This window comes from Paracoccus laeviglucosivorans (assembly GCF_900182695.1).
In the GTDB taxonomy this organism is placed as follows: domain Bacteria; phylum Pseudomonadota; class Alphaproteobacteria; order Rhodobacterales; family Rhodobacteraceae; genus Paracoccus; species Paracoccus laeviglucosivorans.
Genome location: NZ_FXTK01000003.1, coordinates 110,661 through 168,331 on the forward strand (window position 1 = coordinate 110,661; position 57,671 = coordinate 168,331).

Annotated in this window: 50 protein-coding genes and 2 tRNA genes (1 of these 52 only partly in view); 20 read left to right on the plus strand and 32 right to left on the minus strand. The window is 62.8% G+C overall.

The features are described from left to right. The 6 genes from FN835_RS04400 to FN835_RS04425 form a co-directional block, all read right to left on the minus strand. A protein-coding gene (locus FN835_RS04400; protein WP_142661994.1) for a DUF481 domain-containing protein crosses the window boundary here: on the minus strand, positions 1-900 show its 5' portion. Its footprint begins 33 nt before the window's first position; only the first 900 of its 933 coding nucleotides appear in the window; the start codon lies at positions 898-900; its stop codon lies off the left edge, out of view. A gap of 511 nt (positions 901-1,411) precedes the next feature. Then, positions 1,412-1,912: a transcription antitermination factor NusB gene (gene nusB, locus FN835_RS04405; RefSeq protein WP_142661995.1), complete on the minus strand. Its 501-nt coding sequence runs from the start codon at positions 1,910-1,912 to the stop codon at positions 1,412-1,414. Beyond that, the gene (locus tag FN835_RS04410; RefSeq protein WP_142661996.1) at positions 1,909-2,457 is read right to left on the minus strand and encodes a 6,7-dimethyl-8-ribityllumazine synthase; all 549 of its coding nucleotides are present in this window, start codon (positions 2,455-2,457) and stop codon (positions 1,909-1,911) included. Before FN835_RS04410 ends, nusB begins: the two co-directional genes overlap by 4 nt. Before the next feature lie 4 nt (positions 2,458-2,461). Next, positions 2,462-3,580 (minus strand): 3,4-dihydroxy-2-butanone-4-phosphate synthase, encoded by a 1,119-nt coding sequence (ribB, locus tag FN835_RS04415; RefSeq protein WP_142661997.1) that lies wholly within the window; start codon positions 3,578-3,580, stop codon positions 2,462-2,464. Then, positions 3,570-4,154 (minus strand): hypothetical protein, encoded by a 585-nt coding sequence (locus tag FN835_RS04420; protein WP_142661998.1) that lies wholly within the window; start codon positions 4,152-4,154, stop codon positions 3,570-3,572. Before FN835_RS04420 ends, ribB begins: the two co-directional genes overlap by 11 nt. Next, complete coding sequence (locus tag FN835_RS04425) at positions 4,154-4,747, minus strand: riboflavin synthase (RefSeq protein WP_142661999.1); 594 nt, start codon at positions 4,745-4,747, stop codon at positions 4,154-4,156. Before FN835_RS04425 ends, FN835_RS04420 begins: the two co-directional genes overlap by 1 nt. A 318-nt stretch (positions 4,748-5,065) precedes the next feature. Between FN835_RS04425 and FN835_RS04430 the strand changes: the two genes are divergently transcribed. From FN835_RS04430 to FN835_RS04440, 3 genes are all read left to right on the plus strand, one after another. Beyond that, positions 5,066-6,328, plus strand: a complete 1,263-nt coding sequence (locus FN835_RS04430) for a capsule biosynthesis protein (protein WP_142662207.1) — start codon at positions 5,066-5,068, stop codon at positions 6,326-6,328. A gap of 100 nt (positions 6,329-6,428) precedes the next feature. After that, positions 6,429-7,607: a polysaccharide biosynthesis/export family protein gene (locus tag FN835_RS04435; protein WP_425467451.1), complete on the plus strand. Its 1,179-nt coding sequence runs from the start codon at positions 6,429-6,431 to the stop codon at positions 7,605-7,607. After that, the gene (locus FN835_RS04440) at positions 7,576-9,600 is read left to right on the plus strand and encodes a capsular polysaccharide biosynthesis protein (RefSeq protein WP_142662000.1); all 2,025 of its coding nucleotides are present in this window, start codon (positions 7,576-7,578) and stop codon (positions 9,598-9,600) included. Before FN835_RS04435 ends, FN835_RS04440 begins: the two co-directional genes overlap by 32 nt. Here the strand turns inward: FN835_RS04440 and ribD are convergent. Both ribD and nrdR read right to left on the minus strand, forming a co-directional pair. Beyond that, complete coding sequence (gene ribD, locus FN835_RS04445; protein WP_342778583.1) at positions 9,597-10,592, minus strand: bifunctional diaminohydroxyphosphoribosylaminopyrimidine deaminase/5-amino-6-(5-phosphoribosylamino)uracil reductase RibD; 996 nt, start codon at positions 10,590-10,592, stop codon at positions 9,597-9,599. The two genes, FN835_RS04440 and ribD, sit on opposite strands and share 4 nt — an antisense overlap. Beyond that, complete coding sequence (gene nrdR, locus FN835_RS04450) at positions 10,589-11,053, minus strand: transcriptional regulator NrdR (RefSeq protein WP_142662001.1); 465 nt, start codon at positions 11,051-11,053, stop codon at positions 10,589-10,591. The genes ribD and nrdR overlap by 4 nt, the downstream gene beginning before the upstream one ends. Before the next feature lie 197 nt (positions 11,054-11,250). On the opposite strand from nrdR, the gene FN835_RS04455 reads away from it, so the two are divergent. Continuing rightward, the gene (locus tag FN835_RS04455; protein WP_142662002.1) at positions 11,251-12,375 is read left to right on the plus strand and encodes a TRAP transporter substrate-binding protein; all 1,125 of its coding nucleotides are present in this window, start codon (positions 11,251-11,253) and stop codon (positions 12,373-12,375) included. A 53-nt stretch (positions 12,376-12,428) separates the two neighbouring features. Here FN835_RS04455 and FN835_RS04460 read toward each other — a convergent pair whose 3' ends face one another. The 5 genes from FN835_RS04460 to cobU form a co-directional block, all read right to left on the minus strand. Continuing rightward, positions 12,429-14,249, minus strand: coding sequence for a TRAP transporter large permease (locus FN835_RS04460; protein ID WP_142662003.1), 1,821 nt, complete (start codon positions 14,247-14,249; stop codon positions 12,429-12,431). After that, positions 14,246-14,866 carry a TRAP transporter small permease subunit gene (locus tag FN835_RS04465; protein ID WP_142662004.1) on the minus strand — a complete coding sequence of 207 codons (621 nt, stop codon included), beginning with the start codon at positions 14,864-14,866 and terminating at the stop codon, positions 14,246-14,248. The genes FN835_RS04460 and FN835_RS04465 overlap by 4 nt, the downstream gene beginning before the upstream one ends. Before the next feature lie 112 nt (positions 14,867-14,978). Further along, entirely contained in the window at positions 14,979-15,707 is a 729-nt protein-coding gene (gene cobS / locus FN835_RS04470) for an adenosylcobinamide-GDP ribazoletransferase (RefSeq protein ID WP_142662005.1), read from the minus strand. Next, positions 15,700-16,656 (minus strand): nicotinate-nucleotide--dimethylbenzimidazole phosphoribosyltransferase, encoded by a 957-nt coding sequence (gene cobT, locus FN835_RS04475; protein WP_142662006.1) that lies wholly within the window; start codon positions 16,654-16,656, stop codon positions 15,700-15,702. The genes cobS and cobT overlap by 8 nt, the downstream gene beginning before the upstream one ends. After that, on the minus strand, positions 16,653-17,174 hold the full coding sequence (cobU, locus tag FN835_RS04480; protein ID WP_142662007.1) for a bifunctional adenosylcobinamide kinase/adenosylcobinamide-phosphate guanylyltransferase: 522 nt from the start codon (positions 17,172-17,174) through the stop codon (positions 16,653-16,655). The genes cobT and cobU overlap by 4 nt, the downstream gene beginning before the upstream one ends. A gap of 140 nt (positions 17,175-17,314) precedes the next feature. On the opposite strand from cobU, the gene FN835_RS04485 reads away from it, so the two are divergent. The 5 genes from FN835_RS04485 to FN835_RS04505 all read left to right on the plus strand — a co-directional run bounded on the left by FN835_RS04485 (position 17,315) and on the right by FN835_RS04505 (position 22,859). Beyond that, on the plus strand, positions 17,315-18,919 hold the full coding sequence (locus tag FN835_RS04485) for a peptide ABC transporter substrate-binding protein (protein ID WP_142662008.1): 1,605 nt from the start codon (positions 17,315-17,317) through the stop codon (positions 18,917-18,919). Positions 18,920-18,985: 66 nt separating this feature from the next. Then, positions 18,986-19,903 carry an oligopeptide ABC transporter permease OppB gene (gene oppB, locus FN835_RS04490; protein WP_142662009.1) on the plus strand — a complete coding sequence of 306 codons (918 nt, stop codon included), beginning with the start codon at positions 18,986-18,988 and terminating at the stop codon, positions 19,901-19,903. Between the two features lie 4 nt (positions 19,904-19,907). Next, entirely contained in the window at positions 19,908-20,831 is a 924-nt protein-coding gene (locus tag FN835_RS04495) for an ABC transporter permease subunit (protein ID WP_142662010.1), read from the plus strand. Position 20,832: 1 nt separating this feature from the next. Continuing rightward, a complete protein-coding gene (locus FN835_RS04500) occupies positions 20,833-21,858 on the plus strand; it encodes an oligopeptide/dipeptide ABC transporter ATP-binding protein (RefSeq protein WP_142662011.1) in 1,026 nt (341 codons plus the stop codon). Beyond that, entirely contained in the window at positions 21,855-22,859 is a 1,005-nt protein-coding gene (locus FN835_RS04505; protein ID WP_142662012.1) for an ABC transporter ATP-binding protein, read from the plus strand. Before FN835_RS04500 ends, FN835_RS04505 begins: the two co-directional genes overlap by 4 nt. Here FN835_RS04505 and FN835_RS04510 read toward each other — a convergent pair. The 3 genes from FN835_RS04510 to acs all read right to left on the minus strand — a co-directional run bounded on the left by FN835_RS04510 (position 22,856) and on the right by acs (position 27,221). Then, positions 22,856-23,224, minus strand: coding sequence for a response regulator transcription factor (locus FN835_RS04510; RefSeq protein ID WP_142662013.1), 369 nt, complete (start codon positions 23,222-23,224; stop codon positions 22,856-22,858). The genes FN835_RS04505 and FN835_RS04510 overlap by 4 nt on opposite strands. Before the next feature lie 52 nt (positions 23,225-23,276). Further along, the gene (locus FN835_RS04515; RefSeq protein WP_221930395.1) at positions 23,277-25,058 is read right to left on the minus strand and encodes an MFS transporter; all 1,782 of its coding nucleotides are present in this window, start codon (positions 25,056-25,058) and stop codon (positions 23,277-23,279) included. Positions 25,059-25,265: 207 nt separating this feature from the next. Further along, positions 25,266-27,221 carry an acetate--CoA ligase gene (gene acs / locus FN835_RS04520; RefSeq protein ID WP_142662014.1) on the minus strand — a complete coding sequence of 652 codons (1,956 nt, stop codon included), beginning with the start codon at positions 27,219-27,221 and terminating at the stop codon, positions 25,266-25,268. Positions 27,222-27,462: 241 nt separating this feature from the next. Here acs and FN835_RS04525 point away from each other — a divergent pair, with 241 nt between their 5' ends. Continuing rightward, positions 27,463-27,945 (plus strand): HugZ family pyridoxamine 5'-phosphate oxidase, encoded by a 483-nt coding sequence (locus FN835_RS04525; RefSeq protein ID WP_142662015.1) that lies wholly within the window; start codon positions 27,463-27,465, stop codon positions 27,943-27,945. Positions 27,946-27,980: 35 nt separating this feature from the next. Here FN835_RS04525 and FN835_RS04530 read toward each other — a convergent pair whose 3' ends face one another. Then, positions 27,981-30,275, minus strand: coding sequence for a glycosyl hydrolase family 28-related protein (locus tag FN835_RS04530; protein ID WP_142662016.1), 2,295 nt, complete (start codon positions 30,273-30,275; stop codon positions 27,981-27,983). Positions 30,276-30,410: 135 nt separating this feature from the next. Beyond that, positions 30,411-32,000: a lysine--tRNA ligase gene (locus FN835_RS04535; RefSeq protein WP_142662017.1), complete on the minus strand. Its 1,590-nt coding sequence runs from the start codon at positions 31,998-32,000 to the stop codon at positions 30,411-30,413. An 89-nt stretch (positions 32,001-32,089) separates the two neighbouring features. Here FN835_RS04535 and FN835_RS04540 point away from each other — a divergent pair, with 89 nt between their 5' ends. Continuing rightward, entirely contained in the window at positions 32,090-32,512 is a 423-nt protein-coding gene (locus FN835_RS04540) for a tellurite resistance TerB family protein (RefSeq protein ID WP_142662018.1), read from the plus strand. A 6-nt stretch (positions 32,513-32,518) separates the two neighbouring features. On the opposite strand, the gene dacB is transcribed toward FN835_RS04540, so the two are convergent. From dacB to FN835_RS04575, 7 genes are all read right to left on the minus strand, one after another. Then, a complete protein-coding gene (gene dacB, locus FN835_RS04545) occupies positions 32,519-33,931 on the minus strand; it encodes a D-alanyl-D-alanine carboxypeptidase/D-alanyl-D-alanine endopeptidase (RefSeq protein WP_142662019.1) in 1,413 nt (470 codons plus the stop codon). 3 nt (positions 33,932-33,934) lie between these two features. Next, positions 33,935-34,546, minus strand: a complete 612-nt coding sequence (locus FN835_RS04550; protein WP_142662211.1) for a nicotinate-nucleotide adenylyltransferase — start codon at positions 34,544-34,546, stop codon at positions 33,935-33,937. Between the two features lie 3 nt (positions 34,547-34,549). Then, a complete protein-coding gene (locus FN835_RS04555) occupies positions 34,550-36,220 on the minus strand; it encodes a formate--tetrahydrofolate ligase (protein ID WP_142662020.1) in 1,671 nt (556 codons plus the stop codon). A gap of 16 nt (positions 36,221-36,236) precedes the next feature. Beyond that, positions 36,237-37,358: an OpgC domain-containing protein gene (locus FN835_RS04560; RefSeq protein WP_246098649.1), complete on the minus strand. Its 1,122-nt coding sequence runs from the start codon at positions 37,356-37,358 to the stop codon at positions 36,237-36,239. Positions 37,359-37,366: 8 nt separating this feature from the next. Next, complete coding sequence (mdoH, locus tag FN835_RS04565; RefSeq protein ID WP_142662022.1) at positions 37,367-39,538, minus strand: glucans biosynthesis glucosyltransferase MdoH; 2,172 nt, start codon at positions 39,536-39,538, stop codon at positions 37,367-37,369. A 4-nt stretch (positions 39,539-39,542) separates the two neighbouring features. Further along, on the minus strand, positions 39,543-41,123 hold the full coding sequence (locus FN835_RS04570) for an OpgD/OpgG family glucan biosynthesis protein (RefSeq protein ID WP_142662023.1): 1,581 nt from the start codon (positions 41,121-41,123) through the stop codon (positions 39,543-39,545). A gap of 182 nt (positions 41,124-41,305) precedes the next feature. After that, positions 41,306-42,139, minus strand: coding sequence for a hypothetical protein (locus FN835_RS04575; RefSeq protein ID WP_142662024.1), 834 nt, complete (start codon positions 42,137-42,139; stop codon positions 41,306-41,308). A gap of 135 nt (positions 42,140-42,274) precedes the next feature. Here FN835_RS04575 and FN835_RS04580 point away from each other — a divergent pair, with 135 nt between their 5' ends. The 6 genes from FN835_RS04580 (at position 42,275) to FN835_RS04605 (ending at position 47,535) form a co-directional block, all read left to right on the plus strand. Beyond that, positions 42,275-42,691 carry a PepSY domain-containing protein gene (locus FN835_RS04580; protein WP_246098650.1) on the plus strand — a complete coding sequence of 139 codons (417 nt, stop codon included), beginning with the start codon at positions 42,275-42,277 and terminating at the stop codon, positions 42,689-42,691. Then, positions 42,688-43,350, plus strand: a complete 663-nt coding sequence (locus FN835_RS04585; RefSeq protein WP_142662025.1) for a response regulator transcription factor — start codon at positions 42,688-42,690, stop codon at positions 43,348-43,350. The genes FN835_RS04580 and FN835_RS04585 overlap by 4 nt, the downstream gene beginning before the upstream one ends. Then, positions 43,347-44,657 carry a sensor histidine kinase gene (locus tag FN835_RS04590; protein WP_142662026.1) on the plus strand — a complete coding sequence of 437 codons (1,311 nt, stop codon included), beginning with the start codon at positions 43,347-43,349 and terminating at the stop codon, positions 44,655-44,657. Before FN835_RS04585 ends, FN835_RS04590 begins: the two co-directional genes overlap by 4 nt. 103 nt (positions 44,658-44,760) lie before the next feature. Continuing rightward, entirely contained in the window at positions 44,761-46,098 is a 1,338-nt protein-coding gene (locus tag FN835_RS04595; RefSeq protein ID WP_142662027.1) for an NAD(P)-dependent oxidoreductase, read from the plus strand. Beyond that, a complete protein-coding gene (gene preA / locus FN835_RS04600) occupies positions 46,091-47,392 on the plus strand; it encodes an NAD-dependent dihydropyrimidine dehydrogenase subunit PreA (RefSeq protein ID WP_142662028.1) in 1,302 nt (433 codons plus the stop codon). Before FN835_RS04595 ends, preA begins: the two co-directional genes overlap by 8 nt. A 53-nt stretch (positions 47,393-47,445) precedes the next feature. Then, a tRNA-Ser gene (locus tag FN835_RS04605) sits at positions 47,446-47,535 on the plus strand. 223 nt (positions 47,536-47,758) lie between these two features. Here the strand turns inward: FN835_RS04605 and FN835_RS04610 are convergent. Beyond that, positions 47,759-48,856, minus strand: a complete 1,098-nt coding sequence (locus FN835_RS04610) for an aldo/keto reductase (RefSeq protein WP_142662029.1) — start codon at positions 48,854-48,856, stop codon at positions 47,759-47,761. Positions 48,857-48,949: 93 nt separating this feature from the next. Here FN835_RS04610 and FN835_RS04615 point away from each other — a divergent pair, with 93 nt between their 5' ends. Then, positions 48,950-49,849: a LysR family transcriptional regulator gene (locus FN835_RS04615; protein ID WP_142662030.1), complete on the plus strand. Its 900-nt coding sequence runs from the start codon at positions 48,950-48,952 to the stop codon at positions 49,847-49,849. Positions 49,850-50,236: 387 nt separating this feature from the next. On the opposite strand, the gene FN835_RS04620 is transcribed toward FN835_RS04615, so the two are convergent. After that, positions 50,237-51,139, minus strand: coding sequence for a LysR family transcriptional regulator (locus FN835_RS04620; protein ID WP_142662031.1), 903 nt, complete (start codon positions 51,137-51,139; stop codon positions 50,237-50,239). Positions 51,140-51,239: 100 nt separating this feature from the next. Here FN835_RS04620 and FN835_RS04625 point away from each other — a divergent pair, with 100 nt between their 5' ends. Further along, positions 51,240-52,001: an SDR family NAD(P)-dependent oxidoreductase gene (locus FN835_RS04625; RefSeq protein ID WP_142662032.1), complete on the plus strand. Its 762-nt coding sequence runs from the start codon at positions 51,240-51,242 to the stop codon at positions 51,999-52,001. A 253-nt stretch (positions 52,002-52,254) separates the two neighbouring features. Here FN835_RS04625 and FN835_RS04630 read toward each other — a convergent pair whose 3' ends face one another. Together FN835_RS04630 and FN835_RS04635 are read right to left on the minus strand one after the other, a co-directional pair. Beyond that, positions 52,255-52,707, minus strand: a complete 453-nt coding sequence (locus FN835_RS04630; protein ID WP_142662033.1) for a hypothetical protein — start codon at positions 52,705-52,707, stop codon at positions 52,255-52,257. An 889-nt stretch (positions 52,708-53,596) separates the two neighbouring features. After that, the gene (locus FN835_RS04635) at positions 53,597-54,487 is read right to left on the minus strand and encodes a LysR family transcriptional regulator (protein WP_221930396.1); all 891 of its coding nucleotides are present in this window, start codon (positions 54,485-54,487) and stop codon (positions 53,597-53,599) included. Between the two features lie 112 nt (positions 54,488-54,599). Here FN835_RS04635 and FN835_RS04640 point away from each other — a divergent pair, with 112 nt between their 5' ends. Beyond that, positions 54,600-55,913 carry a C4-dicarboxylate transporter DctA gene (locus FN835_RS04640; protein WP_142662034.1) on the plus strand — a complete coding sequence of 438 codons (1,314 nt, stop codon included), beginning with the start codon at positions 54,600-54,602 and terminating at the stop codon, positions 55,911-55,913. Between the two features lie 671 nt (positions 55,914-56,584). Here FN835_RS04640 and FN835_RS04645 read toward each other — a convergent pair. The 3 genes from FN835_RS04645 to FN835_RS04655 all read right to left on the minus strand — a co-directional run bounded on the left by FN835_RS04645 (position 56,585) and on the right by FN835_RS04655 (position 57,655). Further along, entirely contained in the window at positions 56,585-56,977 is a 393-nt protein-coding gene (locus FN835_RS04645; protein ID WP_185958584.1) for a hypothetical protein, read from the minus strand. A 195-nt stretch (positions 56,978-57,172) separates the two neighbouring features. Then, positions 57,173-57,247 (minus strand) — tRNA-Val (locus FN835_RS04650). Positions 57,248-57,307: 60 nt separating this feature from the next. Then, on the minus strand, positions 57,308-57,655 hold the full coding sequence (locus FN835_RS04655) for an HU family DNA-binding protein (RefSeq protein WP_142662035.1): 348 nt from the start codon (positions 57,653-57,655) through the stop codon (positions 57,308-57,310). Between the last annotated feature and the right edge of the window lie 16 nt (positions 57,656-57,671).

Here is a 57,671-nt window from a genome sequence, read left to right on the forward strand (position 1 = left end):
GTTGTCGGTGCGGATATTGCGGTCCGAGACGTATTCGGTCTTGTAGGACACGCGGGTCGCGAAGGCTTCCGACATCTTGAAGTTCACGCCCAGTTCGTTCGTGATCGTGTCGTTCGCATCCGAGGTCAGATAGTCGGTGTCGTTCGTGACGAAAACGTTGTCGTTGAAGCGGTGGTAGAACCGCGACGACAGCAGGTAACCCACATCGGTGTTCGAGTCGGTCGAAAGCGTGCCGGTGCTGGGATCCAGCGGATCCTCGACTGCTTCGACTTCCTTGGTATAGCGCACGCCGACGGCGGCCTGCACGCGCCATGCGGTGGTGTCGTTGTTGATGACGCGGTAACCCGGACCAAAGCCCAGATAGGCGTCACGCTTCAGACGACCGTCCAGCGCACCAAAGCTTTCGCCGCTCGACAGCGTAACCGGGTCATCGGCCAGCGCGTCGGTGGCCAGGCGGCCCAGACCGAAGGCATAGAAACGGTCATTGATGTTATACATGCCTTCGTAGATCACGTAGGTCTTTTCGGTGTCCTTGTCGCCGGCGTTGTTTTCGCCGAACTCAAGCAGGATGCCGACCGATTGCGAGAACGGCCCCTGATTGTGCGACAGACGGCCCGACAGGTTGAAGTCCTGATTTTCGCTGTTGCCGGTCGAACCGATATAGGACAGCGCGACCGAACCGAAGGTGCCCTGACGCTGATCCGGGGTGCCAAAGCGATAGGCGTCATCCGAGCGCGCAAAATCGTCCTGCACGTCCCGTTCCAGATCGCGCTGCGCTTCGCTGACATCGGTGATGCCGGTGGCGTTTGCACCAGCCATGGTTTCCGACTGCGCGAAAGCAGGAGAGGAGAAGCCAACAGCAAGGGCGGTTGCGCCAGCGAGATAGGCAAGTGCTTTCATCTTGTCAGTCCTTTTTCTGAACCTTGTATGCCCGCAGCCTGTCTTTCTTGGGTCACGAGCATTTCTGATGAGCAGAACCTAGACCCCGTCCCGGCACCCATAAAGGGGCGCGGAAATCACACGCAGCCTCGCAAAATCGTGAGATTGCTGTGGTTTTGTTGCATCGGCGAAATCTTTCCGATGTGAAATTGTGATGAAACTTTTACGTATCGGCGGCCCGGATCAAGATTATTACCCGGTATCAGGCGGTAATAGGCAACCGCAGCACTCACGAAACATGAAATGCGGGAAATAAAGCCTGGTGAGAAACTTTCATGCTTATTATTTGGGCGAATCTTGAAATGGGGATGCAACAGATGTTGTTGCACCACTCCCACAGTATTCTCGAAATAGCTGGCTTTTTGCGGGAACCAATCACGCCCGCACACGTTCATGCGCGCTGTGCAAAGGTTGTCCGAGCATAGAAAAAGCCCGGACGCATTGCCGGGCCTTTTTAAATCGTTGTGGCTCTTCAGAACGCTTCCGGTCTTGCTTCGCGGGCCATATGGTCCAGCACCGCATTCACGAATTTGGCTTCACGGCCTTCTGGAAAGAAGGACTGGGCGATGCGGACATATTCGGTGATGACGACCTTGGGCGGTGTGCCCGGCTCGACCAGTTCGGCACCGGCGGCGCGGAACAAAGCGCGCAGCACCGGGTCAATGCGGTCGATGGGCCATTTCGCCACCAAGGCGCGATCCGTCGCCTGGTCGATCTTGGACTGCCAATTCACCGCATCGTTCAGGATGCGGGTGAACAGGTTCATGTCGGCCTCGACCGAAACCATGTCCTCATCCTCGTCCAGCCGCCCGATCCGCCAGTTGCGGAATTCGACCATGACGCGATCGGCGGACTGGCCTGCAGCCTCCATCTGGAACAGCGCCTGCACCGCATAAAGCCGCGCCGCCGAGGTGCGTGCCTGACGTTCCGCTTTTTCTTCCGGGCTGCGCCGGTTTCCGCCCTGCCCGCTCATGCGCCGCGCTGCCCGTCAAGTTCGCCTGCAAGGCGGATAATATCCGGTTTCGACGCAGAATCGCCGACCGTCCGGGCTTCCCAGCCACGCTTCAGCGCGATCAGATGCAGGGCCGCCGCTGCCGCGCCGCCACCTTTGTTCTGGCCGTCTGGATTAGCGCGGACCTCGGCCTGTTCGTAATTTTCGACCGTCAGGATGCCGTTGCCGATGCAATGGCCTTGCAGCCCCAGCAGTGTGATCCCGCGCGAGCTGTCGTTGCAGACGGTGTCGTAATGCGTCGTCTCGCCCCGGATCACGCAACCCAGCGCAACATAGCCGTCATATAGACCGCGCGCCGCAGCAAGGCCGATGGCGGTCGGAACCTCCAGCGCACCGGGAACCTCGACCAGATCGATGGTCGCGCCAGCCTCGGCTGCAATCGCCCGTGCCCCCGCGATCTGCGCTTCGGCGATCTGGCGGTAATAAGGCGCCACGACGATCAGAAGACGCACGGCACCTTCGATCTTGGGCAGCGGCAATTGATAGTGTTCGATGCTGGCGGCCATACTCTCACTCTTTCGGAATCGAACGGGTGGAATGGATCGAAAGCCCGTAGGCGTCAAGCCCGACGATCTTTACAGGTGCCGAATTGGTCAGCAAGACCAGATCCGACAGACCCAGCGCTGACAGGATCTGCGCACCCAGCCCGTATTGACGCAGCACATGCGGCGAAACCTCGCCCTGAATCGGCAGCTTGGTTTCCAGATCACGGAAAAGCACGACGACGCCGCGACCTTCCTGCCCTATCAGGCGCATGGCGGCGGACAATTCGCCCGCATCCTCGCGTCCGATGCCCAGCACGTCATGCAGCGGGTCCAGCGCGTGCATCCGCACCAGCACGGGCTGACCGCCAGTCAGATCGCCCTTTGTCAGAACGATATGTTCGGCGCCCGATGTCTCATCCGCGAAGACCCGCATCATCCAGTCGCCACCGTGGATCGAATGGACGGGGCGCTGCGCCCGTTCCGCGATCAGGTTGTCGTGGCGGCGGCGATAGGCGATCAGATCGCTGATCGTGCCGATCTTCAGCCCGTGCTTCTGCGCGAACGCCACCAGATCGGGCAGACGCGCCATAGTGCCGTCTTCGTTCATGATCTCGCAGATGACGCCCGCCGGGTTCAGCCCGGCCAGGCGTGATACATCCACCGCAGCCTCGGTATGGCCGGCGCGGACCAGCACGCCGCCTTCGCGGGCGCGCAGGGGGAAGACGTGGCCGGGGGTCGCGATGTCGGCAGCACCCTTGGTCGGGTCGATGGCGACGGCGATCGTGTGGGCGCGATCGTGGGCGCTGATGCCGGTGGTCACGCCCTCGCGCGCCTCGATCGACATGGTGAATGCTGTTTCATGACGGCTGGAGTTCTTGGCGCTCATCAGCGGCAGACCCAGCGCGTCCAGACGTGCGCCGGGCATCGACAGGCAGATCAGCCCGCGGCCATGCGTCGCCATGAAATTGATCGCCTCGGGCGTCGCCATCTGCGCGGGGATGACCAGATCCCCCTCGTTCTCGCGGTCTTCGTGATCGACCAGAATGAACATGCGGCCGTTGCGGGCCTCATTGATGATCTCTTCGGTTTTCGAGATCACGTCCGACCAGTCACGCTCGACGGGTCCGGGTTTCTCATACTGCATCCGCAACTCCTGCAAACTGGGTCGGCCCTTTGAAAAAGGATTGTCCGCTGACGAAACCTGCCAGACCGCCCGCCGTCATCATCTCATGTTCATGTGCCGTTTCGCCGATCATCAGAACGGCGTCACCGGGTAGACCCTGCGCACGCAGCCATGTCTTCATCTCATCCCGCATCTGCGACCAGCTTGCGCCGAATGGCGGCAAATCGCGCCCCGAGGCCGCGCCGATCTGGCGGGCCAGCACATCGGGCGACAGGCCCGGCGCGCAGCCAAGATGCGACTGCGCCGCGCTGGCCGCAATCCGGGCGATTTCAGCGGCCGCAACAGGCTGGCCGCGACGAAAGACCCCAAGCGCGTTCGAGGAATAAAGAAACGCCACCAGATCGCGCCCGGTCGTCGCCCGAACGCCCGCATAGGTCTTGTAATCCAGCCCCAGATCGCGGGCGCGGCGCACCTGCATCCGCACCACTTCGATGGGCAGGCGTGCGCCCAGAAGCTCGCGCCGCGCGACGGTCCAGCAATGGGCGCGGTAGCCGCTGCCCGTTCCCGGCCCGCCATTATGGCCGATGCCTGCCATCAGGCGAACTCGGCCAGACGTGCGACGTAACGCGCCATCGTGTCGATCTCCAGATTGACGGCATCGCCCTGGCGCGCATCGCCCCAGGTGGTGACGGTCTGGGTATGCGGGATCAGGTTGACGCCGAAACGGTTGCCATCCACCTCATTCACGGTCAGCGACGTGCCGTTCAACGCGACCGAACCTTTTTCGGCGATGAACCGTGCCAGCGCATCGGGGGCCGCAAATGTGACGCGGGTGCTGTCGCCTTCGTCGCGCATCTCCTCGATGGTGGCGACGCCGTCCACATGGCCGGACACGATATGACCGCCCAGCTCGTCCCCAACGCGCAGCGCGCGTTCAAGGTTCAGGCGCTTGCCCGCAGCCCAGCCATTCGCGCCGATATTGGTTTTCGACAGCGTTTCCGCCGATATGTCCACGTCGAACCAGTCCGCACCCTTGCCCACGACCGTCAGGCACACGCCGTCACATGCGATCGAGGCACCCAGTTCGACCCCGGCCATGTCGTAGCCGCAGACAATGCGCGCCCGCATGTCGCCACGCATTTCAACGCTTTCGACCTTGCCGATGTCGGTGATGATGCCGGTGAACATGCCGCCCCCAATTTCGCAATCCTGCGCCGAGACCTAGAGCTTTGGACGGCATTCTTCAAGCAATCCCGAGCCTATATGACACGCAGTTGCCGGAAACCCCGTGACTTGCCTTTATATATGATGCATTCCCTCACGCGGCACGGCATTATCCGCGACAGGGCCGAGTATTTTTTTCTGTATTGTATCAAACCGAAGCGATTGAGCCGGAGCCATGACCTGCGTCATGGAAAGATCGAAGTGACGATATTGTCCCCTGCCCCCGTGCCGGTCCTTCCGGCCGAGATCGCGGCACGTCCTGCCGAACGGCGCGTCTTCCTGATGCTGCAAGGTCCGCATGGTCCGTTCTTCGACCGTCTGGCGAAACTTCTGCGCGATGCGGGCGCGGTCGTGTGGCGTGCGGGCTTCAACGCCGGGGATGAATTTTTCTGGACCGATCCGGCGCATTTCATCCGCCACACCGGCACGCCGGAAGAATGGCCCGCCCATCTTGACCGCATAATTGCGCAAAAGGGCGTGACCGACATCGTGCTTTACGGCGATGTCCGCCCGATCCACGCCAGCGCCCGCGAAGCCGCACTGCGTTTCGGCATCGTGCTTCACGTGTTCGAGGAGGGTTATCTGCGCCCGTTCTGGATCACCTATGAACGTGGTGGCTCGAACGGGCATTCGGCGCTGATGGGCATCCCCCTGCGAGAGATGCGCAATGCCATGCGCGGGCGTGCGGGCGATCAGATGACCCGCCCGCCAGCACGCTGGGGCGATATGCGCCAGCACAAATTCTATGGCGCGCTTTACCATTTCTTCGTGCTGATCGCGAACCGGCAATACAAAGGGTATCGCACGCATCGTCAGATCGGGGTGTTTCAGGAATTCCGCCTGAACTTTCGCCGCCTGTTGATGACGCCCATCGACATGCTGGCGCAGCGGCGCGAAGCCTCGACCGTGCGGGGTGGCGGCTTTCCCTATGTTCTGGTGCTGATGCAGCTGGAACATGATTCGAATTTCGTGGCGCATTCCGAATTCGCCCGCATGTCGGAATTCACCGATCAGGTGCTTGAGGAATTCGCCCGCTCGGCCCCGCGTCATCACCGCATCGTTTTCAAGGCGCATCCGCTGGAAGATGGGCGGGGCGGCATCCGACCGGCGATAATTCGCAAAGCGCATGAACTGGGCATATCCTCGCGCGTCCATTATGTGCGCGGCGGCAAGCTGGCGCAGCTTCTTAATCAGGCGCGGGCAACGGTGACGGTCAATTCGACCTCGGCGCAGCAGGCGCTGTGGCGCGGCCTTCCCGTCAAGGCAATGGGGCGCGCGGTGTTCGACAAGCCAGGATTAGTGTCCGATCAGCAACTTGCCGAATTTTTCGACGACCCCAAACCACCTCATGCATGGGCTTATCGGTTTTATCGCGATTTCCTGCTTGAGAGCAGTCAGGTTCCGGGGGGCTTTTATTCCAAACGTTCACGCGATCATGCGCTGCGTATCGTCGTCGATATGATGCTGGCCGCCGAAGATCCGTATGAGGCGTTGGTTGCCGGACGTGGGAAATATAGGCAACAGCTCGAAACTTATACAGAATGACATCTGGCTTATTTATAGAATTTTCATTCATGCTGGGATAACTTGCCAGTCAAAAGATACGGCAAAGCCGAATTCGGACGAGAGAGACAGGAGTAACAATTTGACCGCATTGAGTTTTTCGCGCGTCGGCGACGGTTTTGGCGTCACGTCAGGCCGTTCCTGGGCCCGCCGGATCGGCAAGATCGCCGTGATCGGTGCTGTTGTGTTGGTTTCGGCTTGCGGTTTGCCCCGCTCCGGTCCCAGCAAGAAAGAAATCTTCAGTGGTTCGGTCGAGAAAGGCGGTTCAAGCCACATCATCACCGTTGATGATCGCGTGAACCGCGCGGCCAACTTCTCGCCCGCCTATGGTTTCGGTGCGGACTTCCAGCGCGCCGGTCAGGTCGGCGCCGACGAAGTGCGCCCCGGTGACGTTCTGGGCCTGTCGATCTGGGAAAACGTCGATGACGGCCTGCTCGCCTCGATGGGTGCAAGCTCGACCCAGCTGCAGGAATTGCAGGTGGACAGCCAGGGCTACATCTTCGTGCCTTATGCCGGTCGCGTCCTTGCCGCGGGCAACAGCCCGGACGAGCTGCGCCGCATCATCACGCAGAAACTTGAAACCCAGACCCCCGACCCGCAGGTCATGGTAACGCGCGTCGCCGGTGACGGTGCCACCGTTTCCGTCATGGGCAAAGTGAACGCGCAAGGCGTCTACCCGATCGAGCGTCCGACCCGTTCGCTGTCCTCGATGCTGTCGCGCGCAGGCGGTGTTTCGATCGAGCCCGAGGTTTCCGTCGTGACCGTCAAACGCGGCAATGCAAGCGGTAAAGTGTGGCTGCGCGACCTGTATTCGAACTCGCGCAACGACATCGCGCTGCGTCCGGGCGACATCATCCTGGTCGAGGAAGACCAGCGCAGCTTTACCGCGCTTGGTGCGCTTGGTGGTCAGACCAAGGTTCCCTTGGGCAACGAAAGCATCAACGCCATCGAAGCGGTAGCCATGGTGGGCGGTCTTTCGACCACGCTGGCCGACCCGAAAGGCGTCTTCGTCCTGCGTGACGAACCGCAATCGGTCGCCCGCGCCGTTCTGGGCCGCAACGATGTCTACGGCACACAGCGGATGGCCTATGTGCTGGACCTGACCAAGCCCGACGGCATGTTCATGGCGCGCGATTTCGTGATCCGTGACAGCGACACGGTTTATGTCACCGAAGCGCCCTTCGTGCAGTGGCAGAAAACGCTTCAGTCGATCCTTGGCACCGCCTCGGATGTCGGCACGACCAGCCGCACGTTCGAGTAAGCGCGTGCAGCACGATCTTGAGGCCGCCGGGGATTCCCGGCGGCTTTTCGTTTACAATGGCGGCTTTTTCACCAGGCCGCGCATCCGCCGCATCATGTCGCTGGCAGGATGGATCCCGACAATCGGACTGCCCGGCCCCGACGACCTGATCGGAGTTTGGGGCGCAAGCCCCACTGCATGGCGCGGTGAACGCATGGCGATGCGCCGCGGCGCGGGCCTGATGCGGGTCGAGGACGCCTTTCTGCGTTCCATCCTGCCCGGCCGCGCGCCGGGGCTTGGCAAACGCGGACCTATCGGCCTGATCCTTGATCCGCACGGCCTGCATTTTCGCCCCGACACCCCATCGCTGCTGGAACGACTGATCGCGCAGCCGCAGACTGCCGCCATGCAGGATGCCGCCAAAATGGGTATCGCGCGGCTGATCGCAGCGGATCTGTCCAAATACAACGCGCATCTGCCCACGACCCCACTGCCCAAACCGGGCTATGTGCTGGTGATCGACCAGACGCGCGGCGATGCGTCGCTGCTGGGCGCGGGACGGGCGGAATTCGCAGCAATGCTGCAAGCCGCGCGGGACGAAAACCTCGGCGAGCGCGTGGTGATCCGCAGCCATCCCGAAACCGCATCCGGCCTGCGTCCCGGTCATTTCACCCGCGACGACCTGCGCACGGGTGACGAATTCTGCGATGGCCCCGTCTCGCCTTGGGCTCTGCTGGCTGGCGCGGCGCGTATCTATGTCATGTCTTCGCAACTGGGGTATGAGGCGATGCTCGCCGGGCATCGTCCCCGCATCTTTGGCCAGCCGTTTTACGCGGGCTGGGGCCTGTCGGAGGATCAGCATGGCTTTCCGCGACGCGCGCCCCGGACCATTCAGACATTGTTCGCCGCCAGCCACCTGATCGCGCCCGTCTGGTATGATCCCTGCGCCGACCGCCTGACCGATTTCGAAGGCGCGGTTCGCCAGTTGGAGGCCGAGGCGCAGGCATGGCGTCAGGACCATGCCGGACATCTGGCTTATGGAATGCGCCTGTGGAAACGGCCCTTCATGGCGCGCGTCTTCGGTAACGGACGCGGCGTGCGGTTTACCGCCAAGCCGCAGGGCACAACGCTGGCATGGGCCAATCGCGCAAATGAAGCCCCCGGCGCGATCCGCGTCGAAGACGGCTTTATCCGTTCGCGCGGGCTTGGCGCGGCGCTGGTTCCGCCCCTGTCGCTTGTCGCCGATGATCTGGGCATCTATTACGACCCGACCCGCGAAAGCCGCTTCGAACGCATCATCGCGCTGCCGCTGCCGCCTCAGGGGGGGGCGCGGGCGCAGGCGCTGGCCAAGGCGCTGAACCGCGCAGGTGTCACGAAATACAACCTTGCCGGCGCCGTTCCAGACCTGCCACCGGGTCATCGTATTCTCGTGCCGGGACAGGTCGAGGATGACGCCTCGATCCGTCTGGGCGCGGGGGCGGAACGCACGAACCTTGCCCTGCTGACCCGCGCAAGGGCGGAAAACCCCGATGCCGTGCTGATTTATAAACCCCACCCTGATGTCGAGGCGGGGCTGCGTCCCGGCCTGATCGGTGCGGATGATCTGGCCCGGCTTGCCGACGTGGTGGCCCAGCAGACCAGTGCCAGCGCATTGATGGCACAGGTCGATGAGGTGTGGACCATCACCTCGACCATGGGTTTCGAGGCGCTGCTGCGCGGCATCCCCGTCACCACGCTGGGCGCGCCGTTCTATGCAGGCTGGGGGCTGACGCGCGACCTTGGCCCTGTGCCCAACCGGCGGCAGACGCAGGCCGATCTGCCCAAACTGGCCCATGCCGCGCTGATCGCTTATCCGCGCTATTACGATCCGGTCAGCCGCCTGCCTTGCCCGCCCGAGATTGCGCTGATGCGCCTGTCCGATCCGCGTTTCACGGCCAAGGGGGGACTCGCGAACCGCGTGTTGGCCAAGATGCAGGGCATCTTCAGCAGCTATGCGTGGATTTGGCGGCGTTAATCGCGCAGCCAGCGATGGAACAGATCTGGCCCGATGCGCCGCGTTTCGACCAGCCGAAAACGCGGCGCATCGGCCAATCGGGTCAGTCCCAATTCGCCGGTGGCGGGGCGCCCGTCCCCCCCCAGCACCACGCCTGCGGTATAGCCGACCAGTTGATCGACCAACCCGGCCCGCAGCAGACTGGCGGCCAGAACCCCGCCGCCTTCGCAAAACACGCGCGTCAGGCCACGCGACCCCAGTTCGGTCATAAGCGCATCGGGATCGCCACCGACCTGCCAAAGCGGCCCATGATCCGCGCCTTCGGGCGGCAGGTCCGGCAGTACATCCGAGGACACGACGACCCGAACCGGCTGACGCACCGATCCAAAGCCGCGCACGTTCAGTCCCGGTCGATCGGCGCGCGCCGTGCCGCCGCCCACCATCACCGCGTCATGGATCATACGCAGCGCATGGACATGGCGGCGGGCAGCCGGTCCTGTGATCCACTGGCTTTCGCCGTTGGCGGTGGCGATCCGTCCGTCGAAACTGGTCGCAAGTTTCAGCGTCAGCATCGGCCGCCCCTGCATCACTCGCGTCAGGAAACCCTGCTGCATGGCGCGTGCCTGCGCCTCGCGCACGCCGGTCGTCACCTCGATCCCCGCTTCGCGCAGCATCGCATGGCCACGGCCCGAAACACGCGGATCGGGATCGGTCATGGCGCTAACGACACGCGCAACCCCCGCTGCGATCAACGCATTGGCGCAGGGCGGGGTCTTGCCGAAATGTGAACACGGCTCCAGCGTGACATAGGCCGTGGCACCACGCGCGGCATCGCCCGCCTGCGCCAGTGCCCGAACCTCGGCATGGGGGCGGCCGCCGGGCTGGGTCCAGCCGCGCCCGACGATGCGACCGTCCTGCACGATCACGCAACCCACGGCCGGGTTCGGCCAGACATTGCCCAATCCGCGCCGGGCCAAACCCAGCGCGTGATCCATGTGCTGGGCGTCGTTCACTCGCCGACGGCGCCGGGACGCAGTTCGGACACGAACTTGTCGAAATCGTCGGCTGCCTGGAAGTTCTTGTAAACACTGGCAAAGCGGACATAGGACACGGTGTCGATCCGGGCCAGCGTCTCCATCACGATCTCACCGATGACCTTCGACGGCACATCGGTATCGCCCATGCTTTCCAAACGCCGCACGATGCCTGAAATCATCTGGTCGATCCGCTCTGGATCGATTGGGCGTTTCTGCATGGCGATGCGGATGGAACGCTCCAGCTTGGCGCGGTCGAAATCCTCGCGCCGACCGCTGGTCTTGACCACGACCAGATCGCGCAACTGCACCCGTTCATAGGTCGTGAAACGGCCACCGCAGGCCGGGCAGAAACGCCGCCTGCGGATCGCCACGTTATCTTCGGCAGGACGCGAATCCTTTACCTGGGTGTCCACATTTCCGCAGAACGGACAGCGCATCCATTGTCCCCCGATAGGTCAGAACCGCAGCCAGTATAGGCAAGCCCGAAAGCCTTGGGTAGTCCGCAGTTGCCACCACAAGATAAGGCGAGGCGGCGTGTCAGAAATGCCGCGACGCCACGCTCGACAGGGTTGCGGACCCGTGTAAAACTTGCCGCGAACGGGCCGGTTTTCCGGCGTTCCAACGGGAGGAATCAATGACGGAATCGAAGGAATTCGGCCGCCGCGGCTTTCTGACGCGCGCGACGCTGGGGGGGGCTGTGGCCGCGACGGGGGCAACGCTTGCCGCACCCGCAATCGCGCAGGAAATGCCCGAAGTGCGCTGGCGCGTTGCATCGGCTTTTCCCAAGTCGCTGGACACGATCTATGGCGGGGCCGAAACCCTGTCGAAATACCTGTCCGAGGCGACCGGCGGCAAGTTCCAGCTTCAGGTCTTTGCCGCGGGTGAGATTGTCCCCGGTTTGCAGGCGCAGGACGCCGCAAGCGACGGCACGGTCGAAGCCTGCCACACCGTGGCCTATTACAGCTGGGGCAAGGATCCGACCTTCGCATTGGGGGCAGCCGTGCCGTTCGCGCTGTCCGCGCGGGCGCATAACGCCTGGCAATATTATGGCGGCGGCATTGATCTGTTCAACGAATTCCTTGCGACATATAACCTGTTCGGTCTGCCGGGCGGCAATACCGGCGCCCAGATGGGCGGTTGGTTCCGTAAGGAAATCAAGACGGTGGCCGATCTGCAGGGTCTTAAGATCCGTGTGGGTGGGTTTGCCGGCGCAGTGCTGAGCCGTCTGGGCGCGGTGCCCCAGCAGATTGCCGGCGGTGACATCTATCCCGCATTGGAAAAGGGCACGATCGACGCATCGGAATGGGTCGGCCCCTATGACGACCAGAAACTGGGCTTCTTCAAGGTTGCACCTTATTATTATTATCCCGGCTGGTGGGAAGGCGGTCCAACCGTCCACTTCCTGTTCAACAAGGCCAAGTATGAAGAGCTGCCCGATAATTACAAAGCCCTGCTGCATACGGCGGCCCGTGCGGCGGATGCCGATATGCTGCAGAAATACGATCACCTGAACCCCATCGCGCTGAAGGAACTGGTTGCGGCTGGCGCGCAGCTTCGCCCCTTCAGCCAAGAGGTGCTGGATGCCTGCTACAAGGCGTCCAACGAAGTTTACGCCGAGTTGGAGGGGTCGAATCCGGCCTTCAAGAAAATCTGGGATTCCATCAAGGAAGCGCGTGCGAACTGGTATCTGTATAACCAGACCGCCGAATACACGTTCGATACCTTCATGATGATCCAACAGCGCAACAAGACCCTGTAAGCGCCGCTGACAGAAACAAAACCGCCGCGAGATGATCGCGGCGGTTCTTTCATTCAGTTTGCAGGCGCGCCCAGCCCCGGTGGCGGACCCGATAATGGATCCAATCCCCCCGAGGGTGCCGCAGGTGCCGCATCCGGCGCCGGGGCCGTGCCGCCGCCGAAATCCGGCACGCCGCCCAATCCGCCAAGGTCGCCAGCCGCTGGCGCATCGCCACTGGCAGGTGCGCCAAACGGATCGCCAAGACCGCCCAGCCCGCCAAGTCCCTGCGTCTCGGGAATTTCGATCGTGACGTTGGTGGTATCGATGGGCGGGCCCTTGTAATGCATGACAAGCCCCGGAAAAGCCATCACGATGCCGACCATGACAAGCTGGATGCAGACATAGGGGACCGCGCCCCAGTAGATCTGACCCGTCGTCACCGGCTCCATCATGCGGCCCGTCACCTTGTCCTTATACGCGACCTTGGGCGCGACGGATCGCAGGAAGAACAGCGAAAAGCCGAATGGTGGGTGCATGAAGCTGGTCTGCATGTTGACGCCCAGCAAGACGCCGAACCAGATCAGGTCGATCCCCAACGATTCCGCCGCAGGGGCCAACAGCGGCACGATGATAAAGGCCAGCTCGAAGAAATCGAGAAAGAAGGCCAGCAGAAACACCAGGATCGAGACGGCGATCAGAAAGCCGTATTCGCCCCCCGGCAACGAGGTCAGCAGATGCTCGACCCAGATATGGCCGTTGACGCCATAGAATGTCAGCGAAAAGACCCGCGCACCGATCAGGATGAACATGACAAAGGCCGACAGCCGGGTCGTGGCCAGCAATGCCTGCCGGATCACGTCATAGTTCAGCCGCCCTTTCATCGCGGCCAGCAACAGCGCGCCGACGGCGCCCATCGCGCCGCCTTCGGTGGGCGTGGCGATGCCAAGAAAGATCGTGCCCAGCACCAGAAAGATCAGTGCAAGCGGCGGGATCAGAACGATGATGACCTGCTGCGCCAACCGCGACATCAGGTTGGTCTTCAGGCTTTTGTCCAGCAGGGCCGCCACATAGACCGCGATGATGGCCAGCGCGGGGGCCAGAATGTCGGCATCCTTGCCGTGCGTGGGATAAAGCCAGCGAAAGGCGAACCAGCCGATTGCCGCCGTGACGAGCAGCGCGACCAGCAGCGACATGACGCCCGAACCCAGCGTCCGCGCCTCGGGCGGCAGTGCCGGGACTGAGGCAGGCTTCAGGATCGACGTGACAAAGATATACAGCATATACAGCCCGGTCAGCACCAGACCCGGAAACAGCGCACCTGCATACATGTCACCCACCGACCGCCCCAACTGGTCGGCCAGCACGATCAGCACCAACGAGGGCGGAATGATCTGCGCCAGCGTGCCCGAGGCCGCGATGGTCCCCGATGCGATGCGCCGGTCATAGCCATAGCGCAACATGATCGGCAATGAGATCAGCCCCATCGCAATCACCGATGCCGCAACGACTCCGGTGGTCGCCGCCAGCAGCGCGCCGACGATGATCACGGCATAGGCCAGACCACCCCGGATCGGCCCGAAAAGCTGACCCACGGTGTCGAGCAGATCCTCGGCCATGCCGGATTTTTCCAGCAGGATGCCCATGAAAGTAAAGAACGGAATGGCCAGCAATGTCTCATTTGACATCACCCCCCATAAGCGTTCGGGCATGGCGTTCAGCAAAGGCCAGGACAGGTTGATCGTGCCGCCCGAAAGCGGTGCAAGCTCGACCCCGATGATAAAGAACAGCAGCCCGTTTGCGGCCAGCGCGAAGGCCACCGGATAGCCGAACAGCAAAAACATCACGAGCGAGGCGAACATGATCGGCGCCATGTTCTGCGCGATGAAGATCATCATTTGCGCGGCTCCGTCTTGGTATCATCGTCAAGCGCGGCTTCCATGTCGCGCGCCATCGCCTCGCCCTCAAGCGCGGCAGCCTCATGCGCTGAAACGAACGGGTTCGGATCGGGGATTATGCCGCGCATCACCGCGATTTTCTTGACGATTTCCGATATGCCCTGAAAGAACAGCATGATGAAACCGGCCAGCAGCATGGCCTTGGCCGGCCACAGAACCAGCCCGCCCGCATTGGTAGAAACCTCTCCGCTATGATAGCTGCGCATCACCCACGGGATCAGCAGCCAGATCATCAGCGTGATAAAGGGCATCAGGAACAGCACATGGCCGATCAGGTCGATCCAGTGCTGTCTGCGCCTGCGCCATATCCCATAGATGATGTCGATGCGGATATGTTCGTTTTCCTTCAGCGTATAGGCTGCGGCACCCAGAAACGCCGCGCCGAACAGATACCATTGCAGCTCCAGCCAAGCGTTCGATGACGTATTCATCACCTTGCGCACCACGGCATTGCCCGCGCTGACAAGAACGGCGACAAGGATCAGCCATGTCACCGCTTGTCCAATAAAGGTATTCACGCGGTCGATCCCGCGTGACAGGCCCAACAGGGCGTTCATGCCAGTCACCTCCCTAGCTATTTAGCCGCCCTCCTCAGGCGGATCGCCGGTTTTCCGGTCGTTGATAGGGGAAAGTTATGAATGAAGCGTTGATTCCGTCAAGCAGCGGTCCCTATAGCACTGTGGAAAGTGCAAGTAACGCTGCGACCTCGCCCACCTGTTGCATTGCGCCCAGCACATCGCCCGTCTGTCCACCCAATCGACGGCGGGCGTTTCTGGCGACAAGCGCCTGCGCCGTGCCGCAGGCAAGAACTGCAAGAACCGCCGCACCAAAGCCGCATAGCGCCGCAAGCGCCGCGCCGATGGCCAGCCCGGTCCAGACCGCGCCTGTGGTCGGGCGGCCTGCCAGCCTGCCCAGACCGTCGCTGCGCGCAGGTGGCAACCAGCGCAAACCAGCCCCCATGCCCGCCCGCGACAACGCAGCGGCAGCGATCAGCGCCAGCGCTGCTTGATCCGTATCAGCCAGCGCCGCGACCTTAAGCCCCACGGAAAAGATCAGCGCCAGCACACCATAGCTTCCGATGCGCGAATCGCGCATGATCGCCAATGCACGCTCGCGCGTGGCGCCGCCGCAGCCATCGGCGTAATCGGCCAGCCCGTCTTCGTGCAGCGCACCCGTCGCCAGCGCCATGACCGCCAGCGCCAGCAGCGCCGCGACCATATCGGACAGCGCTAGGGCATCGGCCACGATCAGGGTCACGCTGCCCAACAGCGCCACGACCAACCCGACGAGGGGAAACGCCCAGACCGCACGCGCCAGCGGGACGGGGATGACGCGGCGCATCGGCAGGCGGGTCAGCCAGACCAGCGCAGTCGCGAATTCGCGGCTGGGCTCAGCCAATTCCAGCCTCGGCAAAGGTCGCCATGCCGTTGTGGCATTCCAGTGCCGCGCGCAGGATCATCAGCGCAATCGCCGCGCCCGAGCCTTCGCCCAGCCGCATGTCCAGCCCTACCACAGGTTCCTTTTTCATCACGGCGATCAGGCGGCGATGCCCCGGCTCGGCGCTTTCATGGCCGATCAGGCAATGGGCCAGCGCATCGGGATCGTTAACCAGCAACACCCCTGCTGCGGCCGAGCAGATGAAGCCGTCCAGAATGACCGGGATGCCCAGCTCCCGCGCCCGGATCACCGCGCCGCAGATCGCGGCCTGTTCGCGCCCGCCATAGCTGCCAAGGATCGAGGCGGCAGTGGCCGCGCCCTTGTGCCGTTTCAGACCCGTGTTCACAGCAGCGATCTTGCGGGCCATGATTTCGTCGTCCGCGCCAGTGCCGGGGCCGACCCAATCCTCGGCCACACCGCCAAAGGTCGCGGCGGCAAGGGCTGCGGCGACGGTCGAATTGCCGATGCCCATTTCCCCCAGCACGATCACATCGGCATCCGGGTTCACCGCATTCTTGCCCGTCTGGATCGAGGCGACCAGATCGGGCACCTCCAGCGCCATCCCTTGGGTGAAATCCGCCGTGGGTCGGTCAAGATCCAGCGCAATAACCTGCAGATCCGCGCCTGCCAGACGGCACAGCTGGTTGATCGCCGCCCCGCCATTTTCGAAATTCGCGACCATCTGGGCCGTGACTTCGACCGGGAAGGGGTTCACGCCCTGCGCTGTGACGCCGTGATTGCCAGCAAAGACCAACGCCTGCGCCGTCTCGATCCGGGGGCGCGCCGTTCCCTGCCAGCCCGCCATGAAGACGGCAAGGCTTTCCAGCCGCCCCAGCGATCCGGGGGGCTTGGTCAGTTCGGCCTGACGGTTGCGGGCGGCAGTGGCGGCAGCTTCGTCGAATTGCTTCAAGGCGTCTCTCTTTGCGGTTTCAGGCGCAGCGGCAAACCGCTGACGGCCATCCAGACCTGATCGGCGATGCGGGCCACCGATTGATTCATCCAGCCATGCTGGTCGCGGAAGCGTCGTGCAAGCGCATTTTCCGGCACGATGCCCAGACCAAGCTCGTTCGTGACCAGCACCACCGGGCTTTTCTGGCGGTTCAGCGCATCGCACAGCGCTTCGACCTGCGGTCCCGCACCGTCGCCCAGATTGGCCAGCCACAGGGTCAGGCAATCGACCAGCCGCACGCCCTGCCCATCCGTGCGCTGCAATGCGCCACACAGATCAAGCGGTTCTTCGATGGTGATCCAGCCGTCGCGGCGGTCCTGATGCAGTTTGATACGCTGCGTCATTTCGTCATCCCACGCCTGCGCCGTGGCGATATAGATGCGCGCGCCGCCGATGCCGGAAACGATTGATTCCGCCAAGGAAGACTTGCCCGAACGGGCGCCTCCGGTAACCATGGTGATACGTGGGGCAAGGGTCATTTTGGTCTTGTTTCACAACCGGCGCAGCATAGAAAGCGACAATCTGGCCTTGCTGCCTGACAGATTTCACGGCAGCTTTGCGTATGCGCGCGCGGTTCCATACCACGAATGCGCCAATGAAAACATCAGAGAGGTGCCCCATGTCCCGTCTGCTTCTGACCTCGGCGCTGTGCCTTGGCATTGCCGCCCCGGCCTTTGCCGTCCAGCCCGCCGAGGGCGAGAAACTGGCCGAAAACCAAAGCTATACCTTCTGGCTGCTGGACGCGATCAAGACCGCCGACCCGCAGAAGAACACAGATGTCGAAGGCTCGGACATCATCCGCCAGCTGTTCGAAGGGCTGCTGAACGAAGACGCCAAAGGCGCACCCATTCCCGGTGTTGCCACCGGCTTCGACCTGTCGGATGACAAGCTGACCTATACGTTCCACCTGCGCCCGGATGCGAAATGGTCGAACGGCGACCCGCTGACCGCCAAGGATTTCGTCTATGCGTGGCAGCGTCTGGCCAACCCCGAGACGGCTTCGGAATATGCATGGTTCATCGAGCTGATGAACGTCGAAAACGCCACTGCCGTCGTGAAGGGCGAAAAGAAGCCCGAGGAGTTGGGCGTCAAGGCGACCGACGATCACACGCTGGAAGTCAAGCTGACCGCCCCTACCCCCTATTTCCCGAAAATGGTCACGCATGCCTCGACCTTCCCGACGCCGCAAAAGGTGATCGAGGCCGAGGGCGACAACTGGACCCAGCCCGGCAAACTGGTCGGCAACGGGGCCTATGTCCTGACCAGCCACGATCTTGGCGTTCAGATCAGCATGGACAAGAACCCCAATTACTGGGACGCGGCCAATGTGGTCATGGAACATATCAAGGGACTGACCGTAAACGACAACAACGTCGCCCTGACCCGCTATCAGGCCGGAGAGCTTGACCGCGTGCAGATCCCGGCAGGCCAATATCCGCGCCTGAAACAGGAATCCCCCGATCAGGCGATTTCGATCCCCTATTCCTGCACCTATGGCTATCTGCTGAACCTCAGCGAGAAAGGCCCCGAGGCGTTGAAGGATGCCCGCGTGCGTCAGGCGCTGTCCTATGGGATGCAGCGCGACATCGTGGTGAACCAGATCCTGCAAGGTGGCCAGAAACCGGCCTATAACTGGACCCATTGGGCGATCGAGGGCTTCAAGATGCCCGAAATCGACTATGCCGCGTGGTCGCAGGCCGAGCGTCTGGAAAAAGCCAAGGCGCTGCTGGCCGAGGCCGGTTACGGCCCGGACAATCCGCTGAAGTTGACGCTGACTTATAACACCGACGAAAACCACAAGAAGATCGCGGTGGCCGCACAGCAGTTCTACAAGGCGCTTGGCGTGCAGCTGACGCTGAACAATGTCGAATGGAAGGTGCATACCGACCGTATGCAGTCGCAGGACTTCGAAATGGCGCGCTATGCGTGGTGTGCGGATTACAACGAAGCCTCGACCTTCCTGGACTTCTTCCGCACGACCGGCATGAATTACGGCAAGTATTCCAACGCCGAATTCGACAAGCTGATGGACCAGTCCAAGGCGTCCGCCGATCCGAACGAGCAATATACCGCGGCCGAAAAAATCCTGGCCGCCGATATGCCCATCGTCCCGATCTATCAATATTCCAAGGTTGATATGATCCGCGACGACATCAAAGGTCTTTCGACCGAAAACGTGATGAACGACTGGTACGCCAAGGACATCTACCGCATCGCCAAGTGATGCATGATCGGGGGCGGCCCTTGCGTCGCCCCCTGAACAAGTCCGGCACCGATTGGGAACCTGCACATGTTCGGCTTTATCCTAAGGCGATTGGCCGTCGCCATTCCGACGCTGCTTTTGCTGATCGTCGTTTCCTTCCTGTTGATGCACGCGGCCCCCGGTGGTCCGTTCACGCAGGAACGCGCCCTGCCGCCGCAGGTGCTTGCGAACCTGAATGCGAAATACGGGCTGGATGACCCGCTATGGCGTCAGATGTTGAACTACATCTGGGGCATCGTCGCGCATTTCGATTTCGGGCCAAGCTTCGTCTATCCCGACCGCAGCGTGAATCAGATCATCGCCGCCGGTTTCCCGGTGACGCTGACCTATGGTGCCATATCTTTCGTGCTGGCGGTTGTGGTCGGTGTCTCGCTGGGCGTGACCGCAGCGATCCGGCAGAATTCGTGGCTGGACTATTGCGCCGTGGGCCTGTCCATTGGCGCGCAGGTGCTGCCGAACTTCGTCATGGCGCCGATCCTTGTGCTGATCTTTACGCTGTGGCTGGGCTGGCTGCCCGGCGGCGGCTGGGGCGGTCCCGCATTCTGGATCATGCCAGTCATCGCCATGTCCACCAGTTTCATGGCCTCGATCGCGCGGATCACCCGTTCGTCCATGCTTGAGGTGCTGGGCTCGAACCACATCCGCACCGCCCGCGCCAAGGGCTTGCCGGAAAGCAAGGTGATCCTGCGCCACGGCCTGAAACCCGCGCTGCTGCCGGTCATCAGCTATCTGGGTCCGGCCTTTGTCACCATGATCACCGGATCGGTGGTGATCGACATGTATTTCTCGACCGGGGGGATCGGGCGCAGCTTCGTCGATTCGGCGCTGAATCGCGACTATGCCGTGATGATGGGGATCACCATCCTTGTCGGTGCGCTGACCATCCTTTTCAATCTCATCGTCGATGTGCTTTACGCATGGATCGACCCCAAGATCAGGTATTGATGCCATGGTCGACACCCAGCAAATGCGCTCGCTTGCCGCCCGTCTGGCGGAGCCCGAGGTTCGGGGCCGCAGCCCGTGGGCCGATGCCCGCCGCCGTTTTCGCCGCAACAAGGCCGCGATGGTCAGCCTGTTCGTGCTGATCCTGGTGGCGCTGTTCGCGATCTTTGGCAATCAACTGGCCGCATGGTCGAATGAAGAGATGGACTTTGCCGTCATGGGACAGGCCGCCCAGCTTGGCGCGCCAAGCTTTGCCAACGGCCATTACTTCGGCACCGACGATCTGGGGCGCGACCTGTTTTCGCGCACCGTGCAGGGCACGCAGGTGTCCCTGATGGTCGGCCTGATCGGCGCGGGCATCGCCGTCATCGTCGGCACGCTTTACGGCGCGACGGCGGGCTATGTCGGGGGCCGCACCGATGCGGTGATGATGCGGCTGGTCGATATTCTGATGTCTATCCCCTATATGTTCGTGCTGATCCTGCTTCTGGTGATGTTCGGCCGGTCCATGACCATGCTGTTTCTGGGCATCGGCCTGATTTCGTGGCTAGACATGTCGCGCATCGTGCGCGGCCAGACCCTGAGCCTGAAGAACCGCGAATTTATCGAGGCCGCGCGCGCCACCGGCGTGCCCGCCTGGAAGATCATCCTGCGCCATATCGTCCCGAACATCCTTGGCGTGGTCGCCGTTTACGCCACGCTGCTGGTGCCGTTGATGATCCTGTCGGAAAGCTTCATCAGCTTTCTGGGGCTTGGCGTGCAGGAACCCCTGACCTCGTGGGGCGCGCTGATTTCCGAAGGTGCGGGCACGATGAATTATGGCACGCTGTGGCAGCTGGCCTTCCCGCTGTTCTTCTTTTGCATCACGCTGTTTGCCTTTTTCTTCGTCGGCGACGGTTTGCGCGATGCGCTGGACCCGAAGGATCGCTGACATGGCTCTATTGCAAATCCGCGACCTGAACGTGCGCTTCGCCACCACGGACGGAGAGGTCAGCGCCGTCAACGGCATCAACCTTGACGTGCAGCGTGGCCAGACGCTGGGCATCGTCGGCGAAAGCGGCAGTGGCAAGTCGCAGCTGGCGTTTTCGATCATGGGGCTTTTGGCCCGCAATGGGCGGGCCACCGGCTCGGTCCAGTTCGACGGGACCGAGATCCTGAACGCCAGCCCGCGCGTGCTGAACCGCATCCGCGCCGAAAAGATCGCGATGGTGTTCCAAGACCCGATGACCAGCCTGAACCCTTACATGCGCGTCTCGGACCAGATGGCCGAGGTGCTGGTGCTGCACAAGGGCATCTCGCGCAGGCAGGCATTGGTGGAATCCGTGCGGATGCTGGACGCAGTGAAAATCCCCGATGCGCGGGGCCGGATCGGGCTTTATCCGCATGAATTTTCCGGCGGGATGCGGCAGCGCGTGATGATTGCGATGTCGCTTTTGTGCCGCCCGGACCTGCTGATCGCGGATGAACCGACGACGGCGCTGGACGTGACCGTGCAGGCCCAGATCATGGAGCTGCTGGCCGATCTGCAACGCGATTTCGGCATGGCTATGGTGCTGATCACCCATGACCTTGGCGTGGTGGCCGGGTCGTGCGAGCGCGTCATGGTCATGTATGGCGGCCGCATCATGGAACGCGCCCCGGTCGAGCCGATCTTTGCCGTCCCCGCGCACCCCTATACCCAAGGGTTGCTGGCCGCGATCCCGCGCGTCGATCAGAAGGGCGATCAGCTTTCGGCCATCCCCGGCAGCCCGCCCAACATGACGAACCCGCCGCCCGGTTGCCCCTTCGCGCCGCGCTGCGCCTATGCCATGCCGGTCTGCGAAGCCATGCCGCCGCTGGAGCAGTTTGCGGTGGACCGCGAACGGGCCTGCCACGCGCCGTTATCCGCGCTGCGCCAAGGTCCACCTCCGCAGCCCGACCTGCCCGAACCCGCCGCGATCGAGGAGGTCCAGCCATGACCACGCCCCTGATGACCGCCCGCGACCTGCGTGTCCGTTTTGAACTGCCCGCGCAGGGATTGTTCCAGAAGCCGCGTGTCCTGCAAGCCGTCAGCGGCGTCGATTTCACCCTGATGCCGGGCGAAACCTTGGGCGTCGTGGGCGAAAGCGGCAGTGGCAAATCCACGCTGGCGCGCGCGCTGATCGGTCTGGTTCCGGCCAGCGGCCACGCGGTCTGGCAGGACGGCACGAACCTGATCGGCCTTTCGCCGCGCCGGATGCTGAAATACCGCAGCGAAATCCAGATGGTGTTCCAAGACCCGCTGGCCAGCCTTGATCCGCGCATGACCGTGGGCCAGATCATCGCGGAACCCCTGCTGACCCATCGCAAGGATCTTGGCCGCGACGAAATCCGCCTCCGGGTCAAGGACATGATGGACCGCGTCGGCCTGCTGCCCAACCAGATCAACCGCTATCCGCATGAATTCAGCGGCGGGCAGTGTCAGCGCATCGGCATCGCCCGCGCGCTGATCGTCGAACCCAAGCTGGTGATCTGCGACGAACCCGTCTCGGCGCTGGACGTGTCGATTCAGGCGCAGGTGATCAACCTGCTGGGCGACTTGCAGCGCGATCTGGGGCTGGCGCTGATCTTTATCGCGCATGACCTGTCAGTGGTAAAACATATCAGCGACCGCGTGCTGGTGATGTATCTGGGCCGTGTCATGGAACTGGCCGAGGCCGAGGCACTATATGCCGACCCGCGCCACCCCTATACGCAGGCGCTGCTGTCGGCGGTTCCCGTGCCCGATCCGGTGCTTGAGCGCGCCAAGCGCATCATCCCGCTGCGGGGCGAACTGCCCTCGCCCATGAACCCGCCGTCCGGCTGCGTCTTTCGCACGCGCTGCCCGCGTGCCGAAGCCCTTTGCGCGACCGAGCGGCCCGAACTGCAGGGCGGTGGCCATCTGACCGCCTGCCATTTCCCCGGCGCCCTGCGCCCCGAGGAATTGTCAAAAGCCGGTTAGGCGGCGCCCAGCAGGCGGCTCATCTCGGCCCGCAATTCGGCAAGTTCAAAGGGTTTGGCGATAAAGCCGTCTGCGCCAAGCGCCAGACCCTTCTTGCGTTCGACCACCGATCCGCGCGCGGTCATCATCAGCACGCGCACATCTTGCAGGCCGGGATCGGCGCGCAGCGCCTGAATGATCTGATAGCCCGAAATGTCGGGCAGCATGATGTCCAGCAGCACCAGATCGGGGCGGTTGCCCCGGATTTCGTCCAGCGCGCCCGCGCCGGTCGCAAGGCGCTTGTGGCTATGACCTGCGCGGGCCAGCAGGAATTCCAACGCGACGGCGATATTGTCCTCGTCCTCGACGATCAGGATATGCGCCATGGCGGCCTCCGAAGGTGATGCCGGGCCCCGCGACAGGGCCCGGCCTGCGCCGTCATTCGGCGAAGATGTCTTTCTTATGCGTGCCGTTCGGGACGAAGATCGTGCCGATCACCACCGTCATCAGCGCGACGACGATCGCATACCACAGCCCCGCATAGATATTGCCGGTCTGCGCCGAGATCGCGAAGGCGGTCGCGGGCAGCAGTCCCCCGAACCAGCCATTGCCGATGTGATAGGGCAAGGACAGGCCGGAATAGCGGATGCGGGTCGGGAACAGTTCGACCAGTGCCGCCGCGATCGGGCCGTAAACCATCGTCACCAGCAGGATCAGATAGGTCAGCGTGATGACGATCATCAGCTTCTGGCCGGTGAAGATGTCGAAGAAGTGGCTGGCCTTGGCGACCGTGGTGTTGTCGCCCGCAGCCAGCGGATAGCCCGCCTGCCCCAGCGCCGCCGTCACCGCGCCGTCGAAGCGCGCCTTTTCCGCCGCCAGCGCATCGCCCGTCAGCGCCGCCCCGTCATAGGACGGGATCACGGTATCGCCCACGGTGACGGTGGTGACGCCCTCAGCCTCGGCCGAGGTATAATTGACCGAAGCCTTGGCCAACGAGGCTTTCGCGATGTCGCAGCTTGAGGTGAACTTGGCGGTGCCCGTCGGGTTGAACTGGAACGAACAATCGTCCGGCGCATGGGTCACCGTGACCGGGGTCTGCTGCGCCTGATACAGCATAGGGTTCGCCGTGCGGGTCAGATGCTCGAACACCGGGAAATAGGTCAGCGCCGCCAGCAGGCAGCCCGCCAGAATGATCGGCTTCCTGCCGATCCGGTCCGAGAGCGAGCCGAAGAACAGGAACCCGCCCGTGCCAAGGATCAGCGACCATGCCACAAAGACGTTAGCGCTGAAGCTGTCCACCTTGACGACGTTCTGCACAAAGAACAGCGCGTAGAACTGGCCCGAATACCAGACCACGGCTTGACCGGCGGTCAGGCCGAACAGCGCGATCAGGGCGATCTTGCCGTTCTTCCAGTTGCCGAACGCTTCGCGCATCGGTGCTTTCGAGGCGCGACCCTCTTCCTTCATCTTGGTAAAGGCGGGGGATTCCTCCATCTGCAGGCGGATATACAGCGAAATCAGTAGCAGGAAGATCGAGCCAAGGAACGGAATCCGCCAGCCCCAGCTGTTGAAGGCGGTGATCATGGTCTGCTGACCGTCCGGCCCCATGACGGGCGCACCCTGCAGATCGACGACGCCGACCATCGGGTAATTCGCGTTCACGTAGCCCTGCACGATCAGAATGACGATCAGCGACAAAAGCAGGCCCAGCGTGGCCGTGGTCTGGATGAATGCGGTGTAATAGCCACGGCGGTTGGCGGGTGCATGTTCGGCCACATAGACCGCAGCACCGCCATATTCGCCACCCAACGCCAAGCCCTGCAACATGCGCAGCACGATCAGGATGATCGGCGCGGCAACGCCCCAGCTAGCGTAACCCGGCAGCAAACCGACCAGAAAGGTCGAGATGCCCATGATCAGGATGGTGACGAGGAAGGTGTATTTCCGGCCCACCAGATCGCCCAGCGATCCGAAGACCAGCGCGCCAAAGGGCCGCACGATGAAGCCCGCCGCAAATGCCAGCAGCGCAAAGACGTTGCGCGTGGCTTCCGGGAAAGCGGTGAAGAACTGTGCGCCGATGATCGCCGCCAGCGAACCGTAAAGGTAGAAGTCATACCATTCGAAGATCGTCCCTGCGGACGACGCGATGATGACTTTCTTTTCCTCGGGCGTCATCGGGCGCGAGCGCACCTCTCCGACATCCGTCGTGTTGTAAGCCATGGGTTTCCTCCCCTGAAAGCCAGCCTGCACTGGCCGTTGATCGGCATCATGGGGCCGGTCGGTTCCGACGGGTGTCGAAAACGATGCAGGCTTCCTGATGCGCTTGATCCGCCCTTATGGACGGCTTTTCCCTCTCCCCGCCCGGAACTCCCCCTCCGGGCGCGGCCTCCCCTTGTCGCGCGGCGGGATACCCTGCCGCGCGGTCGATCAAGCCCTGTTCATGCGGTTCTCGATCAATTCGTCGACGACGCCGGGATCGGCCAGCGTCGAGGTGTCGCCAAGGCTGCCGAAATCGTCTTCGGCGATCTTGCGCAGGATGCGGCGCATGATCTTGCCGGAACGGGTCTTGGGCAGGCCCGGCGCCCATTGGATCAGGTCAGGCTTGGCGATGGGGCCGATTTCGGTGCGCACCCATGTCTCAAGCTCGCGCTTCAGGTCGTCGGACGGCTCGACCCCGTTCATCAGCGTGACATAGGCATAGATGCCCTGCCCCTTGATCTGATGCGGAAAGCCCACCACCGCAGCCTCGGCGACCTTCTCATGCGCGACCAGCGCCGATTCCACCTCGGCTGTGCCCATGCGGTGGCCGCTGACGTTGATGACATCATCCACGCGCCCGGTGATCCAGTAATAGCCGTCCTCGTCGCGGCGGCAGCCGTCGCCGGTGAAGTAATAGCCGGGATATTGCTGGAAATACGCCTCCATAAAGCGCTGGTGATCACCCCAAAGCGTGCGCATCTGGCCAGGCCAGCTGTCGGCGATGGCCAGCACGCCCTCGACGCCGTTGCCTTCGATGATCTGGCCCGAGGCCGGGTCCAGCACTTCGGGTTTCACGCCAAAGAAAGGCAGCGTGGCCGAGCCGGGCTTCGTCTCGATCGCGCCGGGGATCGAGGTGATCATGTGCCCGCCGGTTTCGGTCTGCCAGAAGGTATCGACGATGGGGCAGCGGCCCTTGCCTACGTGCTTGTCATACCAGACCCACGCTTCGGGGTTGATCGGCTCGCCCACCGTGCCAAGGACGCGCAGGCTGGACAGGTCGTGACGATCGACCCATTCCGGGCCCTGACCCATCAGCGAACGGATCGCGGTCGGCGCGGTATAAAACTGGGTCACGCGATGCTTGTCGCAGACCTCCCAGAAACGCCCCGCATCGGGCCATGTCGGCACGCCTTCGAACATCAGCGTGGTCGCGCCATTGGCCAGCGGGCCATAGACGATGTAACTGTGCCCGGTGACCCAGCCCACATCCGCCGTGCACCAGAAGATGTCCCCGTCCTTGTAATCGAAGACATATTTATGCGTCATCGCCGCATAGACCAGATACCCGCCCGTGGTATGCACGACCCCCTTTGGCCGCCCGGTCGAGCCTGACGTATACAGGATGAACAGCGGGTCTTCGGCATTCATCGGGCGCGGCGGGCAGTCCGGGCTGACTTCGTCCATCAGCTTCAGGACATCGACATCGCGGCCCTCGATCCATGTCGTCTGATCGCCGGTATGTTTGACGACCAGGCAGCGCACCCGGTCGGAGCAATGCAGAAGCGCCGCATCGGTGTTCGATTTCAGCGGCGTGCGACGCCCGCCCCGCGGCGCGGTGTCAGCGGTGATGACCAGCTTTGCGCCGCAATCGTTGATCCGGTTCGCCAGCGCATCCGGCGAAAAGCCCGCAAAGACCACCGAATGCACCGCCCCGATCCGCGCACAGGCCAGCATGGCATAGGCCGCTTCGGGGATCATCGGCATGTAGATCACCACGCGGTCGCCGCGCATCACGCCCTGGCTCAGCAGCACATTGGCAAAGCGGTTCACCTTTTCCGACAGCTCGGCATAGGTGATGTGGCGGGCGGTGGCCTTGGGGTCGTCGGGTTCAAAGATAATCGCGGTCTGCTCGGCCTTGGTCGGCAGATGCCGGTCGATGCAGTTGACCGAGACGTTCAGGATCCCATCCTCGAACCACTTGATCGAGACCTTGCCAAAGGTGAAGTCGGTGTTCTTCACAACCGAATACGGGTGAATCCAGTCGATCCGCCGACCTTCGCGCGCCCAGAATGCATCAGGATCGCGGATCGATTCGTCATACATCCGCGTGTAATCCGCAGGCTTCAGCAGAGCATCCTCAAAGCCGGGCGGAATGGGGTGTTTTGCTGTGTTATCAACGGACATGGCGGGCCTCCTCTACTCGCTATGCGGTATCTTACGCTCTTGCGCCCTCTCCCAAGACGCGGCGGCGATCCGTGAAGATGCCGATTGGGCACAAAGTTAATACGTCGAGGATCAGGTCGTAAACCATTTTCTGATAGCAATATTTTTGTAAATTACTTCACCGATGAAGTGGTGAACTTGTAAATAATTCACAAACCGCCTCACCTTGTGCCGCCCGCCTCTGCGGATCAATCTGCGGCGCATGGACCCGATTCGACCCACAGATGACCAAGCCCGCGCATTGGCGCTGAACCTGCTGGCTCAGATGCGTCACGCCGCTTTGGGGACGCTGGACCCGGATACCGGCACGCCACTGGTGACGCGCATCGCGCTGCAACTTGATCCCGATGGGGTTCCGGTGGCGCTGCTTTCCGGTCTTGCCGCCCATAGCCGCGCGCTTGCCGCCGATCCGCGTGCCGGACTGCTGGTCACAGATGACGCCGCGACCAAGGGGGACGCGATGACCCATGCGCGGCTGTCGATGCTGACGCGCGCCGAACCGGCCCCGCCCGATCCCACGCGGCGGGCGCGCTGGCTGGCCCATGACCCGAAGGCCACGATCTATATCGACCTGCCGGATTTCCGCTTCTGGCGGCTGGTGCCGGTGTCTGGCCAGCTGAACGGCGGCTTTGGCCGTGCGTTCCGGCTGACCGCGGCGGACATGACAAAACCCCCGGCCGCCTGAAGCAACCGGGGGCGAATTCGCTTGGGTTTGTCCAATTAATCCGGGCTGTCCATCCTGACCCGCATCGAGATTTCGCCGCGTGCGGGCGCGCTCCAGTTCACAGCGACCTGTTTGCGGTTCGACCCCAACGAGGTCTGCACCCACGGCATCTCGCTGATCCGGCCGTTTGCGGCATTGCTGATCTGTGACGTGGCCACCAGCGCCTCGACGTTGCGGGCCCATCCGTCAAAGGGCAAGGCCACATCGACCGGCACCATCCAGCGGTTCGCAGCGGTGGCCTGACTGAACTTGATATCGACCGGATTTGCGACATAGGTCAGCACGCCGTTGAACATATTACCCTGAAACTGGATGTTGCGCATCCGCGTGTAATCCATGCCCGCGATGGTCGTATCCACCCGGTCCACGCGATTGATCTTCTTGTTCAGCGACTTGAACACATTGCCCATCACGGCCAGTCCATGGATGAAATGGCCCGTACCGAATGGCTTGACCACCAGCCAGTTGAAGCCAAGCGTCGTGTCCGAGGCAAGGAAGGTGTTCCCGGTGATCGTCAGCCCGCCAAAGGAATATTCCTCCCCCTCGAAATTCGGCTTGGGGTCGTGTTCGTTCGTCCATTCGATGGAACAATTGTCGATATAATTGCCCGTAATCGTGGTCTGCACATTGGTCTGGGTCAGCACCAACCCGCCAAAGCGCACGCCGTTCTGCGAGGTGTCGCCCTGAAACCAGTGATTGCCCTCGATCATGTGGCCACCGCCATTCATCACTGCGAAATGCCCAAAGCGGACGAAGCGGCTGTGGCGGATCTTGGTGTCGTTGTTGTTGACGTTCAGCGCGACGGATTTGCGGTTCTGCGCCAGATCACCCATCTCGTCAGACAGGAATTCACAACGATCGACCAGCATCCCCTGACAGGCCGTCCCGATCGAGGTGATGCCGCGATCCTTGGGCCGCGTGAAATAACAGTCGCGGAAACAGTTCATCGAACCTGTCATCGCCAGCATCACACCGCTGGCATTACCCTCAAGCAGGAATTCCACATCGTCAAAATTGAAGCGGCTCAGATGCTCCATGTCGGAAAAGTCGAAAGCATAGCGGTCGCGGGTAAAGGTATAGCTACGCGTCCCGGCCCCGCCATAAAGCGGATGCGACAGCGTAACCGTGCCCGCCCCGATATTGCGGGCGTTGACGTAAACCTCGCGCCCGACGCCGTTGCCGCTGACGCGCGCGCCCAACTCGATATTGGCGACATTGGCGACGCCGGTCAGGATCAGCGGCTGGTTCGGGTTATAGCTCGCGACCGAATTGACGACGCGGCTGTTCCAAGCGGTTCCCGGCGTCGCCGAAATCTGGCCGTTGGTGACCACGCGCCGGTTGGCAAAACTGGTCAGACCCGGCGCGAAGTCGGCAGCCTTGATCGGCTCGCTCAGATGCACGACGCGGCCATTCAGGTCCAGCACGGCGTGATCGGTAAAGCCGAACAGCGCCTGCATCGCACGCTTCAACCCCTCGGTCTCGTCGCCAAAGGCTGCGGCATAGCTTGCGAAATCGAACTTGCCGGTCAGCGCCAGCCGTGCCGCACGCGGCATCCGCAATGTGCCGACAAAGCGCACGGGCGCGCTCAGGCTCAGGTCCGAGCCGATGAAATAAGTCCCCGCCGGCACAAGGATTTGACCGCCGCCCGCCGCGTCATTCGCCGCGACAAAAGCCGCACGGTCATCGGCCGTGCCGTTCCCGACCGCGCCGAAATCGCGCACATCAACCCAGTCCAGCATCCCCGGCATAAACGCCGCCGTCACGTCCTCGATCACCAGATTTTCGATGCGGACCGATCCGTTATTGTCGCCCAGCAGGTCCAGCCCGAAATGCCCGAACGTGGCGTTGCGCCCCCAGGGCATGTCCACACCGTCGCGCCTGCCGCTGCCGACGATGGCCGACACCTCGACCACGTTGCCATAGCCCGGAATGCTGACGGTCGGCCCGACTTGCACGACCCCCGCGACATTCCCCCCCGAGGCATTGCCCGCATATGCCGCGATCCTGACCTGCGGGATGTTCCCCGCAATCGCTTTGATCCGGGTCGAGACGCGCAGATACGTGCCGGGGCTGATCGGCGTGCGCTGGGTATAGCGCAAGGATGTCACGCTTTGCTGCTTCAGGATTTCAAGGCAACTGCCGAAATCTTCATCCGCCGGGACGATGGCGACATTCGCCTGTCCAGCCCAACTGGGCGATCCGGCGGTGCCATCGGTCCGGGACCAGAAATTCAGCCCCGCCCGAAATTCGCGCGGCATCAAAGCCTTGTTTCCCACGACAGCAACAGCCATGCCAATTCTCCTTTGTCAGATCAGGCGAGCCCTTGGGCCGCGCGTTCGGACAGGAATTTGGCGATCTGGCGTTAACCGACGGTTAACCATGCGCGCGCAGCAACGGGGCTGCGCGCAACGTTTCAGGGTCGTGGATCAGGCGGTGGCTTCGGTCGCCAATTCGCCGGCCAGCGCGCGTTCGATCAGCGCCTTGGTTTCATCGACGCCGTAAAGCGCGATGAACCCGCCGAAACGCGGCCCCTGATCGGCACCCAGCAGCACCTGATACAGTGCCTGGAACCAGTCCTTCATCGGCTCGAACCCGTGTTCCCGGCCGATGGCAAAGACCATGGTTTGCAGCGCCTCGGCATCGGCGGGTTGATCCCAAGCGGCAAGACGGCCCGCCAGATCCTCCAACGCGCGGCGCTCCACCTCAGTCGGTGCGCGGAAGGTGCGGGTCGGTGCCACGAAATCGGTGAAATAGCGCACGGCAAACTCGGCGGCCTGATCCAGCGCGGGGTTCGTCTCGGGGCTGGCATCGGGGGCATAGCGGCGGATAAAGCCCCATAGCCCCGTCTTGTCCTTGGCCCCTGCGACGGACGCAAGGTTCAGCAGCATCTGGAACGGCACCACCATGTCGGATGCCGGAACCTCGCCGCCGTGGATGTGCCAGACCGGATTCGCGAATTGCTGTTCCGGCGTCTGATCGGGATAGGCCCGAAGCTGCTGATGGTATTCATCCACCGCCTTGGGAATCACGTCGAAATGCATCCGCTTGGCCGTTTTCGGCTTCTGATACATGAAGTAAGACAGGCTTTCCGTCGAGGCATAGGTCAGCCATTCGTCGATCGACAGGCCATTGCCCTTGGATTTCGAGATCTTCTGGCCGTGCTGATCAAGGAACAGCTCATAGGTGAAATGCTCGGGCTTCCTGCCGCCCAGAATTTCGCAGATGCGGTCATAGATCGGCGTGTTGGTGCTGTGATCCTTGCCATACATCTCAAAGTCCACATCCAGCGCGGCCCAGCGGGCGCCGAAATCGGGCTTCCATTGCAGCTTCACATTGCCGCCGGTGACGGGCAACGTGATTTCCTGACCATCCTCGTCAAAGGTGATCGTGCCGTTCTTGGCGTCGATATGCTTGATCGGAACGTAAAGCACCTTGCCGGTCTTGGGGCTGATCGGCAGGAAGCAGCTATAGGTCTGCTGACGCTCTTCGCGAAGCGATGCCAGCATCACCTCCATAATGGCGTCATAACGCTCGGCGGCCAGCAGCAGCGTGTCATCGAACTTGCCTGATTTGTAATATTCGGTCGCGCTGATGAATTCGTATTGGAACCCGAACGTGTCCAGAAAGCGGCGCAGCATGGCGTTGTTATGCCCGCCAAAGCTGTCATATTCACCGAACGGGTCGGGCACAGTGGTCAGCGGTTCCTGTAGATGCTCGCGCAGCATTTCCTGCTGCGGGACGTTTTCGGGAACCTTGCGCATCCCGTCCATGTCGTCTGAAAAGCAGAACAGCCGCGTGGGGATGTCCGAGATCATCTCGAACGCCCGGCGGATCATCGTCGTGCGCGCCACTTCGCCGAAGGTGCCGATATGCGGCAGACCCGAAGGGCCGTAGCCCGTCTCGAACAGGACATAGCCCTTTTCTGGGTCCTTCTTCTCATAGCGTTTCAGCACGCGGCGGGCCTCTTCGAAAGGCCAGGCTTTGGAATTCATCGCGGCATCACGCTGAGCGGTCATCTTCGGGTCTCCATTGTCAGGCTTTCCCCCGTATTGAAACGCGCGCGAATGGTCAATAATTACGCCCGGAAACGCAATGGAGTTTTACCATGACCGACAGCCTTCCTTCCTTCTCGCCCTGCGATGCGCTGGTGGCGGTCATGGTCGGCGTCTCGGCCTCGGACCAGAACCTGCGCACGGCAGAGCTGGTGGCGATCGAACGCGCCGTGAACCACACTCCGGTCTTTGCCAATTACGACATCGACCGCGTCCGCGCAGTGTCTCAGACCGTGATGACCTTGTTCGAGGAAGAGGACGGGCTGGACGCCCTGTTCGGCCTTGTGCGCCAGTCCCTGCCCCAACGCATGTGGGAAACCGCCTATCTGCTGGCTTGCGACGTGGCCGCATCAGACGGTCGTCTGGGCGAGGTCGAGGCCGAGATGCTGGTCGAAATCCGCGACCAGCTTGAGATCGACCGCCTGCATTCCGCAGCGATCGAATTCGCGACCCGCGCCCGTCACCGCGTGTTGTAAGCGCCTTTAGCGCAGGACGGCGTCGGGGGTGATTCCCGCCTGCGCCTGTCCTGCCCCGGCCACCCAGCCCTCGATCAAGACCTGCTGCAATGCCTTTGAGCGTTTGGTCCAACCGATAACGCCATCGGGCAATTCCTTGCCTTCGCTGGCGGCGCGGCGCGGCTCGTCCCCTGTCAGGATGGCAAAGGCCAGTTCGCGCCCACCCGTCGTTTCGGCATAGCCAGCAAGGTTCGATACGAAATTCAGCGTCCCGGTCTTGGCATCGACGCGGATCGGGCTGTCCATCTTTTTGCCGCCTGCGTCCCTTAGCGGGATATGCTTCAGCAACGGACGCAGCCCCCGCGTTCGGCCCTGCACAGCAACCAGCCGCGCCAGTGTCTCGGCACTCATGCGATTGTCGGGCGAAAGGCCGGAATGGTCGTGAAAGGCAAAGCCCTGCTGGGGCGCAAATCCTGCCATCCAAGCCGACATGGCCCGCGCGGATCCTGCCAGATCGGGCGCACCGCTTGCAGTCAGGCCCAGCACCTCGGCAGTCAGGTTGGTCGAATATTCCAGCATCCCCGTGACAATCTCGGGCAAGAGCGGGCTTTGAAGGTTGGCGATTTCGCGCCCCGAGGGCGGAGCCTCCGCCACTTCGGGCTTGGGCAGCACAAGCCCCCGCGCCCTGCACAGGGTCTGGAACACGTCGCCCGCATAAAGTTCGGGTCGCCGCACCGGCAGCCAACGCGACCCCGATTTGCCCATCGCACCCCGCGCAATGGTCCAGCTTTCCAGCTTGCCCGTGCCGTCATAGGTGAACAGCGGCCGCGATCGGTCCGCGGCGCCGATGGCCACGGTATAAGCGCGTGGCGATTGCCGTTCGCCCCGCGCCTCCAGCGACAGATTGCCAGCCCGCCAGCTTAGATGCACGCGGTTGAAGTTCAGGATCATGCCGGAAACAGTTGGATTGTAAGGCAGATATTCGTCCTGTGCTTCGGACAGCCGCGCGATGCGGGGCAAAGCGCCACCCCAGATCAGAAAGCGTGTGGGTGGCGTGCCCTGCCAGGCCGCCGCCGTGCTTTCGGCCAGCCGCGACAACGCATCGGTATCCAGAACCGGATCGCCGCCGCCTGCCAAAATCAAGGTATCGCCGTCGCGCCAGACGCGCGTGGTAAAGCGATGCTGCGGCCCCAACCGCTCCAACGTATAAAGCGCCGTCGCCACCTTCAACGTGCTGGCCGGGGCCATCATGCGGTCCGCATGGCGGCTGGCAAGCATCTGCCCGCTTGCAGCGTCAATGACCGCGAAACCCACGTCACCGCCCAGTTTTGCAGCGGCAATCGCCGCCTCGGGATCGAAAACCGGCGCGGATTGCGCCCAGCCCCGCGGCGCCAGCGCCATTGCGCCCAAGCCGAAAAGCACCCCGCGACGTGTCAGCATAGTCTAATCCTTTTTCGCAACTTTCCTTTGCAATGCCCTGATTGCAGTGGAAGATTGCTTACTCATCGGCACGTTGATCATGCACCAAGCCGGTGGCGCATGATCGGCCAGTTGCATGGCCTTGCCCTCGGGTATCCTGTTTCGCCACAAAATGCGAGCGGTGCGGGAAAAACGCGCCGGCATCCGCCAGCCCGGACGCGCGACGATGCCCAAGGGAACGCGGCCTGCAATCTCGCTCCAGCGATCCCAGCGGTCGAACTGCACCAGATTGTCGGCCCCCATCAGCCAGACGAACCGCACACGCGGATAAAGGCGCTGCAGGCCAGCGATCGTGTCTGCGGTCATGCGCGTGCCTAGGGCCACCTCGACCCCCGTCACATGGACCGCAGGATTTTGCATGATATTTCTTGCCGTTGCGATCCGTTCTTTAAGCGGAGCCGGACCTTGCGGTTTCAGCGGATTGCCGGGGCTGACCAGCCACCATACCCGGTCCAGTCCAAAGCGGCGCAATGCCTCTTCGGTGATATGGACATGGCCGGGATGGGCGGGATCGAACGACCCGCCCAACAGACCGACCCGCATTCCGGGCAAGGCAAACGGCAAACCGGCGCGCAGCACTCAGAACAGACCTTCGACACGGCCATCGGCATCCAGCCCGATCCGCAGCGCCGCAGGCTCGCGCGGCAGGCCCGGCATCGTCATGATCTCGCCGCAGATCGCGACGACAAAGCCCGCGCCCGCCGACAGCCGCACCTCGCGCAGCGGGATCGTAAAGCCCGTGGGTGCGCCCAACGCGGTGGGATCCGAGGAGAAGGAATATTGCGTCTTGGCCATGCAGACCGGCAGATGGCCAAACCCGGCCCTTTGCCACGTCTCAAGCTGGGCACGGACGCTGGGTGGGGCCTCGACGTGATCGGCGCGATAGATGCGGCGGCAGACGGTCTGGATTTTGTCCCAAAGCGTCATCTCATCGGGATAGATCGGCGCGAATTGCGCCGTGCCGCTTTCGGCATTGGTGACGACGGCGCGGGCCAGTTCCTCGGCCCCGGCACCGCCTTCGGCCCAGTGACGACACAGCACCGCCTTGACGTGATGCTTGGCGCAGTAATCCTTAAGCGCCGCGACCTCGGCGTCGGTGTCGCTGGTGAAGTGGTTGATCGCCACCACGACCGGCAACCCAAAGGCATGCAGGTTTTCGATATGACGGCCCAGATTGGCACAGCCCCGCGTCAGCGCGGCGACGTCCTCGGCCCCCAGATCGGCGCGGGCAACGCCCCCATTCATCTTCAGCGCGCGCACGGTGGCGACCAGCACCACGGCATCGGGCGAAAGTCCCGCCAGACGGCATTTGATGTCCAGAAACTTTTCCGCCCCCAGATCGGCACCAAAGCCCGCTTCGGTCACGACATATTCCGACAGCGCCAGCGCCGACCGCGTTGCCATGACCGAGTTGCAACCATGCGCGATATTGGCAAACGGTCCGCCATGCACCATCGCCGGGTTGTTCTCCAGCGTCTGGACCAGATTGGGCTGCAAGGCATCGCGCAGCAGCACCGTCATCGCACCATTGGCCCCGATGTCGCGGGCGGTGATCGGCTCACGCTCGATCGTGTAGCCGATGACGATGCGGCCCAGCCGCTCCTCCAGATCGTGAATGTCCGATGCCAGGCACAGGATCGCCATCACCTCGGACGCGACCGTAATGTCGAAACCCGTTTCCCGCGGATAGCCGTTCGCGGGACCGCCAAGCGCGACGACGGTCTGGCGCAGCACCCGGTCGTTCATATCCATCACGCGGCGCCATGTGATCCGGCGCGGGTCGATGCGAAGCTGGTTGCCCCAATAGATATGGTTGTCGATCATCGCCGACAGCAGGTTATGCGCACTGGTCACGGCGTGGAAATCGCCGGTGAAATGCAGGTTCATATCCTCCATCGGCACGATCTGGGCCATGCCGCCACCGGCAGCCCCGCCTTTCATGCCGAAGTTGGGCCCCAGCGACGCTTCCCGGATACAGATGGTGGTGCGCTTGCCGATGCGGTTCAGGGCATCGCCCAGACCGACCGTGGTTGTGGTCTTACCCTCTCCGGCAGGGGTCGGGTTGATGGCTGTGACCAGCACCAATCGCCCTTGCGGACGATCCGCCAGACCGCCGACGAATTCATGTGTCAGCTTTGCCTTGTCATGGCCAAAGGGCAGGAAATCATCCGGTCCCATGCCCAGTTTTGCCGCGATCTCTGCGATGGGGCGTTTCTTCGCCTCGCGTGCGATCTGAATGTCCGATTTCATATCTGTCCCCGCGTTGTCAGCGCGTGGCGAAGCGCGCCTTGATCCGACCCATCCATTCGTCGCGCCTTAGCCATAGCGCGGCCGAGACCCAGAGCGCCGCGATGACCCAGATATCAATGGCAAGCCGCAGAAGAAAGCCCGTGAAATCCTGCGGAGCCATCATGTCCATCGCATCGCCCCAGATCGACAGCAGAACACAGCTTATGAAGGACCAAAGCCCGCCGCGACCAATTTCGCCGAATGCACGACCAATTGCCGTGTTCGCCATCCATTCGAATGGTTTGGCCAAAGGCACCGCGACCAGCCAGCTGGCCGCCATGATCGCCATCAGCCGCAGCCCGTCCAGCGACCATTTGTCGATCGAGCCATAGACCATTTTCAGGGCGGCGCTGACGGCCTTGGCAGGCTCACCGATGCGCCATGCCAGCGTGACCGACAGGCAGAACAGCAGCACCCCGACCGAGGCGATGGTCAGCACCTGCCCATGCTTGCGCAACGCAGGCACGATCTGGCGCCGGAACGCGCCCAAGCCTACGCCGATAAAGAACAAAAGCTGCCAGCCGAACGGATTGAACAGCAGACCCGGACCGGGGCGCTGGTTGGGGATCAGCGCGTTCAGCGGCTCGGCGCACAGCCACACGGTGACGGAAACCGCCATCGCGGCAAAGGGCGCGCGCAGCAGGAAGGGCACGGTGATCGGCGCAGTCACCAGCATGATGACATAAAGCGCAAGCACATCCAGCAGGTTCGGCTGCATCCACATCAGCCCCACCGTGGCGATATAGCCCGCCGGGTTTTCGAACAGCCACAGCGCGTATTTGAACCAGACGGCGGTGTGGTTCAGCTTTATCTCGAACAGGAAATGCGAGAATGCGGCCAGCAGCACCGCGCCCAGAACCAGCGCCAGCCACACCTCATAGGCGCGTTTCAGAAAACGCCATTGGGCGGCGCGGCGGCCATGCTTGGCCTCGACCTTGACCCAGACCATGCCGACCAGAAAGCCCGACAGCAGGACGAACAGTTCGGCCGCGTCGAAGACCGTGAAATTCGCCAGCGTCACGTTGCGCAGCACGCCGATCGGCATGTGGTCCACCATGATGCAGACCAGCGCGTAACCGCGCAGCATGTCCAGCGCCATGATCCGCTTCATTTGGGCAGCTTCGCGAAGGTATCCACCAGACCGCGATCCTCAAGCATGGCCAGTTTTTCCGCTTCGGTCAGGAAGCTCAGCGCCTCGCCCTGCGTGGCGGAATGGGCCAGTTTCGCCTCGGCCGAGATGGCGTCCAGACGACCAGCGGCGGGACCGCGCGGCGCACCGCCCCGCAAAAGCGAGGCGACGCGCGCCTGCATCGCCGGATCGCGACCCATGGCAGCGATCCCGTCACGCGGCAGCGTGGCCGCGATGCGGTAGCTTAGCGCGTTTGCGGCGGCCAGAATTTCGGGGGCATCGCGTTCCTCGGGCGTGACAAGCAGGCCCTGACGACGCGCCCAGCGACCAAAGACCGGGCTTGCCGACCAGCGCGAGGTCATGGGCGACAGGATCAGCCCCGCAAGAATGGGCGACAGCCAGACCAGCTGCCCCGGCGAAAAGATCGCCAGCACGATCAGCGTGCCAAGTCCCAGCAGGACATGGCGCGAATGGCGGCGCAATACGGTGGACCACGGCGGCATCTGGCCTGCCCGGACCTGCGCCTCCCACCCGGAATCGCGTCCGCGCAGGATGTCAAAGATCTGGCGGCTTTGGATCAGCATCTGCACCGGTGCGATCAGCGCCGACAGCACGATCTCGAAGATGGCCGAGGCAAGCAGCCGCACCGGACCGCCCGAATTCCGCGCCAAGGGCCGCGCCCAAGCCCGGAAGATGCTGATGAATTTCGGCACCAGCAGGAACGACATGGCGGCCACGAACAGCCACAGCATCCGCACGGGGTCGAAGACCGGCCATTCGGGGAAAAGCTGATAGGTCTGGGGGAAATAATCCGGGCGTGACAGCAGCACATTGGCCGACAGCGCCAGACCGACAAGGATCATCGCCAACCAGATCGGCGACATCAGGAAGCCAAGGATGCCGATGATGAAATGCGCGCGGTTGGTCCATGTGAAGCCGCGCGAAAAGATCAGGCGGGCATGTTGCAGGTTGCCCTGCGCCCAGCGACGTTCGCGCACGGCCATGTCCAGAAGCGTGGGCGGGCTGCCCTCGAAACTGTCGCGCAGGTCGTGATCCAGCCGCACTTTCCAGCCGGCACGGCGCAGCAGCGCGGCCTCGACGAAGTCATGGCTCAGGATGTGGCCGCCAAAGGGGGCGCGGCCCGGAAATTCTGGCAAACCGCAGCATTGCGCGAAAGCGGCGACCCGGATCAGCGCGTTATGACCCCAGAAATTGCCGCTATTGCCCGACCAGGCCGCGACGCCACGGGCAATCGCCGGACCGTAGATGCGGCCCGCGAACTGCGTCAGCCGCGCAAAGATCGACTGCCCGCCGACCAACATCGGCATGGTCTGCAAAAGCCCGATGGCAGGATCGGCATTCATCCGTGCCGAAAGCGCCTTGATCGTGGACGCGCCGACCACGCTGTCGGCATCCAGCACGACCATCTGTTCATAGCGCCCACCCCAACGCATGACGAAATCGGCGACATTGCCCGCCTTGCGGCCTTTGTTGCTTTGACGGCGACGATACCACACCGGCACCGGAGATATGTCGCGCAACCGGCTGATTGCCAACATTTCTTCAAAGACCGGACCGGGCTTGCGGCTGTCGGACAGCACGAAAATCTCGGTCCTGTCGCCCAGACCCACGCGGTAAAGGTCACGCGCCAAAGCAGCCAGCAGACCCGCAGTGGCCGCGCTGTCTTCGTTATAGACCGGCATGATGACCGCGATGCGGGCATTGTTCGGGCCTTTGGGCGTCTCGATCCGCGGGGCCAGAAATCCCGCGATCATCGAGGCGAAGGAAAAGCCGACCCAGGTGAAGGTGATACAGAAAAAGACCAGCAGCACGGTTTGCAGGAACGTCACGTCCGGCCCGAAAACCTCGCTCATCTGGCGATAGCCGATCCATGCGATCGTGCCTGCGCCGCCAAAGGCGATCAGGCGGGCCAGCATGGTGCGGATGCTGGGCCAGCCCGCATCGGGCCCCACCGGGGGGCGCCCGCGCAGGTTCTGCTCGGGCATGTCCAAAGGTTGCTCGGGCGGCGTTGCGGGGCCACCCGGCAGCTCAATGTCCAGCGCGTCCCACGCAGCCTCGCTTGACAGCGGCAGCGAAGGCCGGTCCGCGGGCGGGTCTTGCGGCTGATGCGTCGGTTCGATTTCGGTCACGTCTTCACTCGCGCGTCCAGCGTGCGATCCAACTTTCGCTTAGCGGGCCTTCCGGTCCATTCAGAACCGCCGAAAGGTCCGCAAGTTTCGCCCCTTCGGGAAGATATTCGAAGGCAAGCCGCATTCTGCCCTGATCGGGCAGGCGCAGCAGGTAGCTGTGGCCGATATTGCCCGACGACGCCTTGATCTGCGGCACCGGATCGTCCGGCCCGAACAGGTCAAGGTCGTAGTCGATGACATAGGTGCGCGATGCCGGATTGTTCACCGCCAGACCCGACATGGTTTCGACCACGCGGGCAATGGGGGCGCTGTCCGGCGGTTCGGGCGCGAAGCTTAGCATATAGTTGAAATCATAGCGGTTGCCGGGCCGCAGCGGGTCGGCGGGCTGCCAGAACGACACGATATTGTCGTTGAATTCGTTCTGCACCGGGATTTCGACCAATGAGACGGTGCCCTTGCCCCAGCCGTCCTGCGGCGCGATCCACGCCGAGGGGCGTTTTTCATACCGCGCCTCGGCGTCCTGATAGGCGTCGAAGCTGCGGGCACGCTGCGCAAGGCCGAAGCCCAGCGGATCCTGATCCATGAATGCCGAGGTCTGCAGCGTCGAATGGCCCGAAAGCACGCGCCACAGCCGCTGTTCGCCGCCGTTCAGCATCTGCAGCCCGTCGCTGTCATGGACCGCGGGGCGGTAATCATCGACCCGCGTGCGGTCGGTCGGGCCGAACCAATACATCGAGGTCAGCGGCGCGATGCCCACAGTGGTCATTTCCTGACGCGGGAACAACGTCACACGGGTGTCGAACACGGTTTCCGCGCCGGGGGTGATGCGGAATTCGAACGCCCCGGAAACCGAGCGGCTGTCCAGAAGCGCATGGATCATCACATAGCGATCCTGCGGATTGGGCTTGTGGATCCAGAAGCCCCGGAACAGCGGGAATTCCTCGCCCTCGGGGCTGCCGGTGCCGATGGCCAGACCACGGGCTGAAACGCCGTAAAGCGTTCCACGGGCCACGCCACGGAAATAGCTGGCACCCTGGAACACCAGAAATTCGTCCATGACATCGGGCCGGTTCAGGGGCGCACGCAAGCGAAAGCCCGAAAAGCCCATATTGCCGATAGTGTCGTAATCGACGCCATCGGGGAACTGTGCCGGGTCGAATTCGAACATATGCGGGTCGAACTTGACCGGGATCACCACGCCATTATCGACAAGGCTTATATCGACCGGCTCATGAAAGATCGCACCCGGCGGCAGCAGGTCCAGCGCGAAATCGCGGCTGCCAACCCAGGGATCGCGGTCGCGGCGGAACCGGATGCCGCGATACTGGTCATAGGTCAGGTTGCCGAAACTGCCGACCAGATCGGCATCCCGGTAAGCATAGGCGCGCGAGGAAAGATCCTGCGCCATGGCCACAACATCGTCAAAACCAAAAGGCTTTGCGGGCTGCGCCTCGGGCTGGCCCTCGGGCGCAGCGGGTGGCGTGGCGGGCGCCTCTTGGGCAAGGGCCGAACCAACTCCCAACGACAGGGCACTTGCGGCACTAAGCGCCGCCCCGGCTGAGATCACGAATTCACGACGATGCATCGGCAGTTCCTATTTTCGGCCTGACAAGACCAGAATTTCGGTGCGGATGTGACATTGTGACGACGATCAGGCAAGCCTTTTCACCGCAGATGGCAAGCCCTTGCCAATAGTTGATCGAATTTTCGCAAAGAAGAAAGGGGCACGACATCAAGTCGCGCCCCTGTGACCATGTTCAGCGGAAATCAGCGGTTGAGTTCGCGCAGAACCTTGCCGTCAACGCCCAGTTCGACCAGCACCGGCTCTCCCTCGGGGTTGGTGGCCTGCGCGACGGTCACATGACCCTGCTGCAGGATTTCACCGATCGCGGTATAGCCCGCGCCGGTCAGGCTGGCGCGCACATCGTCGGGCGAAGGCGCAGGGCCACGGGGACCATCGCCGCGCGGACCGTCGCCACGGGGGCCGTGATCGCCGCGATGTTCGCGGTCGCCATGCGGCTTGCCATGCTTGCCGCCCCGGTCATCGCCGTGACGGCCCCGATGTTCACCCTTGTCGCGGCCCATATGGCCCATGCCCGGTCCGCGATCGTCATCGCCACGGCCAAAGCGCAGCAGGGTGCCGTCCTCGGAAAACACCGCGCGAACAGGGTTTGACTGCGCGTCGGTGCCCGCCATCATGATGCCGCGACCGCCCATGAAGACCGCCTTGATCTGGCCCAGTTCGCCATAGATCGCCTGATCGCGGACGGCCTGCGGCACCAGCCGCTCGACCAGAGGCTGCGGCAGAACCGCGTCCTCACCAGCAGCGCGCAGACCGCGCAGCTGACCCGCATCATCAAGGAAGGCGCTGACGGTGGCATCGTTGATCTTGCCTTCGACCCGCATTCCGTGGCGCGTGGATCTGCCCACGGCCTCGGTCATGCCGGCATCGCGCAGCACCTGCGGCAGATCGACCGGGGCCGCCTCGGCGTGGCCCGCTGCGGGCGGGGCGGCCTCATGCGCTTCTTGCGCCGCAAGCGGGCTTGCCAGCATCGCGATCAGCGCGCCTGCCGCCACCGTCGAGGAAAGAAATCTGCTCATGTCTGGTTTCCTTGCTTCGTCATCATTCGGGGCACGCTTGGCCCCATGAGAATCATCCCTACATCACCTGTCACCAACCGAATTCCAACGGGCCGTTTGGTATCCGTTTGGTTTCGCGGCATTAGAAATAGCGTCATGACCCAGTTCCATCGGCCTAAAATCATGATGCGCGCGGCCCTGTGCCTGGGGCTGGCGCTGGCGATCGCGCTGGCCCTGCATCGCGCACCGATGGCACAGCCGCGCGATATGGACGCGTTGCCGGACGATGATGCGTTCGGAATGCTGGCCGATCCCGGTTTCCGCGTCATTCCCCTGCACGAAGCGGCCAAGATCGCCGGTCAACGCTTCCGGGGCCGCCTGATCGCCGCCCGCCTTGCCCCCCCGCATCAGGACGAGCATGCCCGCGGGGTCGAACTGGTGCATGAGTTGCGCCTGATGACCAAGCGGCGCAATGTGCTGCTGATCCGGCTGGACGCGCGCACCGGGGATTTTCTTGAAGTGGCGGGCGCCGGCCTGACCGAGGCGCGCCGCCGGGACGGAGACAGCGAATGAAATGCCTGATCGTCGAGGATGATCCGGTTCTGGCCGGACAGCTTTCTCGGGCCATGAATGATGGCGGTTTCGCCTGTGACATCGCGCATGACGGCATACAGGGCGAATATCTGGGCGCAACGGAAAGCTATGCGCTGTCGATCCTTGACCTTGGCCTGCCCGGATTGCCGGGGATCGAGGTGCTGACCCGCTGGCGCGACGGGGGCGTGACCATGCCCGTCCTGATCCTGACCGCGCGGGGCGACTGGACCGACAAGGTTGCCGGTTTTCGGGCGGGGGCCGATGATTACGCTGTCAAACCCTTTCGCCTTGAGGAGGTGGTCATCCGTGCCCAGACGCTGGTGCGCCGCGCCGCCGGTCATGCGCAGGCGGTCATCAAAGCCGGACCCTTGCGGCTGGACAGCCAGCTTGGCGTCATCACCCGCAACGGCATGGCGCTGAAACTGACGGGATTTGAAACCCGAATCCTGTCCTATCTGATCCACCATCAGAACCGCATCGTCAGCCGCACAGAACTGTCGGACCATCTTTACGACGCGGCTGCCGACCGCGACTTCAAGTCGATCGAGGTGGTCATCGGTCGCCTGCGCAAAAAGATCGGCGAAGGGCTGATCGAAACCCGTCGCGGCGAAGGCTACATCCTGCGGGCCGACGGTTGAGATTTCCCGATTCGATACGGGCGCGGCTGATTGGCCTTTCCGCCCTGCTGATCGGTGTCGCGCTGGTCGCGGGCTATCTGGCGATTGCGGCGATCCTTGACCAGTTCATCACCGACCGTTTCGACGCCGAGGCCGAGGCGGTGGCCGATGCCCTGATCGCCGGGGCCAGCATCGACGCCGAAGGACGGCTGGTCGCAGGCCCTGCCCCCAGCGATCCGCATTTCGACATTCCCCTGTCGGGTTGGTTCTGGCAGTTGACGCAGGATGGCGTCGTCGTCGCGAAATCCCCCTCGCTTTTCGACAATGTGCTGAACGCGCCGGATGCAGATTTCATCGGCGGGCGCGGCCTTGGTCCTGCGGACGAGCCGCTGCGCGTCACGCGCCACGATTTCACGCTGCCCGATACCCGATCGGCATTGGCCGTTATCGTCACCGCTCCGGGGGCCGAAATCGACGCAAGCCTGTCCCGCCTGCGCCGCCCATTGGCGATTTCGCTGACCGTGCTGGGTCTGGCGCTGGCGGCGGCCAGCGTGCTGCAGGTCGCGGCAGGTCTGCGCAGTCTGGACAAGCTGGGCCGTGACCTGCGCGCCATCCGCGCGGGCCGGGCCGAGGCGCTGCCCCTGCCCCCGGTGTCGGAGCTGCGCCCCATGGCCGCCGAGATCAACGGGCTTCTGGAACAGAACCGCGCCGTCCTTGCACGCTCGCGCGAGCATGTGGGCAATCTGGCCCATTCGCTGAAAACCCCGCTGGCCGCGCTGGATAACAGCCTGCCCCCCGACCATCCCGGTCACGCGCTGGTCGCCCGGATGGACCGCCAGATCGGCTGGCACCTGCGCCGCGCCCGCAGTTCCGGTGCGCCGCGCGTGCTGGGGCATCGCACGCTGCTGGCCCCGGTCGTCGATGACATCCTGATGGTCCTGCGCGGCCCGATCCGCGATTCCGGCATCCGCGTCGATCTGGATCTGCCCCCCGCAGCGTCCTTTGCCGGCGAGCGGCAGGATCTTGAGGAGATGATCGGCAACCTTGTCGAAAACGCCGTGAAATGGTCGGGCGGACGCATTCTGATCCATGCATGGGCACAGGTCGATGCGCTGCGCATCACGATTGCCGATGACGGCCCCGGCCTCAGCGACGAAGATCATGCCATCGCGATGGCACGCGGCGGGCGTCTGGACGAAACCGGCCCGCCCGGCTCGGGCCTTGGGCTGGCCATCGTGGCGGATATTGCCGCGCTGCATGGCGGGCGGCTGCGGCTGGAACGGGCGGAAATCGGCGGACTTGCGGCGACGCTGGAACTGCCTGCCTAGGTTTTCCGCAAATCAGTCGCCGCAGAATTTTACCGTTTGATAAAAAAACGGACCTGTGAGAGCCTGATTGTCATAAAAACAAAGCCAGCAGGGAGGTCATGCGATGACCAACAGCCAGCTTACGCCCGGTGTCGTCCCCGGTCGTTTGCCCGCCGAGGCATATGCGAAGAATTTTTCCGATCACGCACCACCGCTTGCCCCGCATGAGGCGCGGGTGGCTGCCGATCGTTGCTACTTCTGCCATGACGCGCCTTGCGTCACGGCCTGTCCCACATCCATCGACATTCCGCTGTTCATCCGTCAGATCGCGACGGGAACGCCGGATGCGGCGGCAAAGACCATCTTTCATCAGAACATCCTTGGCGGCATCTGCGCCCGCGTCTGCCCGACCGAAAACCTGTGCGAAGGGTTCTGCGTGCGCGAAACCGCCGAAGGGAAGCCCGTCCAGATCGGCGCGCTGCAACGCTATGCCACCGATCACCTGATGGCCAAAGACGACCATCCGTTTCGCCGCGGTCCGGCCACCGGAAAGCGCGTGGCCGTGGTCGGCGCCGGTCCGGCGGGCCTGTCCGCCGCGCATCGCCTTGCCGCAAAAGGGCATGAGGTCACGATCTTCGACGCCCGCCCCAAGCCCGGCGGGCTGAACGAATACGGCATCGCCAGTTACAAGGCCGTCGAGGGTTTCGCCGCGCGCGAGGTGGACTGGCTGATGGGCATCGGCGGCATCACCCTGCGCCCCGGCATGGCATTGGGGCGCGACGTGACGCTTGCGGGTCTTCAAGCCGATTTCGACGCGGTGTTCCTTGGCATGGGACTGCAAGGCGTGAACGCCCTGCAGACCGAAGGCGAGGAGCGCGGCAATGTCGATGACGCCGTGGATTTCATTCGCGACCTGCGGCAGGCCGGCGATCTGTCCGCCCTGCCCGTGGGCCGCGATGTGGTTGTGATCGGTGGCGGCATGACGGCGGTCGATGCCGCCGTGCAGGCCAAACTGCTGGGTGCGCAGAACGTCGCCATCGTCTATCGCCGCGACCAGTCGCGCATGTCGGCCAGTCGGCACGAACAGGACCATGCCACCGCGCATGGCGTCCGCATCATCTGCAACGCCGCCCCTTTGCGCGTCATCGGCAACGGCGCTGTTCGCGAAATCGAATTCATGTTCACGGATGACAGCCTGACGGACACGGGCGAGCGTTTCCGCCTGCCCTGCGATCAACTGCTGCGCGCCATCGGGCAGCGGCTGGACGGTGCGCCGGACGCGCTGACCCTGACGCGCGGCAAGATCGCTGTCACCGGGCCGGGCCGCAGCTCAATCCCCGGCATATGGGCCGGGGGCGATTGCGCCTCGGGGGGGGACGATCTGACCGTCACCGCCGTCGCCGAAGGCCGCGATGCTGCCGAAGACATTCACGCGCAACTGATGGAGGCCGCCCATGGCTGATCTGCGCTCGAACTTCATTGGGATCAAATCCCCGAACCCGTTCTGGCTGGCATCTGCCCCGCCCACCGACAAGGAAGTCAACGTTCGGCGCGCCTTTCAGGCTGGCTGGGGCGGCGTGGTCTGGAAGACCCTGGGCAGCGAAGGCCCGCCGGTCGTCAATGTCAACGGCCCGCGCTACGGCGTGGTCTACGGTGCCGACCGGCGTGTGCTGGGCATCAACAATATCGAACTGATTACCGACCGCCCGCTTGAGGTGAACCTGCGCGAGATCAAATCGGTCAAGCGCGACTATCCCGACCGCGCGCTGATCATCAGCCTGATGGTCCCCTGTGACGAGGAATCGTGGAAAGCCATCCTGCGCCAGATCGAAGATACCGGCGCGGATGGGGTCGAGCTGAACTTCGGCTGCCCGCATGGCATGGCCGAACGCGGCATGGGGTCGGCGGTCGGTCAGGTGCCGGAATATATCGAAATGGTGACGCGCTGGGTCAAACAGCATTCCCGCATGCCCTGCATCGTCAAGCTGACCCCGAACATCACCGATGTGCGCAAACCCGCCGAGGCCGCGCGGCGCGGCGGCGCCGATGCGGTCAGCCTGATCAATACGGTGAATTCCATCACCTCGGTCGATCTGGACCTATTCTCGCCCCAGCCAACGATTGACGGTAAGGGCAGCCATGGCGGCTATTGCGGTCCGGCGGTCAAGCCCATCGCCCTGAACATGGTGGCCGAGATCGCCCGCAATCCGGCGACCGCGGGCCTGCCGATATCCGGCATCGGCGGCATCACCACATGGCGCGACGCCGCCGAATTCATGGCGCTTGGCGCAGGCAATGTGCAGGTCTGCACCGCCGCCATGACCTATGGCTTCAAGGTGGTGCAGGAAATGATCTCGGGCCTGCGGGAATATCTGGACGACAAGGACATCACCATGTCGGACCTGATCGGGCGCGCGGTGCCGAATGTGACCGACTGGCAATACCTGAACCTGAACTATACCACCAAGGCGGTGATCGATCAGGACGCCTGCATCAAATGCGGCCGTTGCTATGCCGCGTGCGAGGATACGTCGCATCAGGCCATCGCCATGGAACCCGGCCGTGTCTTTCGCGTGCGCGAGGATGAATGCGTGGCCTGCAACCTGTGTCTGGACGTCTGCCCGGTCGAGAATTGCATCACCATGCGCGAGCTGGCGATCGGAGAGATCGACCAGCGCACCGGCCAGCCCGTCCGCCCCTATGCCAACTGGACGACGCATCCCAACAACCCCATGTCGCGCAGCGCCGCCGAATAGCCGTCGCGGGGCCTCTTGCCGAGGCCCCGCGCTTACGCTAGTGCCGTCCGGTCGGAGGAGTGGCAGAGTGGTCTAATGCACCGGTCTTGAAAACCGACGTGGGGGTAACTCCACCGTGGGTTCGAATCCCACCTCCTCCGCCACTTCGCTTGGCAAAACCAATCTCCCAAAATCGCAGCGGCAACATTTTATCGTTATTTTCGACAGTTATGCGTGAAGACGGCTTCACCGTTCCCGTCTGTATGTGACCGAAACTCATTCTCCAGGCGCCATATTCTCTCAGGCCGCTGACGGAGTCAGGTTCGTAAATCGCCAATAATGCTTTGCTTTCGCTAGCTAAAATTAGCGCGGCGCCGCGTCCATTGTCTAGCCGCGCATCCAAGGCGTGACCGAGGTCCCACCGAACAGAATCTCGCGCGGAATGTCGAAGATGAAATAGGGGTTGATCGCGGGCAGCGCACTGATCCGGTCCAGCCGCGCCTGCTGATCGTCAGAGAAGGAGAGCGCCAGCGCTGCCATATTGCGCTGAACCTGATCGGGCCGACTGGCCCCGAGCAACAACGAGCCCATGCCGCGTCGTTGCAGCACCCAAGCTAGGGCGACCTGCACCATCGGCACCTCCAGTTCCTCAGCAACCTCGCGCACCGTATCGACAATGTCAAAATTGCGTTCGGTGAACAGCATCCCGCCATAGGGGTTGGCGCCATTCAGGCGTTCCTTCGCGCCTTCGCCGGTATCCGCGCCGCTGGGCACTGTCGCGCCCTCACCAGCCTCCGCAATCTTCTCGCGCCCGTACTTCCCCGTCAGCAAGCCGCCTGCCAGCGGACTCCACGGCATCATGCCTAGGCCGAACTCCTGCGCCATGGGCAGCAGGTCCAGTTCCACACCGCGCTCCACCAACGACCACGCGTATTGCAGGCCGATCGGACCCGGCAGGCCATGCGCGGCGGCCAGCGTCGCCACCTTGGCCACATACCATGAGGGGGTGTTCGAGAAGCCGTAATACAGGATTTCCCCCCGCGCGACGGCATCGGTCAGAGTGCGCAGCACCTCGTCGGCGGGGGTCACGCGGTCCCAGACATGCATCCAGTAAAGGTCGATCCGGTCGGTCCCAAGCCGCCGGAGCGCCCCCTCGATCCCCGCACGTATGTTAAACGCGCCGTTGCCGCCATGCATCGGGTGCCCATCGGCACGCGAAAACCCGGACTTGGTGGAGATCACCAGACGGTCGCGCAACCTGCTGTCGCCAAGAAAGCGGCCCAGCATCCGCTCGCTTTCGCCGCCACTATAGACATCGGCGCTGTCGATCAGGTTGCCTCCCGCCGCGACATAGGTGTCGAAGATGGCGCGAGAGGTGTCTTCGTCCGCGCCCCAGCGTCCTGCGCCGAAGGTCATCGTGCCAAGCGCAAGCGGGCTGACGATCAGGCCGGAACGTCCGAAGCTGCGATAGTCGGTCATCTGCATTAAGTATCTCCTGTGTTCATCAATGAAGATAGCGGATGCCATGGCGTGGATTAGACGCTATCCCTGCGATGAGCCTGTGAGGAGAATTCAGCAATGGCGCGACCGCCGCTCAATGATCTGGCTGCATTCGCAACCGTAGCTCGATGCCGTAGCTTCACCGCCGCCGCAGCCGAGATCGGCGTTTCGCCCTCGGCGCTGAGCCATGCCATGCGGGGGCTGGAGGCGCGGCTTGGCGTGCGCCTGCTGGCACGCACGACCCGTTCGGTCGCCGCGACCGAGGCCGGGAGGCGCCTTCTTGACCAGCTGGGACCCGCGCTGAACCAGATCGAAACCGGACTGGCCGCGCTGTCGGACTGGCGGGACAGCCCCGAAGGCGTGGTCCGGCTGACCACGTTCCATTGGGTTGCTTCGAACTTCCTCGCACAGCGGCTGCCAGGATTTCTAAGCGCGCATCCGGGCATCAGGGTCGAGGTGACGGTGGATGACGGGTTTCAGGATATCGTGGCGAACGGCTTCGACGCAGGGCTTCGTTTTCGCGAGGATGTCGAGAAGGACATGATAGCGGTGCGCGTGGGTCCGCCCTTGCGCCACATCGTCGTTGCAACCCCGACTTATTGGAACGCGCATGGTCGTCCAGCGCATCCCCGCGATCTGCGTAACCATTCCTGCGTGGGGTATCACAACCTGACCAGCGGCACCATTATGCCGTGGGAGTTCACACAAGGCGGGCGGGATCTTCGACAGCGGGTGGATGGGCCGCTGACCTGCAATTCCGTCGATCTGGCGATGGCGGTGGTCCTTTTGGGCGAAACCGTCGGGCTGTTCATGGAGGACGACGTGCGCGAGGCACTTTCATGCGGGATGTTAGAGCAGGTGCTGGACGACTGGTGCCCACCTTTCGACGGCGTCCACCTCTATCATCCGGCCCGCCGCCAGACGCCTCCCGCCCTGAGGCACCTGATCGACTTTCTGCGGAGCAATGCGGATGGATAGTGATCGCAGCGACATCTGAATACTGTGTTGCATCTGACCGGCGGGAATGGGCCGAGCGCTCGGTCTGATCGGGAATTAGATAAGTGCCCGAAATCTGCCGGTCGCTGTGCCGCAGCATGTGGCTCGGAGCCCCTCTTGGACATTTGTGTTCGGTGCAGCATCGCTTTCATCCCACAGAGACGGCGAGCCGGACTGCACCCGCAAAGCCGGATCAAGCCCGAGCAGTGAAGGACGTTTCATCCGGCCCGCGAACGCCAGAGAGAGCGGCGGAATATCCACACGCGGACGTAATCGGGCCTCGACGAAAACAACCTTCGGCTCCTGGCAGTCTTGGCAAGTCGATCGGCACTCTTCAGGATGCACCGTATCAGGAGGTTACTCCCCGCCTTATTTCGTTGCGCCTCCGATTTGTGGACCGAGAGTAGAGATCAGCCAGTCAACGAAGACCCGAACACGCAGGGAGAGCTGGCGACTGCTGGGATAGAGCACCGACACCGGGGTCGGGCTTGGCCGGAAGGTTTCGAGGATCTCGACCAGCGCGCCAGAGGCCAGATCGTCAACGAAGCGGGCGCGCGGTGCCTGAACGATCCCCATGCCCCGCCTTGCAGCCGCGGCGCTTGTCTCCGCAGCTGACACTTGCAGGCGCGACGGCAACGCAATCTCGACCATCGCCCCCGCCACAGTGAATTCCAGCGGCAGAGGCCGGTCCGTGCGCGACGACACAAAGCCGATCATCAGGTGCCCTTCAAGATCCTTGGGGGATCGCGGAACGCCGTGCCGGGCCAGATAATCGGGACTGGCGCAGGTTATCTCCTCCAGATTGCCCACCTGCCGTGCGATCATCTCGCTGTCGCCGAGGACGCCGCCGCGCACCACACAGTCGATCCCTTCTCGCACGAGATCGACATAACGCTCACTTTCGCTGATCCGCACCGTCAACGCCGGATGCGAGGCGAGAAATGCCGGCAGCGACGGCAGCAGCATGGTCCGGGCAAGATAGCCGGGGGCACCCACATGGAGCACACCCGCGACCTTGCCGCTGATGCCGCGATCGGCATCCTCGATATCGGCAAGGATCGCGAGGCATCTGCGGAAGTATGCCTGCCCCTCCTCGGTCGGTTGCACATGACGAGTGGTGCGCTGCAGGAGCCGGACCCCGAGCCGCTGCTCCATCTCCTTGATTGCTGAAGTCGCGACGGGCCGGGAGATACGAAGATCTGCCGCCGCGGCGCTGAAGCTGCCGCGCTCGACGATGCGTACGAAGAGTTCCATAGAAGCGAGACGATCCATGGGCTTTATTCTGTATTTCGGAACAACGCTGACGGCAACCGCCGTCTAATCGGCGGCAGCGCGGTTCCGTATCTTTGGGGGGCAAGCAACGGAGGCTTACATGTCCAATTCTCCCCGCATCGCTTTGGTCACCGGCGGCAGCCGCGGCCTTGGCCGCTCGACCGTCGAGGCTCTGGCCCGCCGCGGCGTCACATCCATCTTCACCTACAACAGCAACCGCGCCGAGGCTGATAAGGTCGTGGCCCTCGCCGGGCAGGTCGGCGCCAGAGCAATCGCGCTGCAGCTCGACACCGGAGCGACGGCTGGTTTCGAGGCTTTCGCGACGGAACTGCAGATCGCTCTAGCCACGCTTGGCGCGGACAGGATCGACTATCTGATTAATAACGCCGGCACATCCAGCGCAATGGGCTTTCTCTCTGCCGACGAAGCCGAGCTCGACGCGCTTTATGCCGTCCATGTAAAAGGCGTATTCTTCCTGACGCAAAGGCTTGCGCCGCTGATCCGGGACGGGGGGCGGATCGTTAATATCTCCTCTGGCCTGACCCGAGTGACGATGGCCAACCGCGCCGCCTATGCGACGATGAAGGCCGCGGTAGAGACAATGACGCGCTACATGGCGTTCGAGCTTGGGCCGCGCGGCATCGCCGTGAACTGCGTCGCCCCCGGCGCGATCGCGACCGACTTCAGCGGCGGCGCCGTGCGCGACAATCCCGCCGTGGCCAGTGCCATCGCGGACATCACCGCGCTCGGGCGGCCAGGCGTCGCTGATGACATCGGCCCAATGATCGCCGCGCTGCTTTCGGAAGACAATCGTTGGGTGAACGGCCAACGGATCGAGGTCTCTGGCGGGATGCGGCTCTGACGCAGCCGTAGCGCTGATTGCCTCGGGTTCTGCAGCGCCTCACGTGGGAACGGTGGCGCTGCAGCATTTGCGCCGCCGTTGCGCAGAAAAGGCCACCGCCCGGCATCCGACGCTGGTAACCGCCCGCTCCGAACGCGTCACCTTGCGGGGACTGCGGCTTGATGTGGTAGCAGCCGTTCCGAGGCTATTCTGGCCCAGTGCGATGGTAATGTTGCAGGGTGAGCGTCTGCTCCATCCGCGGCGCAGAGGCTGCTCATCTCGAAATGCTGCGCCTCGTGCTGGATGGCTGCTTCCGGAAACGCCGCCGCGCAGCATCGGCGAGGCTCGACCGGCGGCAATGGGCCGCCATTGCGGCTTGGGCCGTTTTATTCATCTTCATCAGGATGCGGGTGAGATCCGGATCGACCCGGCGCTGCGCGATGAGCCCCTCCAGCTGCAGCGGCTCGACGATATGGTGGTAGCCGTAAAGGTCCAGAGCCTCGCGCATATCCTTGATGATGCGCTCCTCATGCCCACTGCCGGGGAGGCGAAGGGCGATGGCGCGGGCAAGATCGGACCAGTCGACCAGGACCAGTTCCAGATCGGCAACGACGCCCTCCATGGCTTCCACGGCCTCAGCGAATTCGGATTCCAGCTGCTGGCGGCGATGCGGGGCCGGCAGACCGCCGATGGCCATGACGATCAGCTGATCGGGCAGGTTGATCACGCCAGAGGACGGGAGGTGAAAAGCTGTGACATGGCGCAGGCAATCCGGCAATAGGCCTGATTTCACATCACTCCCACCCGAAAGACCTCGCCGAAGACCGGCCCTCCCGATTTTCAGAATCACCCCGGATCTGCTAGCACCTGCGAAAACGGAGACAGGAATACAGGAGCCAAGCCCGGTTCTCCAACGCGAGTTCATCGCAGCCCTTGAGCGCGGCCGCCGGCTCGCCCATGACATCCTCACCGGCCCGGTCATGCTCGATCGCAACGAGGTGGCGCGTCTGATATGGCCGGATTGTGCTCTCGTCCCCGGAGCGCTCCACGAGATGATCCCACTGCGACATCTCCTCGCGCTCGATGGCGCCGGCCTCGGCTCGCGCTTCCCAGACTGGCAGATCCAGAAAGACGGCCTGTCGTGCTCCTAGGTATAGCTGGAAGTTTGTGATGGCCCCGAGGGGCGGCATATCAAGGCGGCGTTCAAGTCACCGTCAATTTCTGCAGAGAAAGGAAGATGCCGCATGACTGCTCCTCTGCCGTGGTCATGAACTACGTCTTGGCCCAGGCCTGCGACCAAAGGGTGTGGCAGATGTTCAAATTTCACCCTCGATAACGCGACCTCGCGCGTGTTCCGTTCGCTGGCAATCTTTTCTAGTTTGAACCGCCTTTACGACAAGGCGCCTGAACGGCCATTTCGGCGAATACTGTCGAACAGGGTGATGACGGGCAATGCCCATCCAACGATTTACGTCGGAACTGATCTGTCCAAAAACACGATTGCTGTCGCGATCGCAGATAATTGAGGAAGGCCTTTTGCCGACAGTTGTGTCGAGGAGGATCGAGGTGCGGGACGACTTGTCGCGCCAGCTTCGCGGCGATCCTGACCATCCGTATCAGGCTGAAACCTCGTGACGCTCGGCGCGGACATGCGCCAAGAAAGCTTGCAGGGCCGACCCCTGTTCGTCGCGCCGATAGACCATATAGACCTGCGCCATCGGCGGGTCCGGGCGGATCGGCAGGAAGGCAAGCGGTCCGGCCGTCAATCGGGCGATACCTGCGGGCACGATGCTGACCCCGAAACCGGACGCGATCAGCGAAGGTATGGACTGCGCATCCACGACCTGCTGCGACACCTTGGGCTGATATCCCGCGTCGATGATCCGCGACAGGACATAGGTCGCGAAATCCGAACTGTCCGGGCGCAGCAGCACGTGATCATCATCACGCAGGTCCGCGATCGAGATGGCATCCTGCGTGGCCAGCGGGTGGTCTTGCGGCAACAAGGCCACCATTTCCTCGCACCACGCAAATTCATGGGTCAGGTCGCGATTGCGCGGGATCGAACGGTTGAAGCTGACATCCGTGCGGTGGCTGATCACCTCGGTGATCTGGACCGATGGCGGCTGCTCGGTCACGCGCAGGGTGATTCCCGGATTGCGGACCGCGAACCGCGACAGCAGATCCGACAACCCGCCGCGTAAAATCGAGCCGGTTGCACCTATTTCAAGCATCCCGGCCTGGCCTTGCTGAATGGCCGCGATTTCTTGGGTGGCACGTTCGTATTGATCCAGGATCGATCGCGCATGGCCCAGGAACGCCTCACCCGCGCGGGTCAGCGTCACCTTGCGGCTGGTGCGCAGGATCAGCTGGGCTGCCAGATCCCGCTCAAGTGTCTGGATTTGCGTGCTGAGCGGGGGTTGCGACATATTCAGCCGTTGCGCGGCGCGGGTAAAGCTCAGCTCTTCGGCCAAGACCACGAAGCATTGCAGCTGACGCATTCTCATATCGTTACCCTATTGATCACCGTTAAATCGATATTAGACACGAAAGTGTCATTCCCGAATAGTCCGCAACAGACCCGCAGAAAGACGCGGTCAAGCATCGGGAGGATAGGCCATGCCGAATTGGTCAAAGTCATTGTTCGGGCAAGTGTGCATCGCGCTTGTCCTTGGAATCGCAGCGGGCTTCTTTGTCCCTGAACTAGCGACCAAGATGAAACCCTTGGGCGATGCGTTCATCAAGCTGATCAAGATGTTGATCCCGGTAATCGTATTCTGCGTGGTGGTCCACGGCATCGCGGGTGCGGGCGATCTGAAAAAGGTCGGGCGCGTCGGCGTGCGTGCCATCGTCTATTTCGAGGTGATCACGACGATCGCACTGATACTTGGCATTCTGCTGGCCTATCTGTTCGGGCCCGGTCATGGCATGAATGTCGATATCAGCAAGCTGGATCCGTCGGCACTGTCCAGCTATGTCGATCGCGCGCATGAGGTGTCGGATGGCGGCACGGTCGCATTTCTGCTGAAGCTGATCCCGACCACGATGATCAGCGGCTTTGCCCAGGGCGATGTGCTGCAGGTGCTGGTCGTGGCAGTGCTGTTCGGCTGCGCTCTGTCGATGATCGGCGAACGCGGCAAGCCCCTGATGCACATGATCGAACTGACCGGCGAGGTCACGTTCAAGATCATGTCCTATATCGTCCGCCTTGCGCCTTTCGGCGTCTTTGGGGCGATTGCGTTCACGGTGGGCAGCTATGGCATCGGGTCGCTGGCACAGCTTGGCTATCTGGTGGCGCTGTTCTATCTGACCATCGCGATCTTCGTCTTTGGCGTGCTGGGCTTTGTCATGCGTCTGGCAGGCTTCAACGTGGTCAAGCTGATCCGCTACATGCGCAGCGAAATCGGCATTGTCGCTGGGACCGCCAGCAGCGATGCCGTGCTGCCCCAGACCATGCGCAAGCTGGAGCATCTGGGCATCAAGGGTTCCACCGTCGGGCTGGTGGTGCCCACCGGCTACAGCTTCAACCTTGACGCATTTTCGATCTATCTGACGCTGGCTGCGGTGTTCATCGCGCAGGCCACCAACACGCCGCTATCGACGGTTGACCTGCTGACGATCCTTGGTGTCGCGCTGATCACCTCGAAGGGCGCGCATGGCGTTCCCGGTTCGGCCATCGTCATCCTGGCCGCGACGCTGACGGCTGTCCCGGCGATCCCGGCCATAGGTCTGGTTCTGGTGCTGTCGGTCGATTGGTTCATGGGCATCGCACGCGCTTTGGGCAACTATCTTGGCAACTGCGTCGCCACCGTGGTCGTCGCCTCGTGGACCGGCGACATCGACAAGGCGCGTGCACATCGCATCCTTGACGGCGAGAGCATGCCACCTCTGGAACAAAGCGACGAACTGGAACCGACCGAACGCTTGGCGTGACGACAAAAGAACCCGGCGGAAACGCCGGGTTCATGCTTTGGATAGCATGGATGGACCTTTGCCGCGCCTAGCTGTGGAATGGCGTACCTGGCTCAAAAGGCGTTTCAGCACGATCAAGCTGGCAATGAGAACCGTGAAGTACTAGTTGGGTTAGCGCGGGCCGAGCGGCGAGCACCTGATTTCTCTCGCGCGGCATTCCGACGCCATCGGAATGCAGCATTTCGTGCTCTGGAAACGGTTAAACAATGGCGACATCGGGATTGTTACCACCATGCACGAGCGGGTGCACCAAGTCGGCCGATTCAAGGACGACTTAGAATAAGTCATTGAAAAAAATTATAGGAAACGGAATCGCAGGAAGTCCAACCGAAGTGGAACAGGTCGAATATCAGGCCCATCCCCTCCGCCATACGGCTTGGCAAAACTGCTCTCACGGCGGATCGGCACTATTATTTCCTCGTTATTTAAGAGGGATGTAACGGTGCAACCCTTCACCAATGATCGCCGTTCAGGCCCGAAACGTGGGGCGGCTGGGCGGACATCTTTACGCCCGGCAGCTTGATCAGCTCAAGCATGTGGCACCAAGCGTCGAGCAATGCACGCAGACATGCGCTGCATCCCACGCGGCTGAGCATTGAAGGCTTAGGTGTAAAACACCCAAGCCTGTTCAGCTATTTCGCTGGCAAACGCTCAAGCTCGGGGAAGGGTTGCCACGGCACGTCCTTGCGGTTGCAGATCGGGTGATCCAAGGTGCCGCCTGCGATGCGCCCATCACGCAGCGGGATGCCGATGCTGCGCACGCCCACATAGACGCCTGAAACGTTCTTGCTGTCGGCCCTGACGCATACGCCCTGAACACCGTCGCGGAACGTCGCGACGTTGGAAATCTCGGCCTTTCGGATCGACGCGGGATCATAGATCAGCTGTTCGGCCCCCTTCACGATCTCGGCCCGCAGCGCCGCGTCGGGCGGGGTCGATGCCGCGATCACCTGGCCGTAATTGTCAGCCGTATTGCAGGCGGCCAGAAGCAACGCCGCTCCCATAAGAATCAACGAATTCCGCATGTTCCGTCCCCACGATGATCCGCATTTGATCAAAGGCTATGCGGCGAAAGGGACGAAGGAAAGACACCACATGCCGGATGACACAGCTTTTCCGCAGCAAGCCATCACTTGGCCTGCCAAAGATTCATCGAACCCCCGCACGCTTCGCAAACTAAAACCCCGCGCCATTTAAGGCACGGGGTTTACAAGGAATGATGGTGGGCGATAACGGATTTGAACCGCTGACATCTTCGATGTGAACGAAGCGCTCTACCGCTGAGCTAATCGCCCGGTCCGCGCTAGATAGCCGCAGTCTTGCGGGTCTTCAAGGGTAAAAAAAGACGCGCCGGGTCAATCTTCGTCATCGTCCCGGACGGTGACATCGCCACTGCGCCGGCGCAGGCGCAAGACGATCACCTCGGCGCCCGAGACGTCGCGTTGGCGGTTGATCCGGGCCCGCCCCAAAGGCGGCAGCGCCAAAGTCTGGCCCGCCGCCATCGCTTCGCCCAGTTCGGCCAGCGTCGCTTCGACGATGTCCTTGATCTGGGCGTTGCGCATCCCCGTGCGATGCGCGATGCGGCTTAGGAACTGCCGTTTTTGCAGAACCTTTGCCGTGCCCGGATCGCCCTCTGCCTTCGGTGCTTCGACCGGATGGCGACGATCCCTTGGCAATTCCTCCTCATGGCCCCTACCCGCCATGTCACCTCCTGCATTG

Excerpts from the sequence above, each read along its gene's own strand:
- FN835_RS04610 (WP_142662029.1), bottom strand. The coding sequence starts at position 48,856 with ATGCAGATGACCGACTATCGCAGCTTCGGACGTTCCGGCCTGATCGTC.
- oppB (WP_142662009.1), top strand. The coding sequence starts at position 18,986 with ATGTTCGGCTTTATCCTAAGGCGATTGGCCGTCGCCATTCCGACGCTG.
- FN835_RS04505 (WP_142662012.1), top strand. The coding sequence starts at position 21,855 with ATGACCACGCCCCTGATGACCGCCCGCGACCTGCGTGTCCGTTTTGAA.
- FN835_RS04530 (WP_142662016.1), bottom strand. The coding sequence starts at position 30,275 with ATGGCTGTTGCTGTCGTGGGAAACAAGGCTTTGATGCCGCGCGAATTT.
- dacB (WP_142662019.1), bottom strand. The coding sequence starts at position 33,931 with ATGCTGACACGTCGCGGGGTGCTTTTCGGCTTGGGCGCAATGGCGCTG.
- FN835_RS04645 (WP_185958584.1), bottom strand. The coding sequence starts at position 56,977 with ATGCGGAATTCGTTGATTCTTATGGGAGCGGCGTTGCTTCTGGCCGCC.
- FN835_RS04485 (WP_142662008.1), top strand. The coding sequence starts at position 17,315 with ATGTCCCGTCTGCTTCTGACCTCGGCGCTGTGCCTTGGCATTGCCGCC.
- FN835_RS04515 (WP_221930395.1), bottom strand. The coding sequence starts at position 25,058 with ATGGCTTACAACACGACGGATGTCGGAGAGGTGCGCTCGCGCCCGATG.
- acs (WP_142662014.1), bottom strand. The coding sequence starts at position 27,221 with ATGTCCGTTGATAACACAGCAAAACACCCCATTCCGCCCGGCTTTGAG.
- FN835_RS04575 (WP_142662024.1), bottom strand. The coding sequence starts at position 42,139 with ATGAGCAGATTTCTTTCCTCGACGGTGGCGGCAGGCGCGCTGATCGCG.
- FN835_RS04465 (WP_142662004.1), bottom strand. The coding sequence starts at position 14,866 with ATGAACGCCCTGTTGGGCCTGTCACGCGGGATCGACCGCGTGAATACC.
- FN835_RS04555 (WP_142662020.1), bottom strand. The coding sequence starts at position 36,220 with ATGAAATCGGACATTCAGATCGCACGCGAGGCGAAGAAACGCCCCATC.
- FN835_RS04640 (WP_142662034.1), top strand. The coding sequence starts at position 54,600 with ATGCCGAATTGGTCAAAGTCATTGTTCGGGCAAGTGTGCATCGCGCTT.
- FN835_RS04540 (WP_142662018.1), top strand. The coding sequence starts at position 32,090 with ATGACCGACAGCCTTCCTTCCTTCTCGCCCTGCGATGCGCTGGTGGCG.
- FN835_RS04430 (WP_142662207.1), top strand. The coding sequence starts at position 5,066 with ATGCTGCAAGGTCCGCATGGTCCGTTCTTCGACCGTCTGGCGAAACTT.
- FN835_RS04495 (WP_142662010.1), top strand. The coding sequence starts at position 19,908 with ATGGTCGACACCCAGCAAATGCGCTCGCTTGCCGCCCGTCTGGCGGAG.
- FN835_RS04635 (WP_221930396.1), bottom strand. The coding sequence starts at position 54,487 with ATGAGAATGCGTCAGCTGCAATGCTTCGTGGTCTTGGCCGAAGAGCTG.
- FN835_RS04620 (WP_142662031.1), bottom strand. The coding sequence starts at position 51,139 with ATGGATCGTCTCGCTTCTATGGAACTCTTCGTACGCATCGTCGAGCGC.
- FN835_RS04615 (WP_142662030.1), top strand. The coding sequence starts at position 48,950 with ATGGCGCGACCGCCGCTCAATGATCTGGCTGCATTCGCAACCGTAGCT.
- FN835_RS04535 (WP_142662017.1), bottom strand. The coding sequence starts at position 32,000 with ATGACCGCTCAGCGTGATGCCGCGATGAATTCCAAAGCCTGGCCTTTC.
- FN835_RS04440 (WP_142662000.1), top strand. The coding sequence starts at position 7,576 with ATGTCGGCACGACCAGCCGCACGTTCGAGTAAGCGCGTGCAGCACGAT.
- FN835_RS04500 (WP_142662011.1), top strand. The coding sequence starts at position 20,833 with ATGGCTCTATTGCAAATCCGCGACCTGAACGTGCGCTTCGCCACCACG.
- FN835_RS04625 (WP_142662032.1), top strand. The coding sequence starts at position 51,240 with ATGTCCAATTCTCCCCGCATCGCTTTGGTCACCGGCGGCAGCCGCGGC.
- FN835_RS04425 (WP_142661999.1), bottom strand. The coding sequence starts at position 4,747 with ATGTTCACCGGCATCATCACCGACATCGGCAAGGTCGAAAGCGTTGAA.
- preA (WP_142662028.1), top strand. The coding sequence starts at position 46,091 with ATGGCTGATCTGCGCTCGAACTTCATTGGGATCAAATCCCCGAACCCG.
- FN835_RS04560 (WP_246098649.1), bottom strand. The coding sequence starts at position 37,358 with ATGGCGCTGGACATGCTGCGCGGTTACGCGCTGGTCTGCATCATGGTG.
- FN835_RS04460 (WP_142662003.1), bottom strand. The coding sequence starts at position 14,249 with ATGATGATCTTCATCGCGCAGAACATGGCGCCGATCATGTTCGCCTCG.
- FN835_RS04655 (WP_142662035.1), bottom strand. The coding sequence starts at position 57,655 with ATGGCGGGTAGGGGCCATGAGGAGGAATTGCCAAGGGATCGTCGCCAT.
- ribB (WP_142661997.1), bottom strand. The coding sequence starts at position 3,580 with ATGCAGTATGAGAAACCCGGACCCGTCGAGCGTGACTGGTCGGACGTG.
- nrdR (WP_142662001.1), bottom strand. The coding sequence starts at position 11,053 with ATGCGCTGTCCGTTCTGCGGAAATGTGGACACCCAGGTAAAGGATTCG.
- FN835_RS04410 (WP_142661996.1), bottom strand. The coding sequence starts at position 2,457 with ATGGCCGCCAGCATCGAACACTATCAATTGCCGCTGCCCAAGATCGAA.
- FN835_RS04570 (WP_142662023.1), bottom strand. The coding sequence starts at position 41,123 with ATGCATCGTCGTGAATTCGTGATCTCAGCCGGGGCGGCGCTTAGTGCC.
- FN835_RS04525 (WP_142662015.1), top strand. The coding sequence starts at position 27,463 with ATGGACCCGATTCGACCCACAGATGACCAAGCCCGCGCATTGGCGCTG.
- cobU (WP_142662007.1), bottom strand. The coding sequence starts at position 17,174 with ATGACCCTTGCCCCACGTATCACCATGGTTACCGGAGGCGCCCGTTCG.
- FN835_RS04580 (WP_246098650.1), top strand. The coding sequence starts at position 42,275 with ATGACCCAGTTCCATCGGCCTAAAATCATGATGCGCGCGGCCCTGTGC.
- nusB (WP_142661995.1), bottom strand. The coding sequence starts at position 1,912 with ATGAGCGGGCAGGGCGGAAACCGGCGCAGCCCGGAAGAAAAAGCGGAA.
- FN835_RS04420 (WP_142661998.1), bottom strand. The coding sequence starts at position 4,154 with ATGGCAGGCATCGGCCATAATGGCGGGCCGGGAACGGGCAGCGGCTAC.
- FN835_RS04510 (WP_142662013.1), bottom strand. The coding sequence starts at position 23,224 with ATGGCGCATATCCTGATCGTCGAGGACGAGGACAATATCGCCGTCGCG.
- FN835_RS04585 (WP_142662025.1), top strand. The coding sequence starts at position 42,688 with ATGAAATGCCTGATCGTCGAGGATGATCCGGTTCTGGCCGGACAGCTT.
- FN835_RS04455 (WP_142662002.1), top strand. The coding sequence starts at position 11,251 with ATGACGGAATCGAAGGAATTCGGCCGCCGCGGCTTTCTGACGCGCGCG.
- FN835_RS04595 (WP_142662027.1), top strand. The coding sequence starts at position 44,761 with ATGACCAACAGCCAGCTTACGCCCGGTGTCGTCCCCGGTCGTTTGCCC.